Genomic DNA, 57,671 nt, shown 5'->3' with positions numbered 1-57,671 from the left:
TTACGTCGAGAATCATTTGACGGACCGCATCCAGGTCGAAGAGGTATGCAAAATCGCCAATATGAGCTACTATTATTTCGTCAAATATTTCAAGAAGACGATCGGCCTCTCGTTCACGGAATACGTCAATTACCGCAAAGTGAAGTGGGCGGAGCGGATTTTGCTGACGAAGGATCTGAGCATCTCGGAGGTCGGCGAGCGGATCGGCATGCCGAATATGGCCCATTTCTACAAAATGTTCAAAAAATACAACGATTGCTCGCCGAAGCAGTTCCAGCGCAAAATGCTCGTCTGGAACCGCAATTAGCATGCGCATACAAAAAAGCTCGTCCGCCCTAAGTTTTCGGGGTAACGAGCTTTTTTGGCATAACGAGCTTGTAGCCGACGCCGCGGATCGATTCGATTTGGACGGATTGCTGGCCGAGCTCCAGCTTCTTCCTGAGCGAGCTGACGTGGACGTCGACCGTACGCTGGCCGCCGATGTAATCGAAGCCCCATACGACGTTCATCAGGTCGTCCCGCGTAATGACCATGCCGGGACGCTGCACCAGGTAGAGCAGCACCTCGAATTCCTTCGGCCGCAGCGGAATCGACTCGCCGTTCAGGATTACCTCGTACTTCTCGGGGTAGATCGACAGATCGCCCGCCGTTATGACCTTCTCGTTCGACAGGGCCGGCTTCGCCTCGTCGAGCTGCGTCCGCCGCAGCACCGCCGATACGCGGGCGAGCAGCTCGGCCACGCCGAACGGCTTCGTAATGTAGTCGTCCGCGCCGTGCTTAAGCCCCTGAACGACCTCTTCCTCCGCGTTGCGTGCCGTCAAAATAATAATCGGCGTACGAACGCCGTTCTGGCGAAGCCGGGTCAAAATCTCGAAGCCGTTCATGCCGGGAAGCATGATATCGAGAATGACCAAGTCGAAGCTGCGCTGCAGAGCGGTCTGAAGCCCTTCTCCGCCGTGATCGATAACCGTTGTCTCATAGCCCTCTTGCGTTAAATTATACGACAGCAGCCGCGCCAACGTAGGTTCATCTTCAATGACGAGCACTTTATGCGACATGTTGACCTCCAAGCTGGCGAATGGCGGCGCCAGGATGCCGCCCATCCGCAAATGTACTGCTTCTCTACCCTAGTTTATCACGGTTTCGTGAAGAATAGGTAAACCTTTTTTTCTATTGCAGCACCGGAAGCTCGATGACGAACGTCGAACCGACGCCGACTTCGCTCGTCACCGATATCGTTCCCTTATGAAGCTCCACGAGATGCTTGACGATCGATAAGCCAAGCCCCGTACCGCCCGAGCTGCGCGACCGGGCCTTGTCCACGCGGTAGAACCGCTCGAAGATGCGCGGCAGATCCTTCTTCGGAATGCCGATGCCGGTATCGCTGATCGAGATGCGGATATGATCGTCGCCGATCCCTTCGACGCGCAGCGAGACGCGCCCGCCCTCCGGCGTGTAGTTGATTCCGTTCGAGAGCAGATTCATGACGATTTGCCGCAGCCTGTCCTCGTCGGCTTCGACGTAAAGCCCCGGCTCCATATCCACCGCAAGGGCGATATGCTTGCGCGCGGCCTCCGACTCGACCAGCTTCACGGACTTCTCGATGAAGGAATCGACCTCGACCGGCGAGAAGACGAGCGGCACGCGGCGCGATTCGATTTTGGACAGCTCCAGGATGTCCCCGATCAGCCGGTTCAGCCGGTCGCTCTCGTCGTAGATAATTTGCAGGAACGACTTCGCCGTCTCCGGATCGTTCACCGCGCCGCCGAGCAGCGTCTCCGCGAACCCTTTGACCGCCGTAATCGGCGTCTTCAGCTCATGCGACACGTTCGCGACGAACTCGCTGCGCATCCGCTCCAGCCTGCGGATCGCCGACACGTCCTGCAGCACGAGCAGCACGCCGGCAAACTCGCTGCCCTCCGGATGAATCGGCACCAGGTTGAGCTCGAGCAGCCTCTCCTCCGGGAAGTAGAACGTCATTTCCTCGTGCAGTTGCTCCCTGCTTTTGAAGCTTTCCTGAATCATTTGGGACAGCTCGTACTGCTGCTTCGCTTCGGAATAATGGCGGCCGACCATCTCGCGTGCCGAAATGCCGAGCACCTCCTCGGCCCGTTTGTTCATGAGCAGCACTTTGCCGCTGTGATCGATCATGACGATTCCGTTGATCATATTGTCCAGGACGCTCTCCAGCTGATTCTCGTTCTGCCGGATGCGCGCCATCTGGACTTGAAGGCTGTCGGCCATCGCATTAATAGCGTTGCCAAGCTCGCCGATTTCATCCTGCTTCGCTACTTTTACCCGCGCGCGGTAATCCATGTTTTTGATCCGTTTGGCCACCTTCGTGATCTGCTCGAGCGGCTTCGTGAGGCCGGACGCGATCCGGTAGCTGACCAGCGCGGCGACGAGGAAGAGCACCAATAAACCGACGACGAGCACTACCGTCAAGTTCCGGATGCTTTGCTCGACCTCGTCGAGGCTCATCGCCAGCCTGATAATATACGGTTCGTCGTTCGGAACGGCTTCCACCGGTATCGCGACGTACATCATGTTTTGATGGGCCGTCTCACTCGCCCTGACCGCCCGTCCCGATCCGCTCTCGAGCGCTTTGCGCACCTCGGTCCGGTCCAGGTGATTGTCCATTTCCCGCGGATTCCAATCCGAGTCTCCCAGCACGACGCCGTCATTGCGGATGAACGTCACGCGCGCGCCCGTGTACTGCTTCAGTTCCTTCGCTTCTTCCGTGTAATGGACGTAGAGCGAATCCGCCTCGCCCGATCTCCATTCCATCTTGGCCGATATGATCTGCATCTCGCGGACCATATTGTCCTCGAGCGCGTTAATATGGTTTTCCTTGTACGTCTTCGCCATGAATAGGCCAGCCGCGACGACCGACAAACCGATCATCCCGATCATGATGAGCGTCAGCCTCGTGCGAAAGCTGTTCATCCCGTTCACTCCCCAGCATTATTGTCGAGCGCATTTCCGCTTCCCACGGGCCATGCCAAACCTTATCGTACATGCGGCACCGCGGAATCGCCAGTCTTGTTTTTGTTAAGTTTCTGTAAAACGTAATGGTGCACCGTCGCGATCGGCTGCTGGATTAATATGGACAAGACGACCGGCACGGCGGCAAGCGGGCTGAAATAGCCGAGCGCAAGCACGATGCCGAGCGAAATATTGCGCATCCCCGTCGCGTACGATACCGTAACCTGCTGCTCCCGGTTTCCGAGCCTTGCCGTTCCGGCAAAGCCGAAGGCGTAGCACAGCCCGACTAATAGAACGACAAGCGGCACGAGCACGAGCATATCCTGCTTTAATTCCTCGAGATAAGGAGCGATGGCCGAGGCGTTCAGCGCGACGACGGCGACAAAGCACAGCTTCGACAGCGGCGCGGAATAGGGCTGGACGATCCCTTGAATCCGTCCTCCGGTCAGCTGATTCAGCCCAACGCCGATAATGGTCGGCAGCACGATAATAACAAGCAAATCAAGGATGATCGGACCGGCTTCCACCTTGACCGCCGAGTCGAAGAACAGGTGAATGCCGGCGGGCACGACGAGCGGGCTGAGCGCCGAATCGAGCACGACCATCGCCAGGATGAGCGGCACGCCGCCGCCCGAGAGGCCCACCCACAGCACGGAAGATACGCCGAGCGGGATAATCGTGAACAAGACGAGCCCGACGACGTAAGGCGAATCCGCGCCGAACGCGAGCGAGCCGATGCCGTACGCGGCAAGCGGCGACAAGACGTGGGCGATGGCGAACGTTAGCGCCATGATGCCCGGCCTGCGCATGACCTCGCGCAGCTGGCCGAGCCCGCAGCCGATCGCCATCGCCAGCGTCACGTACGCGAACAAATAAGGAACCGTCTCGATGAAAGGCGCCAGCCGCGGAGCGAATAAAAAGCCGAGCACCAGCGACGCCGGAACGATGGCGAACATCCATTTTTCAAAATACCGGTTAAAGGCAAGTCCGAAATTCCGCATTTCCATTCCCCTAGCCGACCTCGTCTGGTCGTATTTATGCATAAGCTTTATAATAACATAGACTGACCAGCCGATGGACGAATACACGTTCGTCCAACCATAGTCCAAAGGAGCGGAATTATGAAAAACGGGAAATTTGCCGGTACGCTCATCCGCATGCAATACGTGCCGCGCTGGAGCGAATACGCCCCGCGCTTCGAAGACAACGCCGCGAGCCACAGCTTCCGCTGCGCCGCCCTGTCGATCCTGATCGGCATCGTCGAGGAGAAACTATTGAACCGGCCGCTCGACCGGTTGAAGCTGCTCGCCAGATGCTTGTGGGCGGATTTGAAAAATACGGGCACGGGCTCGATCAAATACGTCACGAAGAACGAATCGCTCGTCATGAGCCATATTCGCGGCTACGAGGCCGAGCTGAGCAAGGAGATCGTCTCCTACTTGTCGAAGTCCCTTCAGCCCGCGGCGTACGACTATATCGTGAACGCGCAGGACGATACGCCGACCGGCAAGCTGGTCGAAGCGATCGATATGCTCGACGCCTACCTCTATTGTCACCGGGAGTCCGCGTTCGATGCGAATCCTTTCTTTCATGCCAAAAAGCGGGAGCTCCGGCAGGCGCTGGCGGATGCCGCGCTGCCGTCTGTCGACTGGTTCCTCCGGGAATTCGACAAGCAGGACGGCTTCTACGAATTCATTCAATATATCGTTAACCTCGATACGGTCAAACGATGGAACGGCAGCTACAATCTCGTGCCTGACAACGACGCGACCCATTCCTTCCGGGTGGCGTCGCTCGCCTTGTTCAACGGGCTGCTGGAGATCGAGCGCTTCGGGAACAAGGGGATCGACCTGTTCGCGCTGCTGGCCAAGGCGACGCTGCACGATTTGCCCGAAGCGCTGTCCGGCGACGTCGTGTCCAAGTTCAAGCATAACAACGATGCGATCAAGCGCGCCTTCGAGCAGTACGAGCGGGAAACGGCGCTGTCGATGGTCGCGAAGCTGCCGGAGGCGTTCCGCGAGGAGATGGCCGCCTACATCGTCGACAGCAAATCGGACGACTACGAGGGCGAGATGGTCGATATCGCCGACAAACTCGACGCCTTGATCAAAGCGAGCCTCGAGATGCGCAACAACCCGCATTACGCCGATACTTACTATCATCAGCTCGTGAAGATCCAGCATCGTTACGAGAACCCGTGCGTCGTCTTCTTCCTTGCCTACATTTTGCATGATCTGACATACTCCAGCTTGATCGGCCAAGCCTAGCGCAATCGCGAAAAAGCCGCATTCGCGTCTCCTGGGAAAATGCTCCCGCGGAAGCGGTATGCGGCTTGCTTTGTCTCAACCCTTCAGCTTGAACGCCATGGCTGCGCTTTCGATCATGTTCAGCTGCTCGTTAAAGCTCAAAATAGCAGCCAGTCCTCTATCCGTAATCCCGATTCCCGCAAAATAACTGCCCGAAATGCCGCCCACCTTCTCGGGAGGCGGCTGAATATCCTTGAATGTCGTGACTTGGTTAACCCGATCGACGATAATGCCCGCCGATTTCCCGGTATGGTGCAGCAATACGATACGAGCCGCTTTCGTATAACTGCCCGGCTCGAGGCCGAATTTAGCGCGCAGGCTGACGATGGGAACGATCTTGCCCCTTAAATAAATGACGCCTTCCACGTAATTGAGGCGGCCGGGGATATCTATAATAGGTTGGATCCGAATGATAGCGTTGATTTCGGCTATTCGAATGGCAATGCGCTCTTCGCCAATGCCGAATTCCACGAATGGTTCATTGCCGGCCGTCTCTAGCATAATCGTCGCAGCCTCCATCGTCGCTTCCGTTCGCCGGCAGCGTTCAGCCGAATGCGGCGTTAGACTGGAGTCTGCGTGCAGCATGCCGGGAACGGTCGTTGACGCTTTTACTTGCTCTCACAACAGCATTGTACCGAAAGCCTCTGAACAAACTCTGAACATTCCGACTAATTATTGCACAATATGCAACGGATGTGAGCGGTTCTGGCGTAGCGCAATTCCTTTGCACAACCTGCACTGCAGAGCGCCGAAATCATCTCGAGTTGGAAACGCTTGTTAGCATAAAAACGAAAAAGGCGACGCAGGGATTAACGCCCTCACGTCGCCGTCTCCGACCCGGCTTCAAGCCTCTCCGCCGCGCTCCTTGCCGCGGTAATCGGTCGGATTGTCGCCCGTATATTTCATGAATACCTTCGTAAAATACCTTCGCTCCGAGTACCCGACTTCCTTGGCGATCTGAGCGACGCTCTTCGGCGTTTCGAGGAGCAGCGCCTTCGCCCTCTCCATCCTCTGCCTCGTTACGTATTCGATGAACGTCTCGCCGAAGTTTTGCTTGAACAGCAGGCTGAAGTACGACGTGCTAAGGCCGACGTGCGCAGCCGCTTCGTCCACGCTGAGGTCGCGGTACAAATGCCGGTCGAGATAATCCTTCGCTATGGCCATCGAACGCTCCGACTGCTTCTTCTTATCGGCCGACTTCTCCGAAACCGCGTTCGTCACCTGCCGGATGACCGCAAGCAAGTCCTTAATGTCGAACCGGCGGTCCAGCCTGCGCCACAGCTTCTCCTCCTGTTCCTTCGGGAACGCGCCCATTTCCTTCATCTCGCGCATCAGATGCAGAACGAAAAAATGGAGCAGCGGCTTCACCCGGTCCGAGGAAGGCTCGTTCATCTGCTGCAGCTTCTTCGCCAAGCCGGCCAAGTGGCCGTCCGCCGCGGCGGCATCGCCCCGCTTCACCGCGCCCAACATATCCTCCGCCGCGTCCCATAACGCTTGATCCGCCTGCCGCGCGGATTGCTGTCCCGAAGGATAGACCGCGATATCGTCATGCGCCGGCGTCAGCTGCATCCCCTGCTGCACCTGCTTATAGGCGGCCGATAACCCTTCCGCGGAAGCGAACTCGCGGTAAATGCCCGCGAATAGAGGCAGCTTGACATGCTCTTTGACCGCGGCGAGCAGCGTCTTCGTCCATTGCTCGACAACCGGCAGGTCGTACGCCGCGGACTCGTCGGTCTCGATCAGAACGCACCATTCGCCGTCTCGGATTTGGATGACCGCGTGGTGATGGCCCTCCCGGCGCAGCGCCTCGCGCAGCACGTTGCAGACGGCGAAGTTCCAAAGCTTGCGCTCCTTGTCCGGCCAATCGCGCCAATCCTTCGTCTGTTCGGTGCCGGCGAGAAGATCGAACAAGAGCAGGACGAATTTTTTCCGCTTCAGCTGCTGCTCGTCGCCGGTCAGCAGCCAATTGTCCGCGGTTACGTCCGTATAGTCCATGATGACGTCGTACAAAATTTTCTCGCTCGCCAGATCGATGATCCGTCCGAGCTTCTGCTTCTCTTCCTGCTGCCGCTTCTGCTTGCTGCGCCTGCCGGACATAATGCGGGCGATGACGCCGGTCAGCTCGTCGTAAGGGATCGGCTTCAACACGTAATCCTTCACGCCGCATTGAATCGCCGCTCGCGTATACGTAAAATCCTGATAGCCCGACAGCATAATAATGTCGCAAGCGGAGCCTTTGTTCCGGAGATGGCGCACCAGCTCCAGCCCGTCCATGACCGGCATGCGGATATCGCACAGCATCAGGTCGAATTCGGTATTCTCCATTTGCTCAAGCGCCTCCGCGCCGTTCTTGGCTACGCCGGCCACCGTCAGCCCCAACATTTCCCAGGGAATAACCTTCTCCAAATTGCGCGTAATATGCGCTTCATCGTCCACAAGGAGCACTTTCCCGGTCAAACCAGATCACCTCTGCTCTTTGGAATGACGCAGCGGATCGTCGTGCCGCCGCCTTCTTCGCTGCAAATCCGCAGCCCGTATGCAGGCCCGTAGTGAATGCGGAGCCGGTCCGCGACGTTGCGCAGCCCGAGCCCCCTTCGCTCGCCATGCGCCGCTTCATTCGCCGGCCTGCTCGAATACGGCTCGCCGGAGGAAAGCTGCCGAAGCGCCTCCTTGCTCATCCCGATGCCGTTGTCGCGGACGAAGACGACGATGTGATGGCGAGTGGCGGAAACTTCGATCGATATGAGTCCTTCCCCGTCCGCATAGCCTTCGAAGCCGTGCTGGATGCTGTTCTCCACGAGCGGCTGAAGCGTCAGCTTCAGAACCGCGTAATCGAGCGCTTCCTCCTGCACGTTCAGTTCGTAAACGAACAGCTCCTCGAAGCGGTACTTCTGGATTTCCAAATAGCTCCGCACATACTCGATTTCCTGGCTGATCGTGATCTCTTCCGAGTGATGCATGCTCGTGCGGAGCAGGTTGCTCAGCCTCCGCACCATCAGCATGATTTTGCCGCCTTCGTTCTGCGCGGCGAGCGCGTTGATCGACTCCAGCGTGTTGAACAGAAAATGCGGCTTGATCTGCGCCTGCATGAGCATCATTTCCGCATGCTGCTTCCGCGCCTGCTCGCGCCTGACCTCGCTCAGCAAATTGCCGATCCGCTCGACCATCCGGTTAAAGCTGCTGGCGAGCAGCACCGTCTCGTCCTTGCCCTGCGCGGTTACCCGGATGTCCAGCAGCCCCTGCTCGACCAGCCTCATCTTGCGGACGACCCGAATGATCGACCGCGCGACCCGGTTCACGAAGAAGACGTTGAACAGGACGGCCGAGAGCAGCCCGAGCACGGTGATCATCCCGATCCATTGGACGAACCTGACGTTCTCGTTCGTCAGATCGTTCCACCCCTTGACCGAAACGAGCACCCAGCCGTTGCGGTCAAGCTGGTAAGCGGACACGAGGCTGTCGACGCCGCCGAACTTTTCCCGCGAGCTGGCGTAGCTGACCGTGTTCTGCGGCTGCGCGTCCGTGTATCCGTTCATGCTTCGTCCCTCGATTTCCCTGCGGCTGTCGAGCAGAACAAGGCCTTCCTTGTTCACGATAACGTAACGCGTCTCCTTGCCGTCAGACCCCGGGTTTTGGAACTCCTTCAGCATGCCGTACACTTCTTCGGTCTTGTACTGCGTCACCATGACGCCCAGGTCGCCAAACGATTCCATGTCCTTGACGAGCCGGATTTGCGTGAAGAGCGGCGGCTCCACGCCCGTCAGCTCCCGCTGCTCGTGCGGACCGATCCAGAGCGGCCGCCCGCCGAGCGCAAGCACCTGCTTGTAGGCGGAGTGCTGCTGCAGAAGATCGTACGAGATCGGCTTGAACGTCGTCGGATCGTTCCGGAAGGTGCGGAACATGGTGCCGTCCTTGGCGTACAGCACGACGAAGCTGACGGCGGGATGCTGGAACAGAATGCGGTTCATTTCCTTCTCCGCCCGGTTGATTTTGATCATGGTGCTCGCGTCGCTCGCGGTACGCGTGCTGTACTTCAGCGTATCCTGCACTTCGGGACTGGTTAAGCTGCCGTCCGAGAGCTGGTCCAGCTCGCGAAAAAAATAACGGATGTTCCCGCCGACCGCCTTGAGCGAAATTTCGGTCTGCTCGCTGTACTTTTTCTCCAGCAGCGTCTCCGAATGCAGGAAGGAGAACATCCCGAGCCCGATCATCGGAATGATGATGAGCAGGATGAAGGCAAGCATCAGCTTCGGTCTCAAGTTCAATGGCGGAGCCCCTCTCGCGAAAGTTTGGCATAGGCGGGAAGCACTCGCCCTCGCCCCTCTACCCTTTGACGCTCCCTGCCGTCATCCCTTCGATGATTTGCCGCTGAAGGAACACGTACACGGCCAGTACGGGAACGATGCTGATGATGACCGCCGCGGACAGCGAGGCAAAGTTGGTGCGGTAGCCGTCGTTGAAGGTCGCCATACCGGTAGGCAGCGTTTTGAGAGATTCCGACGTAATGAACAGCTGCGATAAAATATATTCGTTCCAATTGCCGATGAAATTCAAAATAAATACCGTGACGAGCGCGGGCAGCGAGATCGGCACGACGATGCGGAAGAACAGCCCCGAGGCGCCGAGTCCGTCGATGATGCCCGCTTCCTCCAGCTCGCCCGGAATGGACAGCATGAACGCGTAAAGAATGAATACCGTAATGGGCAATGCATAGGTGCAGTATACCAGAATTAACGACCAATGCGTATCGTAAAGCGGCTGCCCGAACAGCTCGATGCCTTGAATGAGCCGGTAGAGCGGGATGAACAGCGCGCCCGGCGGCACGATGAGCCCGAGCAGGATGAATGGATAGATTGCCTTGTTCGATCTCCCGTACTTCATGCGGGAAATCGCGAACGAGGTCATGGCCGCGAACAGCAGCGTAAGGACGCAGGCGACGACCGTCACGTAAGCGCTGTTCAGCGCATACTTGCCGATGTTCGCGCTCTCCCAAGCCGCGGCGTAATTTTCGAAGCTGAAGCGCGTCGGCAGCGCCCATGTATTCGCCGTAATCTCCCGATTCGATTTGAACGAGGACATGAACAGCCAGATCAGCGGGAACAGCGTCGCCGCGACGTAACCGATCAACAAGACATGCAGCCACCATTGGCCGCGGCGCAATCGCGACATCAGTACTGCACCTCCTCGCGCTTCGTAATCCGCTGCAGCACGCCGGTAAGCACCAGAATGATCAGGAACATGGCGACGCCGATGGCGCTGCCGTAGCCGAGCTCCATCGAGCGGAAGCCGACCTTCAGCATATACGTCGACATGACCTCGGTCGATTGGAACGGCCCGCCGTTCGTCATGATCTGCACGATATCCAGCACCTTCATCGTTCCCGAAACGGTAAGCAGCAGCATGACGAACAAGACCGGCCGGATCAGCGGCAGCGTCAGCGTCCAGGTTTCCTGCCAGCCGTTCACGCCGTCGATCTTCGCGGCTTCCACGATTTCCTTCGGAATGTTCATAATGGCGGCCAGGCACAAAACGATGAAGAAGCCGATATTTTGCCAGGCGTTGGCGATCAGGATCGACAGCATCGCGAGCTTGGGGTCGGAGAGCCACTCCCTCGCCCAGTCGTCCGGCGCCGCGAGCCGGATCAGCTGATTCACGAGGCCCGAATCGTAGTTGTACAGCACGCCGAACAGAATCGCGACGGTGGCCGTGGAGATGACGACCGGCACGAACACGGCCGATTTGTAAAAGTCTCGCATCCGCCGCGCCTTGCTGATCATGATCGAGATGAGGAAGACGAGCGGAATGTTCACGGCGAGCGAAAAGGCCATAAAATAAAAGTTGTTCGCCAGCGCCTTGCGGAATACTTCGTCCTGCCACAGCCTCGCAAAGTTATCGAAGCCCGTAAATACTTTGTCCGTGATGCCGTCCCATTGAAAAAAACCGTAATAGAACGATACGATGACCGGGTATACGAAAAACACCGCATATAAGGCGAGCGTCGGAATAATGAACGCCATATACGTAATTGGATTTTTGAGCGCTTTGTTCATGGCTTCCTCCCCCGTTTGTTTGAAAAAAAAGAAGGCGCCTTCCGGAAGGAAGGACACCTTCTCGCCCGTCTGAGCCGATCTAAAGACTTGCCGGCCGGCCTACTGAGCCGCGTTCGCCTTCTCCTGCGCGGCTTGGATTTTGGCCGCGACCTTATCCGGCGTGCTGACTTTGCCGATCAGCTCCTGCAGGCCGACGCCGATCTCCGCCGTCACCGCCGGCTGCGTAATCGAGTCGAAGGCAGGCCAGGAGGAGGATGCGCTTGCCATGACGGTCAATACTTCGGAAATGAGCGGATCGACGCCAGACAGGTCGGACAGCTTCATGGACGGCAGCAATTTGTCTTCGATGAGCGTCCGTTTTTGAATTTCCTCGTTGAAGAAGTTGGCGATGAATGTTTTGACGGCGGCGATTTGGTCTTCGTTCAGGTTGGCCGAGAAGCCGAAGCCGTTCGAGTAGGAGGCGTTGATCGACGTCTGGTCGCCGGCTCCTCCCGGAATCGAAGGGAACGCGAAATAGCCGATCTGCCCCTTCAAATCCCCCGCTTCGTCGCTCGTGAAGCGGTTCGCGTCCCACGATCCGGTGAAGACCATGGCCGCTTTGCCGGACAGGAGCTGCGCGCCTTGATCCGCGTAAGCGAGGCCGAGCGAGCCCTTCGTGAAGTATTCCTTGTTCACGAGATCCGCATAAGCCGCAAAGCCTTTGACGAAGTTTTCGTCCGTCCATTTCGTCTCGCCGGTCACGACTTTGTTGATCGCGTCCATGCCGACGTACCGCTCCAGGACGGAATTCCACAGCATGCCGTTAACCCACGCATCCTTGGCCGCAAGGCCGAACGGCGTGTAGCCGGCCGCTTTCGCTTTCTCGGCGACGTCCAGCAGCTGATCCCAAGTCGTCGGGATCGAGAGGCCCAGCTCGCCGAACGCTTTTTTATTGTAGAAGATTGCCTCGCTGTAGCCGCCGAACGGCAGACCGTATACTTTGCCGTCGATCGTGAATTCCGACAAGCTCGCGAATTTGTCCTTGATGCCGAGCTCTTCGATGATCGGCGTCAGATCCAGCATGCGGCCGGCCTTCACGTACAGCTTCAGGTCGGCGCCGCCGAATACTTCGAATATGTCGGGCGGGTTGCCGGCGGCCATCTCGGCCTTCAGCTTCTGGTCGCGGTTGACGATTTCGTCGATGCCCTCGAGCTTGAACGTGAGGCCTTCGTTCTCCTGCTCCGTCTTCGCGACGACGTCCTCCAATATTTTCAACCGGGTTTTGCTTGTTTCTTTAATTTGCGTATGGCGGAGGGAGAGCGTCACCTCCTTCGGTGCGGGTTCCTCGGACGGCGCCGTTGTCTCGGCAGGCTTGTCTGTGCCCTCGGAGCCGGTGCCGGCAGGCGGCTCGGCGTTGTTGTTCGATCCGCAAGCGGATGCGACGAGCGCAACGGACGTCAGAAGCGCGGCAAGCAGGGAAAAGCTTTTTTTCATGCAATAGACCTCCTCGTATAGGGTGTTCGTTGGTTTGCTTCGCTCTTTTATTATAGACGGGGCCTTTCTTGACGCAGGAGGTCGAAAATACGATAAGCGCGGGATACAATTCTATTATTCCGTTCGGGGAGGGGGAAAATCATACAGCCTGCAGGGCAACGATTCCCGGCAGGCTGTAAACGTCGATGGTGCGTATTCGGTTAGCGCTGCATCTCTTCCGTAATTTCTTTAACGGCCTCGTAGAACCGCCGCCACTCCCGGTTCGCGCCATCCGGCCCGCCCCGTTCCCCGGCCGCGGCCTGCTCCGGCGCGTCCCCGCCTCCGGCGCGAGATGCTTCCGGCGCGGTCTGTCGCAGCTTCGTCTGCTTCGCTTGCGGGTTATGCTCCGCCATGTCGATTCTTCACCCTTTTAACCGGCCTTTCCGAAGGGCGAACAGATCCCTCAAGTCTTCCGTGGACAATTCGGTAATCCACTGCTCGGATTGGCCTACGATTTGTTCGTTCAGCGACTGCTTGTTCTCGATCATCTCGTCGATCTTCTCCTCCAGCGTGCCGAGCGTGACGAACTTGTGCACCTGCACCTTCTTCGTCTGCCCGATCCGGAAAGCGCGGTCCGTCGCCTGGTTCTCGACCGCGGGGTTCCACCAGCGGTCGAAGTGGAACACGTGGTTGGCGGCCGTCAGGTTAAGCCCCGTCCCGCCGGCTTTGAGCGACAGCACGAACGCGCAGCAGGGCTCCTCCGTGTTTTGAAACCGGCCGATCATCTCGTCGCGCCCCGCCTTCGGCACTCCGCCGTGCAAATACGGAACCGGCAAGCCGAGCCGCCGCTCCAGCAGCTGCTGCAGCTGCTTGCCCATATCGACGTACTGCGTGAAGATCAGGCAGCGCTCGCCCTCCGCCGCGATTTCCTCGCACATGTCGAGCAGCCTCTCCACTTTGTTGGAACGCTCGGACTCCCACGCGGCCGGCCTCTCGTCGCCCGTCAGCAAGGCGGGATGGTCGCACAGCTGCTTCAGCTTCGTCAATGCCGCGAGAATCAAGCCCCGCCTCTGCATCGGGCTCAGTTTATCCAAATTGTCGAGCAGGTCGGCCACCAGATTCTCGTACATGGCGCCTTGCTCCGCGGTCAACGAAACGTACGTCTTCGATTCGATCTTATCCGGCAGAGCGAGCTGGATGGTCGGATCCTTCTTCACCCTTCTGAGCATGAACGGCCTAACCCAGCGCTGCAGCCCCGCGATCAGGTTCTCGTCGCGCGTCTTCTCGATCGGAGCGACAATCGCCTGGCGGAATTCGTTCATCGGGCCGAGATAGCCCGGGTTGATGAAATCGTAGATCGACCACAGCTCGGTCAGCCGGTTCTCCATCGGCGTGCCCGTCAGCGCGACGCGGTGATGCGCGCTTAGCCGGCGAATCGCCATCGACTGCTTCGTATAGACGTTTTTGATGTTCTGCGCCTCATCCAGGCATAGCGCGTCCCATTCGACTAAGGCCAGCTCCTCCTCGTCGAGCTGGGCGAGCGAATAGGACGTGATGACCAAATCCGCGCCCTGCGCCGCCTCCCGGAACGCTTCCCCTTTGTCGCGCCTGTTGCCGTAATGCAGCATGACGCGCAGCGACGGCGCGAACCGCTCCAGCTCCTTCTCCCAGTTGCCGATGACCGACGTCGGGCAGACAAGCAGCGAAGGCCCGTTCCGCTGCAGGTTATGCTCCTTCACGTAGGTAAGATAAGCCATGAACTGGATCGTCTTGCCGAGGCCCATGTCGTCGGCCAATACGCCACCGAGCCCGAACTTCCGCAGAAACAGCAGCCACGTGACGCCTTGATGCTGGTAGGGGCGAAGCTCGCCCAGGAAGGTGGCCGGGACGTCTGCCAGCGGCAGTTCCGACGACTGCTGCAGCTGCTTCAGCCACGCGGTCAGATGCTCGTTCAGCTCGATTTCCGCGCGCAGGTCCGAGTCGGGCTCGCCGTCCTCGTCGATCGGCAGGCCGCCGCGAAGATGCATCTCCAGCACGTCGCGGAAAGACAGCCCGTGGCGCTTGCCCATTCGCTTCAGCCACTGCTTGATTTGGGTAACGTCCTGCGGATCGAGATGCACCCATTCCCCGCCGATGTTGACGAGCCGGCGGTTCTCCTCCGCCAGGCGGAGAAACTCCGCCTCGGTCAAATTCACGTCGCCGAGCGCCAGCTTCCAATCGAATTGCACGATCTGGTCGAGGCCGAACATCGGCTGCGCCGCCGAACCGACCGAGGATTTCATCTTCGCCCGGACGCGCAGCTTGCGAGAGCGGACCGCTTCCCACCAGGCCGGCAGCAGCACCGGGCAGCCGGCTTCGAGCAGCCGGACGCTCGCCGATTCGAGAAACTGCCAAGCCTCGTGATCCGAAAGCTGACCGCTTCCGCTCTCATCCGCCAAAGCGTCGCTCCAATCCGGAAGCGCGGCCAGCCATCTCTGCCGCTGCTTCTCGAGCTTCTCCCGCAGGTACGGCCGCCACTCGTCCGGAATATCGTCTGACGCGCCGGACTCCTTCTCCCAGCCCGGCTCGCCGAAGGTCCGCCTTACCGGGATCCAGGATCCGCCCTCGCGGTCCTGCAGAGCAGGCCGCAGCGTCCAGCCAGCCGCCTCGCTCGGCTCCGCGAGCTGAAGCGCGACGCGGAACGGAAGCGTATCCTTCCGATACCCGATCGCGATCAGCCAATCGTCTTCGTCGGCGGACTTCCGCCTGACGACCGTCTCTCCGGATGCCTTCTCCACCTCGCGCCATGCCTGCGCCGCCGGCTCGTATTCTTCGATCATTTGCTCGATCGCACCGCTCAGCCAATGCCGGGCGCCGACGTCTCCGTTCTCGGCAGCCTCGCGCACCGCGTCCGTCCACTGCCGGTTCAGCCGCGCTTCCCGCTCCGGAATCGCCAGCTTCCAGCTCCGCCGCGTCTCCGACCATTCCTGCCAATCCGGCGCGAACCAGCCGTTCAGCATGGCGGCCCGTATCAGCTCCGCCAGCCGCATCAGCGTACGGAGCCGCTCGGTCCATTCGAGCTGCAGCAGCCTCACCGGCCGCGGCGACGACAAGTAATCGGCCGCCAGCAGCGGCGGCAACTTCAGCAGCTTCCTGTCGCCGACGGCGATCTCTTCGATCTCCGCGCCGTACCAGGATGCCTTGTGCCAGGCGAACAGCAGCGGCCGCAGCTTGCCTTCCGCCGCGTCCTTCCGTTCGGCCGTGCCGAGCAGCAGCGAATAACGGCCGTCCTCGTCCTTGTTCCAAAATCCGTCTATGACAAGCTTGCGCGCGCCTACGAATGTCCTCATGTCACGATTTTCCCTTTCCACAGCTCCTCCTGGAACGCCCTGAGCCGTTGATGCTTGCGGACGAGCCCCTCGATGTACCGGTCCCATCTCGCCGCGTCCTTGTCCGCTTTATACAGCCGCTCCAGCTTCTTGAGCTGCTTGACCGCCATCTTGTAGCCTTGCCGGTTGCGCATCTGGATGCAGGCTTCCACGGATTGATGATACATCGGCATAAGCGCCCTGGGGGCAAGCTTCGCGATCTCCCGCAGCGCGTGGGCGCCGACCTCCTCCGGCCGGGAGCCGACGAGCATTTGCAGGTCCGCCCATTCCTCGTAGAGCTTGCGGTCCAGCCAATGATCGGACAGCTCCGAGTACGAATGAGGCAGCAGCTGCTTCATGTAGTCGGTCCATACCGGAAGATCCGGCCGGTCCAGATCGGCCCGCCGGCACAAGGTAAGGAACGGGCCGACCGTCCGGCTGCTCCTCGCCTTGTACACGCGCTCGAACAAGAAGCCCATCCAGCTCTCGACCAGCTCCCACTTCCCTTCCTCCATGCGCTGCGCCGCGCAAGGATACATGACGCGCTGGGAACGCTCGAAGCTCGACTTCGCGAAATGGCTGAGCGCCAGATCGTCCCGCGAATCGAAAAAATACATCATGCCTACCGCAGTATGCACGAACGAGGCGTTCATCCCGCCCGATTCGGCCTCTTCGGCGAGCCGCAGCATCGAGCCGAGCTCGCGTCCGTACCAGCCGCGGTTCTCCGACAGCTTCTCGCACAGCGCCAAATACAGGAACCCCCATTCGAACAGCTGCTGCTCCTCGCCGGAAGCCCTTCTCTTCACCAGCGCGACGAGCGTATCCGCCCATACTTCTTCCTCCGCCTCCATCTCGGCGGGCGCGAGCTCGGAGATGAGCGAATGGAGATGCTCCACCCAAGGCTCCGCCATGCGCGTGAACGACATTTCATGGTAATAGCGGCTGAACGAATCAACCGTCGTAATGGCGCGTTCCGCCTGCTCCAGCACGAACAGGATGGCCGCAGCCCAGTGCAGGCGCCGGCGCGGCTTCTCCCAATCCTTCGATAAGCCTTTGAGCGAGGATAATACGGGCTGCAGCGCATGGAGGGAATGGCGGCATTTGCGCCAGGTCTCGCCGTGCGCCGCCTCCATCCAGGCCAGCCACTGCTCCGCGCCGCCCCCCTCGCCGGGATCGCGGGACGCATCCGGCTGCTCCTCCGTCTCCCGTAACGGAGCCGCCTTCAGAAGAGCGCTCGCAGAAGTTAGCCCGAGCAAGCGGAAATATGCCTGCTCGGCCCGCGAGTGGCCGCCTTCCTGCAAGCTGCAATACTGAAAATAAACGGCGGCCATGTGCTTGCAAAATCCGCTGACCGGACAGGTGCACGAGCTGTACCGGAAATGGCCCGCGTCGAGGATGACCGCATACAGGTCGGATCCTTGGACGACGCCGTACAGGTTGTCGTGGCCTCCCGCGTTTGCGCTATTGACGCAGCCCTCCATGTAGTAGAGCCAGCCGCGTTTCATGACGGCGATATAGGCATGATCGTTTAACTGCTGCTCGAAAGCCGCATGGAGCTTCTCAACCAAGCTCATTTCAGACATACACCCGCTTCCCCTCCGTTCCTTTCGCATTCCTTCCATTATAACAAATAATGCGCCGCGACGACGAATGGAATTCGTCTCCGGCGCATTCTTTTCACCCGTTACAGCGGGATTCGCAGAATGAACGTCAATTTGCCGGTCGGCTCGGCCGCGACATAGACGCTCCCTTTGTACCGCTCGGCGATGGACTTGACGATCGACAGCCCGAGTCCTTGATGATCCTGCTGCTTGGTCGAGTAGCCGGCGTCGAACAACGGCTTCGTGACCGTCTCCTCCGCCTGGTCGCATGTGTTGCTAATCGTGAATTCAAGGTCCTCCGCCGTCTGCTTGCCTACAAGCGTAACATGGCGGCGGTCCTCATCATATTTGAGCACCTCGTCGAAGGCGTTATCGATCAAATTGCCGAGCATCCGGTTCACGTCCAGCGTTTTGACGCCCATCTCCTTCATATTGAGGCCGGTGAACGAGCAGCTGAACTGAATTTTATGACTTTCCGCCTGCGAAATTTTCGAACGCACGAGCGCCGCGATCGCCGGATTGCCGATGTTGATAATATCGTTCATCAGGCGGATGTCGCCCGTCAGCTCCTTCGTGTACGCGACGAGCTCGCTCGACTTGTTCAGCTCCGCGAGCGAATGGATCGTCTGGACGTGGTTCAGGAAATCATGCCGCTGCGCCCGGATCGATTGGAACAGCTGATTCATTTCTTCCACGTACGTCTCCTGGGTCACCCGCACCGCCTTGTCGCGGGACTGCCTGTAATACCGCATGGCCACGACGGCGATGAGCAGGCTGATTCCGGTTAAGACGATAATGATGACGCCCAAATTTAAAAACTGCGAATCGAGCTTTTCCTGAATGATATGGTAGTCCGAGGAAAGCGTCAATACGTAGCTGTCCATCGGGATGCCGTCCCGGTCGGTAATATTGATGCCCCGGTCGTCCGCGAAGACGGGAATGAACAATTTGTAGATTTCTTTGCCGCCGATGGTTTCCTTGAGCGTAACCGTCTCTTTGGTCAAATACGCCTTGCGCACCAGTTCGGTGTCTCTCTCCGACTTGATCGTATACGATCCGTAGAAGATCGGCTCCTGCACCTTATGGCCCTGCACGTCGCCGTTCGGATGAATCGTATTCTCTCCGTCGGGGAACGTCTCCGGATTGATGAACGCGATTTCGAGCAGCGAATCGCTGCTTTGCAGCGAATTCTCGATCATCCGGTGAACGCCGGTCGCCTTCTCGTACTCCTCCTGCCGGTCGTAGCCGACGTAAGGATCGATGATATAGTTCGTCGCCCCGTCGTAGTAATAGCCCCACTTGTTAATTTTGTCGACGTCGGTCGAGGACACCTCGAACGGCCCGCTCCAGAAATTCGGCAGCGACTGGCCGAGCCAATCGACCGAAGCGTTCTTCTCGTCGAACAATTGGTTGAACACCTGATACCAGGGCTTCCACGTTTTCGTGCTTTTGCCGAGCTGCGATTCGTCTGACGATTTGTAGAGGACGATGTCGCCTTGCAGCCGCTTCAGGAGCGTAATATGGCTGATGCCAAGCTTCTGGCTGAGCTCGGCGAGCTGCTCGTTCGTCACCTTCTCGATATCGGGGTCCAGCGCGTACTGGGCCGCAATGGAGGCGGTGCGAAGCTCTCTGCCGATCTGATCCTGGAACAATTCGGCGCCCCGCCGGGATTGCTCGAGCGATACTTCAAGCCGTCTCGCATGAGCGAGAAGCTCCTCGTTAAACGAATCTTCCAGCGTCTTCTTCGTCAGAAAATAGTAGGCGGTATTATTTAATAGAATAATAACGACGATCACCCCGATCGCCATAAGCCAAATGTTGCGCTGCATTCCTTCATCTTGCCTTTCTCTCTAATATAGCATTCATTATGTCGCATCCGGTTCGAAACGACAATACAGCGGCTCTTAACAAATGATAACAATCGACAAAATTTTGTCGAATATGGCGCTCCGTCCTCCGTTTCCTAAGCCGATAACCGCTTCAGCAGCAGACGGACGGCCCATTTGCGCTCCTGCCGCTTCTTGTACCGCGGCAGCATCCGGTAAATGCGCAGCCCTTCTTCGATCGCGCTCTTCGCTTCCTGCCGCCGGCCTAGCCGCTTGTAGATCGACGCCAAGCGGTCGTAAGCTTCGCAGGAGGACGATTGGATCTCCTGGAACGCTCGAATATACGCGAGCGCTTCGTCGCTGCGGCCGCTTGAATAATGCGCGGCGAGGCGCAAGTACGGCGCGCCGTATTTGACGCGCGGGTTGATCGCCAGCGCGCGGTCGATCGAATCCGCTCCGCGCTCCTCGTCGCCCGTGAACAAATAACAGGCGCCGATATCGTCCCAATATTCCGCCGAATCCTCGAGTGCGTCCCGAAGCGGCTCCAGCCTCCCGAGCGCTTCGCGGTAACGTTTCCGCTCGATGAGGAGCCGGGCAAGCTCGTGCTTCGCGGACACGTCGCTGGGCGAGAAAGCGATATGCTGCTTTAATTTTTTGATCCGCGATAATCTCTTTATCGGCTTGAACAGGCTTGGCGTTAACCCTACGAATCGGCGGTCCAGCACGTAAAGCAGGAGCAGGATGACGATGATCGCGACGAACGGGTTGCCCAGCAGCCAAGTCAGCATGACGAACAGAAGACTAAATTTTAACATATGATCCTCCCGTTAAGTTAGCGAAAGTACGCTTATTCCGATTAAACATGGGTTATTCATCCATTTATATCAATCCATCATACCACAAACCTGCCATTCATAGCTTCATCGCTCTTTTGCCCGCTCGCTCGCGAATTGTATAAGATTGGCAATGCAGACTCATACTACGTCCGTAAATGGACCTGTTCACTAAAATTGAAAATCGGAGGAAGCAATCGTCATGACCGCAAACGACAAGGAATCGATGGATCAAACGTTAACGAACCGGCAGGGGCATCCGATCACCGATAACCAGAACATTCGCACGATCGGCAACCGCGGCCCATCGACGCTCGAGAACTATCATTTTATCGAAAAAATATCGCATTTCGACCGCGAGCGCGTTCCCGAACGCGTCGTGCACGGGCGGGGCGCAGGCGCGCACGGCTACTTCGAGGCTTACGGCAAGCTCGGCGACGAGCCGATCTCGAACTATACGAGAGCGAAGCTCTTCCAGGAAGCGGGCAAGCGCACGCCCGTATTCGTCCGCTTCTCGACCGTCATTCACGGCGGCCATTCGCCGGAGACGCTCCGCGACCCGCGCGGCTTCGCCACCAAATTTTACACCGAGGACGGCAACTGGGATTTGGTCGGCAACAACCTGAAAATCTTTTTTATCCGCGACGCGATGAAGTTTCCGGACATGGTCCACGCCTTCAAGCCCGATCCCGTCACCAACGTGCAAAACATGGAGCGCTTCTTCGACTTCGTCTCGCAGACGCCGGAAGCGACGCATATGATTACGTTCCTGTTCTCGCCGTGGGGCATTCCCGCCAATTACAGGCAAATGCAAGGCTCCGGGGTCAATACGTACAAATGGGTGAACGCGGAAGGGAAAGGCGTGCTCGTCAAATATCACTGGGAACCGCTGCAGGGCATCCGCAACCTGACCCGGAAGGAAGCCGAGGAGCTGCAAGCCAAAAACTTCAATCACGCGACGCAGGATTTGTACGAGGCGATCGAGAGAGGCGATTACCCGGCTTGGGAGCTTCAGGTGCAGTGGATGAGCGACGACGCGCACGAGGAGCTCGACTTCGACCCGCTCGACGATACGAAGCTGTGGGATCCCGAGCTGTTCCCGATGCTGCCCGTGGGCAAGATGGTGCTGAATAGAAATCCGGACAACTACTTCGCCGAGGTCGAGCAGGCCGCCTTCGGCACCGGCGTGCTGGTCGACGGACTCGACTTCTCCGACGACAAAATGCTGCAGGGCCGCACGTTCTCCTATTCGGATACGCAGCGCTACCGGGTCGGCAGCAACTACCTGCAGCTGCCGATCAACGCGCCGAAGAAGCGGGTCGCCACGAACCAGCGCGACGGCCAGATGGCGTTCTACGTCGACATCGCGCCGGGCCAGAATCCGCATGTCAACTACGAGCCGTCGACGATGGGCGGCCTTACGGAAGCCGACCGCCCTGGCGCTGCGCACGAGCCGGCCTACGACGCCAAGCTGATCCGCCAGCCGATCGACCGCCAGAACAATTTCAAGCAAGCGGGCGAGACGTACCGCAAGCTCGAGCAATGGGAGCGCGACGAGCTGATCGGGAATTTGGTGGACGCGCTCGGCACCTGCAGCGCGGTCATCCGCGACACGATGGTGAAGCATTTCGCCGAGGCGGACCCCGACTACGGCAAGCGCGTCGCCGACGGCTTGAAGGAAGCGGACGAGCATCGCAAGGACGGCGGCCACGTCGGCACCAAGCCGGCGAACGAAGGCATGGAAATCGCCAGGGAGCTCGGCCACCGGACCGACGGGTATTAAGGACAGTCCGGCCCACTACCTGCGGTTACCTTGCATTTTATGCAGCGGAATCGCGCAATAGGGCACCGAGCAACATATACGTTGCAGTTCGTGCAACGGAATGCGTCTCGGTGCCCTATTTTTTCGTGCCATCCGGCTATTCTGCTGCATTATTGCAATGCAGCGAATCCGCACATTGATCCACGCCGTTATCAGGTTCGGTTGCGGCTGCGATATTTATATTGAGTCCACTGATAATGAATAAAACAGCCGATGCAAAATCCAAGTATGGCTATGGAAGCCGCAAGGCAGACCATCGCCGATGCCGCATACGCCAAGACGGTCCAATGCATCAAGTAACCGACCAGCGCCGCAAGCAAAAAGAGAATGGCCAGCACTTGATTAAACTTCTGCTGCCCTTTATCTTCGGGTGCGTAGGCGGACGGATTTTTTTTGAGGAACGCTTTTGCCGCGTACATTACGGGGTTGAAATCAAAAAGCACGCCCATCAGCCCGGCGATCAACGGAACGGCCAAAATCCAATAGCCCCCCGTGACCCAGGTCAGGATGACGGACAACACAATGACCCATTGATTGGTCCGGACCAATGGCCGGGGAATGGACGGAGAGTCGTTGTTCACTCGCTTGACCACCTTTCTTATCGTACTGACACCATTATACATCCCGCGCTTCCTAAACTGAACACTTAATACTCATGTCGATCAGGTATAATAACGATCAGGTTGTTTCGTTACGAGAAAAAACGAGCCTGTCCTTCGAGGACGGGCTCGTTTTTTGAGATCAAAGTCTATGTTTCAACTTTCGATAAATTCGGCAAGGTTCTCCAGACTGGACTTCAAGCCGGCGTCGTGATCTTCCTTCCGTATGCCTGCGGGGACGTTCTCGCATACGACGGTAACCGCAGTGCCCTCCGGAACGGCTGTCAACGTCCATGTCATCATCATCTCTCCCGCAAAATCGGGGTCGTCGGATTGGAATTCGACTGACTGCGCAATTCGTTCATTCGGGACGAGCTCCTGTAAACAGGTTCGGGCGATGCCTTGACGACTCTCGATGCGGAGTCCGTTCGCTTCTTGCCCGGTGCGTTTGCCATCGCTTCAGCCCTCCGTTTATTTACTAGCTGGGCTATCCGTATAAACTTGAAAGGTCACGCCGAATTTGTCGGTTACATCGCCGAAGCCCGGACTAAAAGGCGTTTCTTCAAACGGCATATTCACTTGGCCGTCTTGCCGCAACGCTTCAAAAAATCGTTGCGCCTGCTCCACGTCGTTCGTTGAAAGGCAAATGGTAACCTGCTTCCCTTTTGGAATAGACGATCCGCTTGGCGCATCCGATAGCATGAGTTCCGTTCCGCCGACTCGCAGCTTGGCGTGCGCGACAAGATTTTTCAGCTCGTCCGTGAACGTATTCGGCATTTCCGGCATATCGCCATAAGCAATGATATGGAGGATTTCGGCGTCTATCGCCTGTTCGTAAAACCGAATCGCTTCCCTGGCGTTTCCTTCCATATTCAAATAAGGGGTAAGTTTGACTGTCATCTTGGATCAACTCCTCTTTTTTTTCAATCATAGCCTATAAATCATGCTTGGGTTTCTTACGGATTGCTAAGTTCTTCGCCTTCTACGATCGCTAAGGGGCGTTCGGATAAAATATTTTATCCGATTTTGCAGTACCGTACAAATCACTCCGCAAAGCGCATCCGCATACAATACACCAGCTTCGCAGATAGACGTTCGCCCTCATTGTCGGTAATCCATGGTTACAACCATCATAAGGAGTGAATCGATATGTCATTTTTGCCTCCGTTCGGCCCGCCGGGAGGCGGCGGACTGCCGCCGTTCGGACCGCCGGGACCTCCTCCGCCTCCATTCGGGCCTCAACCGGGACCGCCCGGCCCGCCAACTCCGTCAGGGCCTCCCGGCGTTCAAGCGCCTACCGCGCCGCCGCCGCAATTCGTTCCGCCGCGTCCGCAGTTTACCGCATTCGCCGTCGACCCGGGAGCTATCCGCAGATGCTTGTTCCGCAATACGTACATTTGGCTGACGAATGGCAACCAGTTCTGGTTTTTCCCCATCTTCTTGGGCAGAAATTCCATCGCCGGCTTTCAATGGAACGGCTTTTTCTGGATGTATGCGGGCTACGACCTGAATCGCATCGAATCGTTTACTTGCTTCTAGCGGCACCGCTTCCTAACGGAAGCAAACAAGGGCAGCGCATAACGGCATCGGCCGAAATGCGCTGCCCTTGTTCCTTGCATTTGGTGCAGCAGAAACAGGCATTAAGGCACCGAACGTGAGCTGCGTTGCAGTCCGTGCAACGGAAAGCGATTCGGCGCCCTGACCCCAAACAAAACAAGACAGCATATCGCTATGCTGCCTGAGGCCCTTGCTATGTCAGATTTGTAATTCCCCAAGCTTTATCAGCTCTACAACCGCCTGCGAACGACCTTTAACGTTCAGCTTCTGCATGACATTCGAAATATGGTTGCGGACGGTCTTCTCGCTGATGAATAATTGTTGAGCAATATCCCGGGTTGTTTTATCCTGTACCAACAGCTCGAATACCTCGCGTTCACGATGAGTCAGTAAAAACTTGCTCTTATGGTCGCTACCCTTCAAAGTTTGTCACCCCTCCTTGCACGGGTTTTTATGGTTTAACAAGGTTAAGGGATACAGTCAAATTATAGTATGAAGGGGCGGAACCAATGGTGCTGTATAAGGGGAAAATGGGCTCATGGCCCGGTTAGAGCTTCGCGTGGATGATTAACCGGTGCGTAGGATCCACGATCGGGTCGCACGTAATGAGCGTCAGCAGTTTGTCTTTATTATTGTAATTAAGGACGGACACGTCCGTCGGCTCGACGATCGATACCTTGTATACGGTGTACGTGTACGTCTCCCCCTTCGTATCGATGACGATTTTGTCCCCGGCCTCCAGCTCCCCGAGCCGGTTGAACAATCTTCCCTTCGAGCGCATCCGGTGGCCCGCGATGGCCGCGTTGCCCACTTGGCCGAGCGCCGTCGTTTCCTTCAGATGGGCCGCGGCGGATTTCATATTTTTTTGCGTAGCCCCCTCGAGAACGGGCAGCTTCAGCTTGATCTTGTCGATCGTAATCGTCGCGATCGGGCTCGGCTTCCGCTCCGCGGGCGTCGCCTGCGGCGTCGCGGAGGGCGCCAAGCTGGGCTCGGCCGACGGCGCGTCCGAAATCTCCGCGTCTTCCGCCAAAGCGGGGGAAGCGGACTCGGTGCCGGTCTCTTCCCGGAACAGCTGCGTCAGCTGTTCGTATTGCCGCTGCGCCTGCTGCCTAGCCTCCTCGTCGAAGCTCGATTGCTCCCACTCCGCCAGCAGCTTCTGTTGCTGCCTGTTCTCGTACCATTCGCTAGCTTTCGGATAGAGCAGGATCAACACGCCGGCAAGCACAAGCGCGATAGACAGAAATCTTCTCATGATCGTTCACCTCGCTTCACTAAATAGGGAATCGCCGCTCTATCCCCGTTCCCCCTCAGAACGGGCCGCGAATACCCACCGCTTGCTGCCGAAAAAATTGACGACGGCCGTCACGGCCGTTACCGGCACCTTGGCCATCGCTTCGCCGATGCCGAGCAGCTCCGTCAGAAGCGCGAGCAGCAGCAGCGACAAGGCGAGCACGAACAAATTCCATGCGATAAACCGCAGAACCGTCCTACCCGCGATCCGCGCGCCGGACGCGCCGGACGTGCCGCGGAACGTGATCCGGCTGTTCAGCAGGAGGCTGCTCGCCATTCCAGCGGCGTACGCGGCTGCTTGAGCCGGCACGTAATTCACCCCGGCCCAAACCAGCAAGGCGAACAGCGCGAAATCGATGGCGGTGTTCAGCAGGCCGATGAGATTAAACGCGATAAACTGCGCGCCCAGCCGCCTCCGGGTTTCACCTGGCATATTCGTCTGCCCCTCCGGCGTCGCCGTCTTCCTCCGCGCGCTTCTTCTCCCGATCCGCGTAGCCTTGCGTTCCGCGCACGATATAGAGCGGGCGGTTCTTCGATTCGTCGTATATCCGACCGATATATTCCCCGATCAGCCCGAGCAGCATGAGGATAATGCCGTTGAAGAGCAGGTTGACCGCTACGATCGAAGCCCATCCGGGCACCGTGCTCCCGGTGAACAGCTTCTGGAAGACGACGATCACGAGGTACAGGAAGCTCGTCAGCGACAACGCGAAGCCGACGTAGCTCGCGATCTTCAGCGGCTTGTACGAGAAGGACGTAATGCCGTCCAGCGCGAAGGCGATCATTTTTTTGAGCGGATATTTCGTCTCCCCGGCATACCGCTCCTCGCGTTCGTATTCGACCATCGTCTGACGGAAGCCGATCCAGCTGACGAGGCCGCGGATGAACCTGTTCTTCTCCTTCAAGCCTCGAAGCACGTCGCATACTTTGCGGTCGATCAACCGGAAGTCGCCCGTATCGACGGGAATGTCGACGTTCGTAAGCGTGCGAAGCGTGCGGTAGAACAGCTTGGCGGACAGCTTCTTGAACGCCGTCTCGCCCTTGCGCTTCACGCGCTTGCCGTACACGACTTCATAGCCTTCCTTCCACTTCGCGATCATTCGGAGAATGACCTCGGGCGGATCCTGAAGATCGGCGTCGATGACGACGATGGCGGCGCCGCGCGCGTAATCCATGCCGGCCGAAATCGCGATCTGATGGCCGAAGTTGCGGGAGAAGTCGATGAGACGGACGTTCGGGTCGAACTCGCAAATCATCGAGACGGCGTCGACGGTGCGGTCGCGGCTCCCGTCATTGACGAAGATCAGCTCATACGGCTCCCCGGTGCCGTCCATCACCTGCTTCAGCCGGTCATAAGTAAATCCGATAACCTCTTCCTCGTTGAACATCGGGACGATAATACTGTACTTCACGGCCGGCTGCTTCATGCCCGTATCTTCCCTTTCTTCCTTTAAAATAACCAGCTCGGGAACCAGCGCAGCAGATGCTCCACGTACCAGCTTTGAACCGTCATGCCGGACAACGCCGGATAGAACAGTACGAATAATAGAACCGCTATCGCGACGAAGACGCGGCGCGCCGGCTTGAAGGCCGGGCTCCTCTCCTCCAGCGTCTTGAACAGGTAAACCAGGCTTAGAATGACGAACGGCACCATCGCAAAATAATGATACAGGAACGTCAGCCGGGTAACGAGCATCCACGGCACGTACTGCGCAAGAAACGCGATCCAGATCGTATACATCGCCTTCTCGCCTCTTCTGACGCTGAGCCAGACCGTCGCCGCCATGGCGAAGATGCCCGCCCACCAAACAAGCGGATTGCCCATCGCCACGATCGTCGATTTCAAGCCTGCCGGCATGTTGTCGCCGGAATAATACCATACGGGCCGCTTCATGAACGGCCACTCCCACCAGGAGGAGGAGAACGGATGCGTCGATACGAGATTGCTGTGATAGCTGAACATGTTTTTCTGGTATTCGATCAGGCTCTTCAGCGTATAGCCGTCCTTCATGGCCGTTAGGACCGGTATGTAAGACAGCGCATAGATGGCGAGCGGGATCGCGACATAGAAGACCAGGCAGACGGCGAGCGTTGCGATCGCGTTCCGCGGAAACGCGCGAACGATATGCTCGAGCGCCCCGGGCGCGTACGTCCGCGCCAGCTCGCCGCCGCTTCGCAGCACCCGCCTCGCCGCCGCGTATTCCTTGTACCGGTCGAACAGCGAGAGGGCGAGCATAACCGCAAGTCCCGCGCCGCCGTACAGCACGATCCACTTCGAGGCGACGCCGATCCCGAAGAACAAGCCGGCCCAGAACAACGGCACGAGCGTAACCCCGAGCTTCGATTTATGGAAGCTGAGGCTAGCGTATTTGTGCATGAAATAAAACATCAGCATAATAAAAAACACGCCGTAGACGTCGATGGTCGCGATCCGCGTCTGCGTAAAATGCATGAAATCGGCGGCGAACAGCAGCGCCGCGATTCCGCCGTACAGGCTGGCGCCGAACAGCCTCCGTCCGAACAAATACATGAGCGGCAGCATCGCGATGCCGATCAGCGTGCCCGCGATCCGCCAGCCGAACGGATTCAGGCCGAACAGCTTGATGCCGACCGCGATCATGAGCTTGCCGAGCGGCGGATGCGTATTCTCGTACGCCGTTATATGCTCCAGATGCTCGTAAGCGGTGCGGGCGTGGTAGATTTCGTCGAAATAGGAGCCGTTGCTATACGTCGCTTCGTATTGCGCCAGGCGCTGCTCGTCGAACAGCAGCGGCACGCTCCCCCGCTTCGCGTCCAACGCCTGCTCGTCATTGATTCCGACGATCGGCAGCGGCGTTTTGTTGCCCTGCTCGTAAATTGCGAGCTCATGCATCGAGAATCCGGCCTGAACGGCCGTCAGCTTCACGTACCGCGCCTGCAGGGCGGCCGGCTGGCTGTTCCACGTAAATACCGCGACATGGCCGCTGTCGACTTCCATCACATGGTCCCAATCGGCGCCGTTCAGGCTGAATTCGTACTTATACTTTCCGGTGCCGACGCCGCCGAAGCTGTTGATTCGATCGAGCTGCTTCGTCTCGCCGAGATCGACGACGAAGCTCTGCGAAGAGGACGATGGCTGCCATGCGGTCTCGGGCCCTTCCATGTCGCCCAATCGATAGAGGGCGACGATGGCGTAAATCAAGGTGACGGCGCCCATCCAAACGTAATCCTTACGCTGAAGCCGTCTTCGTCCCTGCTTCAGCCTCGTCGCCTGCACCGCTTCGTACGGCGCCAGAATGGCGGCGTCCGCTCTTTCCTTCGCCCCGGCTGGCAGCGGCTCGAGCGGCTTCTCCCTGCCCGCGACGTACCTGTCGTACCCGATATACAGCAAGTAGAGCAACAAGCCGGCATTGGCAAGCGAGCAGAGCAGGACGATCCCGTCCGACGGCACGTTCGTGCTCGATTTGCTGTAATCCAGCACGTAGGCGATGTTGACGAAGCTGGTCACGCTGTAACCGAAATAGACATGCAGCAGTCTACGGTCGAATGAACGGATGAACGCAAGAATGCCGAGCAGCAGCACCGGGAACAAATAGCGCTCGTGCATTTTGGTCACGCCGATGAACACGACCGCGATCAGGACGACGGCGATAAAATACGGCCGCTCGGCGTCAAGACCTTCCCGCTTCTTAAGCCCGAACCATGCGGCGAAGGCGACGGCCGCCAGGATGAATAGATTCCCCCATGTCTCGAACGATAGAAGCAGCCATGTGTCCGATAGCGGCTTCCAGTTCGAGCCGCTCAGCGCGTACAGATTGAACGCGTTCAAGGTCGCGTAAGGATAAGAGGACAACGTCCCTTTATACAGATTGAAGAGAGCGGCCAGACCCCCGTTCCCCCAGAAGAACGGCAGCGCCAGCACGATAAACGTGCCGAAGCCGTAGAAGGCGCTGACCGGTATTTGCTTCCAGGCTCGCCGATAAACGAACCAGAGCAGCAGCACGGGCATGAAGATGAAAGCCTGCGGCTTGATCAGCGCCGCCAGCGCGTACCAGACGGACGCCCTGTCGATGCGGTTATCCGCGATCGCATGGACCGAAAGCGCCAGGGCCAGCGCGAACACCGAATCGACCTGCCCCCATGCCGCCGAGTCCGTGATAACGGCCGGATTGAATAAGTACAACAGCGCAATACCGAGCGCGAACGGGAATCCGGCTTTCTTGCGGGCCGTGCGGTATAGGAGCGCCGAAGCCGCCAGATCGGCGAGAATGGCCGGCGTTTTGAATAAGAGAAGCGCTCCATCTGACGCCGAATCGAGCGCGAACAGCTGCTTCAGCGCGCCCAGGACGTACAAGACGTAGATGTACCCCGGCGGATAATCGACGAACAGGCCGGAATGGTAGAAGTTAGGCAGCCCCTGCCGCACGGCGTGGTCCGCCCACGCCATGAACAGGGCGATGTCGTTCGCGTAGCCTTTGCTCGTTACGGCGATGGCGACCCGCAAAGCCAAGGCCGCGGCGAAGGCCATGACGAGCCATGCGCGCTGCCTGCGATGCGTCGCCTCCGCGAGGCTTCCCCCGCGAAGCAGCCTGTTATATACAAATGCGAACAAGGCGCCGAATAGAATCGCGACGAGCAATATCGGCGTTACGGAGACCGGTTCTGGCGCCGGTTCGGCCGCGCCGGCCGGCTCCGTCGCGGACAGGCCGAACACCTCTGCTCCGGCCGGGGCCTTCGATACCTTCTCGATGCTGACGTCATCGAAATACGCCTTGCCCGTATTGACGCTACCGTAGCCGCCGAGGCTCGCGCCGAACGTCAAGCTCTTCTGCTCGCTGCCCGTCTTGCCGTAGAAGTAGACGTACTCCCACTTCCCCAGCGTCTCCTGCGCCTGCGGATACGTAACGGCGACCCCGTCAATGAAGAAATGCGCGCCGGTCGCGCCGGCCGCGATCCCCTCCGTCCTCACGTAGCCGGACAGCTTGTACACCGTGTTCGGCTTGACGGCAACCTTCTGCACCCAGCGCGAATGGTTCGCTTCTTTATTCTCAAGCACGGCGGAATAGGTTCCCGTGTGCGCTTCGCTGCTGCTGACCGAATACGCGGTAGCCGGCTCGTCCTTCAAGTAGGCGTCCCGGCTCCAGCCGTCAGGTGCGCCGTCCGTTACCTGCTCGAAGCCGGCGTTCTTGAGCAGATTGCTCGCCGCTTCAACAGGTACGGCATGACACAGAATGGCTAGGAGAAGGATGATCGCTGCTGCAGCGCGCATATAAAAGTTCATATTTATTCCGGCCTCCGATTAGGATAAGGACTACTATCATTTTTTACAGTAAGTTACAAACTAACTCTATAAAATAATGATACGACGGTCAATGAAATTTGCAAAAAAATAAGCCCTCCTTCGCGAAGAATAGGCTGATTACAATATAGCAATAAGCAATTGTTGGATTTTATCGAAGCTGTGTTCGGGAGGTTCGTTCCAGTTCGAGCAGAAATCGTTTTAAAGCATCGCGCCACGTCGGCAAGTCATCGAATCCGTTCAAGCGGATGGCCATGTGATCCATTACCGAAAATGTTGGACGCGGCGCCGGACGCGGGAATTGTTCTGTCGTACAGGATTCTACAACCGCGTTACTTCCTGCTTCCTCCATAATCGCCTTGGCGAATTCAAACCAAGAGCAATGACCGCTGTTGGATGCATGATAGATGCCGTATTTCTCCGTCTCCAACAACTTCTCCACGAATCGGCACAAATCGATCGTATACGTCGGAGATCCGACTTGATCGCTTACGACCTTCATGTAGCCTTTTTCCTTCGCTAACTTAAGCATCGTCTTAACGAAGTTATTTCCATGTCTGCCATACACCCAAGACGTCCTTACTATAAAAGTATGAGGTACCAACAATTGAGACACCTCTTCGCCCGCTCGCTTTGACTTTCCGTAAATCCCTATCGGATTCGTTTGATCGTATTCCCGGTATGGTTTCGAAGAGGTGCCATCAAAGACATAGTCCGTACTAATGTAACATAGCTTCGCTCCAACCTCACGAGCGGCCCATGCCATGTTTCTGCTCCCGAAGACGTTAACCCGATAGGCTTCGTCGGGTTCGCTTTCCGCGCGATCAACCGAGGTGTACGCCGCTGCATGAATAACGGCTTCAGGTCGCACAGCTCTGATAACCTGCTGTACCTCGCTCAAGTTCGTTACGTCAAGTTCCGCACGACCGGCACCAATAACCTCATGATCCTTATCGAACCAATCGACGAGATCTCGACCTAACTGCCCCCGCGCCCCCGTAATGAATATCTTCATTATGATTGCTCCTGATCTGTATCGTTCGGATTGACCTCGTTCAACTTGAATTGGCCGGAAATGATCGGATTCCACCATTGATCATTCTGCAAGTACCAACGTATCGTTTCCCGAATGCCCGTCTCGAATCGGTACTTGGGCTTCCATCCCAGTTCATTTATGATTTTTGAAGCATCGATCCCATAACGTCTGTCATGTCCTAATCGATCCGCCACATACTTAATGAGCGTCTCCGGCTTTTGAAGCTCTTCCAATATGGTAGATACAATCGATATATTAGTCCGTTCGTTGCTTCCCCCTATATTATAGACTTCTCCTGCCGTCCCTTTATGAAGGACCAAATCAATCGCGCTGCAATGATCCTCAACGTGAAGCCAGTCCCGCACATTTAATCCGTCGCCGTATACGGTAAGCGGCCGATCGGCAATTGCAGAAATAATCATATGCGGAATTAGCTTTTCCGGGAATTGGTATGGTCCGTAATTATTCGAACAACGCGTTATCATCACCTGTAAACCATACGTTTCGAAATACGCGCGAGCCAACAAATCTCCCGCTGCTTTGCTCGAAGAATACGGGCTGTTGGGGGCGATAGGCGTTTGCTCCGTAAATAAGCCGGCAGGTCCAAGAGAACCATATACTTCATCCGTAGATATTTGTATGAAAGTTCGTACCTTGTGCTTTCTGGCAGCTTCCAGTAACAATTGCGTTCCGAGAACATTCGTCTGCACGAATACCTCGGGATGAGCAATTGAACGGTCAACATGAGATTCTGCAGCAAAATTTATGACGGCATCAACCCCTTGTTGAACCAGATTTTCAACCAATTGCTTATCACAGATGCTCCCATGTACGAAACGATGGTTTGGACAACCGTTTAATTCCGCTAAGTTATCCGTATTTCCCGCATAAGTCAAAGCATCTAGATTAATCAATTGGTAATCCGGGTATTTCTTGACCATGTAATGCGCGAAGTTGCTGCCGATAAACCCTGCTCCTCCTGTAATAAGTAATTTCACGCGTCCTCCCCCCACTGAAAGTTCATTTCCGCACATGATAGCTCGGGATGCCGTCCATCCTTATCGGATAAAATTGGTTTATTCGTAGGCCAATCGATTTGAAGCTCCGTATCACTCCAAAGGATTCCACGGTCCAGCTCGGGAGAGAATCCTTCATCCACCTTATACTGAACCTCCGTTTTCGGAACAAGGGTGCAAAAGCCATGGGCAAATCCCTTTGGTACATAAAGAACCCGTTTATTAGCCGAACTTAGAATAAATCCGGCCCATTGACCGTATGTCGGCGAGCCGGTTCGAATATCCACGACGACATCGTAAATGGCGCCGGAGGTCACGCGAACCAGCTTAGTCTGCGCTTTTGGATTCAATTGATAGTGAAGACCGCGCAGCACACCGGCTTCGGCAGAGTAGGAATGATTGTCTTGGATGAAAGATTCGGTAAACCCCATTTCACGCCATTTTCGCTCATTGAAGCTTTCAATGAAAAAACCGCGATGGTCTCCGAATACGTCCAGTTGAAACAACCGAACGCCGTTCAAATGTTCACTCACGAGTTTCAATTGTTCACATCCCCGATTCTATAAGAATAATTCGAATTTGCTCAATTAACCACCGGTCTCGTTCCGACTCGTTCGATAGTAAGTTGCCTAAACCGTGATTAGAGCTTACCCGATAGAAAAAGAATTTCTTTTTTTGATATGCGATAAAACCTTACGGTAGTCAGAATACTGTTTCGCGGCCCATATTCCCATTTAGCATGATACAAATACCAGATGACTTCCCCCTTACGCAATGCGCTAAAGTTATACGATATGGTCGTAAACACTATACATTCTAAAACTCCTCCACAAAATACTAACTCGCTCTAAGCTGCGTTAATGGAGGATTCTCCGTCTCTAAGTCCTTGCAAAAACCCTGCTTCATGCCCTTGACTATATCCTACGTGATATCCACGATTATAATCCTGTCTCCAACTGACTATGATCGACTTTCGGTTCCTCAATTTGCGAGTTCTCAATCTGGATCTTATCGGCTTTTTAATTGATTTCCTTAATTTTCTCTTCAACGGTTTCCCTGATTTCCCAAAAGATTTCTTTTTCGTCATACGAACTGCGCTTACTCGTTTCTTTATGTTTTTCCTTTTAGGAATCGACCGTTTTCGCTTCAGTGCCATAGATTTGCCTCCCTCACGATTGCTGAACAATGGCTCCCATTAATTGAGTTACCCTCCTCAAATAGCTATGATCGAGCAGAGTACGTGCTAATCCGGCAAGTGCGATTCGGCGGCGATCCTCTTCATGGGTCAAATAATAGTCTGCCTTTTCCATAAATTCTTTTACATCTCGAAATGTCTCCACCTCATGATGAGGTTTGTAACTAAGAGAAAGATCCTCACGAATATCAGTAAGTTGAAAAGCACCACATGATGCGATTTCAAATGTTCGAGGGTTAATCGATTTTGCAGTAATCATCTTTGAGTTTTCATTGTGAAAAGGCTCATCATATGGTCGATGCATATTAATGACGATCTTTGATCCGCAATAATATTTCGCAGTTTCATTAGGCGTCATCCACTGATTGCCTCGAATGCTTTTTTTTAGTAGTCTATAGTTCTTCAGCTTTTCCCACCCAAGTCCGGCAATCAACACTTTTTTCTTGGATAGATAAGGTGCCAGCGCATCGAACAATGCAACCCGATTGACAAAGGCAACGCCTAGAAAACAGATATCGAACTCATATGAAGAGTCTGTATACTGAGGACGATATATAGTTCTGTCCGCAGCCAAAGGCAGGTACGTCACTTTCCTACAGCCGAAAGATTGGTAGAGGGGAACACAGTTTGATTCTTGTGTAAATATATGATCATAAACGATCGCTTTATTCAAAGTAACATCCAAGGTATAAGGATCATCCGTTAACCAAATAACTGTTTTTATGCCTGCTTGTTTTATTGGATATATTTGTTCTATTGGTAGATAATAGCCGCTAAACACAAGAACGACATCGGGACGCCAAGCCAAAGCAGTCCCAGGTACATCATCATGTACACCAATTTCTCTGACCTCGGCCGTTGTTGATTGAAGAATAGATAATAGCGATCGCTCAATGGATAAGAACGGTTCTCCACCGCCGGAGCGCACGAACAACATTCGAACACCAAAATATGGAATATGTGATTCTTGCGTGTTACGAATGATCGACTCCGCCCTGCCTAACCAATAGCCTTGCTGCCAGCCAGCCTTAATTCCGTCTAATCGGCCTTTACGTAATGCTCTTAACGACATACATGCCCTCCCGCATAAAAGATTAAAACAATTCCTTGCACTTGCAATTCGATCAAATGATTTTGTATCTTTTTATTTATGATCTAAACCTGACAGATCCGCCAATTCAATGATTGTTCAGGACTTTCATAGGTGACTAATTCATGTTCTGGCCTGTACACATGAGACAACTGATTGTGCACTTCCGTTGTTGTATGTTATACGGACATAAATAAAAATTTTTGAGATGGTTAAGCAGGGCACTTTCACTCCCAAAATCTCCTGCATAATGTCAAAACACAGCTTCAGTCACCCGTTTCAGCTCACTGTCCCAATTTGAATGATTGTTTGTCATATCATGAATAGATTGCGTCGTAATACGATGCCTTAGCTTTATATCAGTTAAGCCTTGAATCACTTTTTCAGCAATGCTGCTTGCACTCATTTCCGTAAGAAGGCAATTCACTCCATCCTTCCAAATCCAATTGTTCCATTCGTTTACATTCGTAATGACAAGCGCACCGCATGCCGCCAGCTCCAAAGGTGGGTACGAAGGATGGCGTGTTGCCATAAGAACCAGCCCTGCATCACAAGAACGATATAATTCACCTGTTTGTTCATAAGGCATAAATCCATAATGTGTAACAAGTCCATCTATCCCATAAGCAGAATGATCCCAGGTGGAGCCCGCACTAATGATTTCCACGCGATCGCCTAATACGTTCTTTATTAATCGAATTGCCGCCGTTCCGAGCTCGAAACAATTTCTATATGCATTTGGCCGCCCATAAAAAAACAATCGTAATTTGTCTTTATGCTTAGGACGTGAGTGAGGATGAAACACTTTCGTATTCAAGGCTGGAGTAAAGTGAACGGCTGTTCCGCCATGTGCTTCATAGCTGTTCTTGAGCGATACTGTATTGCAAATAGCAGTAAAGCCGAAGCGATAGGTTGCTTGCGCTTGAGAGGATACCGAGCCAGCAGGATAAAAGTATGGCTCGTAGTCTTGCATAAAATAGATTTTTTTCCGTACGCCGTTAAATTTCAAAAGTGGATAAGCAGTTATCCATAACGTACAAAATCCGATGTCATGGGGTGGTATGGCAGACAAATTATTGATATCAGGGACTGCGATCAAAGCACAATCAGAAAGAAGTGGAAAAGCCTGCGCAATCTGGGAGCGATACTGTTCAGCGTTACCAGACATGGTAACCGCAAAATTGCTTCGTATGCCTCGTGTACGATGTAAATACTCTGCATATCGGAATATAGTGTGGAATCCTCCATAATAAACATTTGCTATCTGTGGAATAAACCAGATGGCTGTTTCGTATGGTCCTCCACTAACGTTGGAGGTTGCGACTCGGCTGTTATGAAGATCCATACTTGTGAAATCTAGCAACGTTGAGAACGTTATTCCTTCAGACACCATTGGATCAATGTGATGCGTTGTAACTTGAGGAGCCAATGTTTGCCTTCCAACAATGCGCCTCTTAACACTTCTTTTTCTAGCTCTCATTCTTCTCGTTAAATGCTTTCTTTCCGGCGTTTTCCCTTTTTTTAATCGTCTTTTTAGCCGTTCAGTAGCAGGTCTGCTTCTCATAGTTTTTCGCACGACCCCCGACTTTTTATTAAACCTAGTCATTCCCTTATTTGTAGCAGCTGAACGTCTCTTCTGTTGCAGAATTGCCAATTTGTTCCCTCCATTTAATAATAATTATAAAATCAAAAACTTAAAGCCCTATACCCAATCGTTTCCGATACCAATAGAAACGCAATTTGATATAAGGCTACGCTTCTTTTCATTTCCTATTTAGTCAACGATCAGCATTCGTTGCATATCCTCGCATCATTCTCCATGCAGCAGCTTAGACCCTGCCTCATGGAGTGATTCAAGCGTTCCTGCATCCATCCACCATCCACTCAACACGTTATAAGTCAGTGTACCCATGGCTGCAAATAGATTATTGACATCTGTAATTTCTAGCTCTCCTCTGGAGGACGGATGAATCTTATCCACTAATTCAAATACTTGACTGTCATACATATAAATACCTGTAACGCAGTAGCTTGTTGGCGGATCTTGCGGCTTCTCTATTATGGTAGTAATTCGCGTCCCTTTAATAATAGGAACTCCGTATCTGCGTGGATCCGGTACCTGTTTCAATAACACTTTGGCTCCTTGCGGCTGCTCATGAAACTCTTTTACGTAGGGCAATAAACTATCGTTAAATAAATTATCTCCGAGTAAAACCACAAATTTCTCCCCAGTTGAAATGAATTCTGAAGCAAGAGACAATGCCTCAGCAATTCCACCTGCTTGATCTTGAAGCTTGTAAGTTAACCGAACGCCAAACTCTTTGCCGCTCCCCAAATAATCCAAATACAGTCCAGCTGATTGTTTACCAATTACTAAAAGTATATTTTTAATCCCCGCATCGGCCATTTTTTTGATTCCGTAATGTATCATGGGAAACCTTCCTACTGGAAGAAGATGCTTATTCATCAGGTTGGTTAGAGGCCGTAATCGTGTTCCCGTCCCACCTGCCAATATGACTCCTTTCATGAGTCAACTCCTTTCCATCATTCAACACAATATCGAGGCTATCTTTATATCATATGCTTTAATCAGATGATTGAAATAGACAGATAACTTGTCACCTTAAAATAGGCATAATACTACACCTTGCCAAGTGTATGCTATGCTTCCTTCTCACACTACTGCTGCGGGATTTTCCGTACCTGTATTCGTCATGTACGCCTCTTGATGAGCATCCTCGAAGCCTTTGGCATGTCCTTCTCTGTATCCTTGTTCATATCCTAAACGAAACGGTCCGCCCTTTCTTTTAAGAGCAGATGCGCCTCCTAGACGTTTTTTCAGTATGGCGCTACGCTTTTTCCCTTTTGTCATGTTGTTCTTGATCCGCCGGTTTTTTAACCGGCGGACAGCTTTTAAAGTCTTTTTACCACTGCCTTTTTTTATGGCCATGATCTTCTTTCTTGTATTCACCATATTTCTAACCTCCGCTTCGAGTTATTAAATATTGTCGGCCTTAATAATTGGAGGAGCGATAATCGGAAATCCCTCCAAAAATTGATTCTTATCAACCTGTGTTATTTGATGCATGTAACGGCACTCAAATCCCCATGATCTGAATGCATGCTGCGTCGTTATGCGATGGAGTGAGCCATGCTTAATCTGATAGATCTCGCCTCCTTGCGTTTGAACAAGACATCCCTCTGTTTTTATAGATGATGGAGAGGATAGTTCCGAAACTTTCAACCGCAAGGCTTCAACAGATATCACCCCTCCGATCGGCCAATTCCATAATTCAAGCTGCGGCAACTTTACAGCGTCACAAGTAAATCCATCCGCCCCCTGTACGATATATCTCTCGCCATTTTCTACCCAATAAAGGTTGGTTTCGGTTCCCTTTACAACGATGTGACTTGGATAAAAATCAGTACTTTTTCGATTTATTTGAGTCCTAGGAGAATCCATAACCGCTTCAAGTCTAGCGATTTGCTCCAACTCCCCCCATTTCTCGCGAAAGAAGGAATTATTAAGTATGGCAGCATCTTGAAACGACCGCATCGTCACGCTGCCGTAATGATGGATAAACGTATCCTCCGCGATGACCAAATCAAGTCCTAATAATCGAATGCGGAGGTAATAGTCCACATCCTCGCATGTGCCTTTCAAGAACCTTTCATCCAAATAACCGACTCTCTCGAATACCTCCCTGCTAAGAAGCAAGCAATAACCCATAATGACCTTCGTTCTTCTCCAACGCCAAGGATCGGTACGGTTGTATTTCCGGGCAAACCGTTGCATTTCACTTTTGTTTTTATAACTGACCCGAATTTTTTGATCATTGGACAAATTATTCGTAACCGGACCAACTAGCCCGATAGTTGGATCGCTCTTTAGACACATTAGAAGATTGGATAACCAATTTGTCGTTACTATCGTATCGTTATTAAGAATGACGATCGACGTCCCTTTCGCCATCATCAGTCCTTGATTGACGCCTCCAGCAAAGCCCAAGTTTTCTTGAAACAGCTTATACCGCAGACGTCCTGCCTGAGATTTCAAATAGGCAGGAGTTGCGTCCGTCGATCCGTTGTCGATAATAATTAGTTCATAAGACTGTGGGGTATGTCTTCGAATGCTCTCTATGCAATCCTTCAAATATCTGAATTGATTATAAGTTGGAATGATAATGCTTGTTCCGTTAAATAATTGATGATAGCTGGCAGTTCCTATCAACCTGCCAGCTCTGTAACCGGCAGCATAGCCTTTCAGGTAATTTTTATAATTTTTTCTGGGAAATTTTCGAAGTGATCGCCAGCGCATACCGTTTCACCTCCCTTTAAGTTCCCGAATTCATTAAGGGAAAAATGATTTGCAACAGCTGGCTAAGCCGATTTTGATAGGTATGTTTCTCTATTGTTTTCATGAAACCATTCCGAGCTATTTGCATCCTTTTTTGTTCGTCATGTAAGTAATAGATGATTTTATCAACTAATTCCTTTGGAGAGGAATAGGTTTCGAGATCTACGCCAGGTACATAAAAATCAGTTAAATCTTGACGGATATCCGTAAGCTGGAATGCACCGCTCGCCAAAATCTCATAAGTCCGAGGATTAATAGATAGACCTGGGATATTTAGGCTATTCTTGTTATGCGCCTTGTCATCATAAGCTCGATGTATATTAATTACAATTTTGGCTCCGTTATAGTAATTAGAGGCTTTTTCTGAGCTGATCCATGCGATTTGAATACCTTTTCTAAGCTTTCTATAGTGACGAAGTCTTTTCCAGAACAATCCGACAATTCTTGTATCACGGGTTTCCAAGACGGAATGAATGCGGTCTATAAGATTAACTCTGTTATGAAATGCATTTCCAATAAAACAAATATCGCTTTGGTACTGCGGGGGAACGTATTTAGGCTTGTAAAGCTTCGGATTCACAGCTAACGGTAAATAGTGTACTTGACAGCCTAATTGCTCATAAATTGGGATGGTTGCTAGCTCATGAGTAAATAAATACTCATACTGTGGGGCAAGAACGGTAGTTACATCGGTCACATAGGGTTCATCTACTAACCAAATAGCTGTTTTGATGCCGATCGCACGAATGCCTTGAATCTGACTTGCCGGCACTCGAATTCCATGCATTGTCAACACTAAATCAGGCCATTTCCAACCAGCAAGCTCGACAAGATTATCGGTAGGTGAAGCGATTATCAACTCGCTTACCATACCTCTTAGAACCTCTATGATAGCTTGATCCATTTCTGGAAAGGGGCCACTTAATCCGGCGCGCACATATAATACTCGTATGGAACGTATTTCGCTTGCAGGATCTGGAAGTCTTTGCTTTATCGATTCGCAAGTTCCGACATGATAGCCGTGCTTCCAGCCAATTTCATGCCCCTTTTTCCATCCATTCGGAACCGCACTTCTTTGCCTTCTCACGGAAATGCTTTTGGCTTGTTTCCGCAGCTTTGATTTCAAACTTGGTTTTTTAACTGTTCGCTGCAGGATAATCTCACCTCGTCCTTAATTCCATCTTTATAAGTGACCAGTCAGCGCGTGCTCCAACATATCTATGCTCCGATCCCAGCCCCATTTCATAACAGTTTCATGTCCACCAGCTATTAGCCGTTCACGCAAAGCTTGATCTGCTATTAGTCTTTGAACCGCATCAGACGCAGCCCTAACATCATTCGGAATAACCAAGCTATTATAATTGTTGATTAAATATTCATCCGTGCCTGTTACTTCCGCAACGACCGAAACGCCTCCACAGGCCATCATTTCAAGAGGCGGATAAAGAAAACTTTCCACCCTGCTCATTTTGAGCAGTATATGACAACTGGAGTAAATGTGCTTCATGGTTTCATAGGATACGCCTTCATAGAATCTATCACAGCGCCAAGAAGGATCGGGGCGGCCAGCGGAGCTAACGCACCATACCTCGCAATCCAGTTCCTTTACGGCTGCAAATGCATCGCTCATTCCTTTGTATTTCACCGCAATCGGTCCCTCAAGCAAAACTCTGATTCGATCGCCTTTCGGCTCAATCGGTATAGTCTCATGCATGAGTTCGGAATCCAGCCCATTCGGAATATAGACGGCATGTTTTTTGAATCGTTGCAACAGCCACTTCTTTAACCAGCCTGCCATCGTCATAAAAGTAAAATCTTTTGTCTTGTACGTATTATAGGCAAGCTTAGATTTCAACGAAGTAGGTGAATAAAATCTCGATTCATCAGACTGAATAAAATAGATTCGTTTCTTGGCTTCAATTTTTCTTGCTGTATTCAAAGTGGCCCAGAACGTTGCAACAACAACGTCTCGATCCGACGGAGCTTCGGACTTCTTAACGATGGGAACTTGAATGGGATACCAGTTAACCTGAGTACTCTCATTCATTGAGATTAAAATGACATCATATCCGCGCTGCTTCAAACGGTTGGCATGCTGGAGAATAACCGCAAGCCCGCCGGAGATGGAGCATCCCGGAATAACGTATGCTATTTTAGGTTTACAGATCCCTTCTTTAATTGCGGCCCAACGCCCATCTCGGTAACCATATCTCCACCCGACGTTATAGCCCTCCAATCGACTCCTTTCCCTCTTGAGCAACAGTTTTCTCCATCCTGCTCCTGCCAGATTACTTCCCCTATTTTTTTTTTTTTTTGTTCGCATTAGCAGCTTAGGACGGACCTTATGATCTTTGGATTTCATAATCTTTTTCCTTCCCGTATGTCTGTAATGGTAGGATGATTGGTGATTCTCTGCATTTAACCCTATCCTATATTATGATTGTTCCATGTGACCGTCACGGCGTCTGTTACTATCAGCGCTCATCACACCTTTTGAGATAAATAAAAATAGACTGTAACACAGTTAAGGTTTCAGTCTAACTCCTTTATTCCGGCTAGGCAGCCGCTTATTTTATTTTTGTTTACCATGTGGCTGATCGCCCCCTCCAAGCCTAACGATCTTCGCTTTCCCGGTTAACCCGCTAGTCACGTTCCGCGTGTCGTAGATAAGCGGGGCATGCTCCGCCAGAAGCGACAGCGGCAGGCTCGCATGATCGGTCGCGATTACGACGCAGTCCGATTTCTTTAAGATCGCCTCGGTAATTGGCGTACTCGCCATTTTATGACCGTCTACCTCCAGCGACGGTATATATGGATCATGATACGACACCTCTGCTCCCTCGAGCTGAAGCAAATGGATCAATTCAACGGAAGCCGACTCCCGGTAATCCGCTATATCCGCCTTATAAGCAGCCCCATATACCAAAATGGCCGCGCCCTTCAATGTTTTCGGAGCCAGCTGCCGTTTGAGATGCTGAATAATATACAACGGCATCCTATGATTGACCGCATTCGAGAGCTGAATGAATTCGGAATCGATGCCGTACTGATTGATTTTCCATACTAAATAGGAAGGATCTACGGGAATGCAATGGCCTCCGACTCCCGGGCCCGGATAGAACGCTTTGAAACCGAACGGCTTTGTTTTGGCCGCCTCGATGATCTCCCACGCATTCAGGTTTAATGCGTCGCAGATGACGGCCATTTCATTGATAAACGAAATATTGACCAATCGGTAAGCATTTTCCAATATCTTCGTCATCTCGGCCGCGTCCGTGGAAGAAACGGGATATACATGTGTAAATACCTGGCCGTACAACTCCTTCACCCGATCCAGGCAGCCCGGGGTTACGCCGCTGATCACTTTCGGAATGCTTTCTACGGCATACTCCTGATTGCCGGGATCTACCCGTTCAGGCGAATAGGCTACGTGAAAATCTGCACCTACCGTTAAGCCGGCTTGATTTAATTGGGGGAGCAGAATTTCACGCGTCGTGCCGGGATATGTCGAGCTCTCCAGTATAACGAGCTGCCGCTTGTGCAGATACCTGCTGATTTCCTTGGCTGCTTGCGTCAAGTAGCTCAAATCGGGCGTCCCATGAGCGGTTAACGGCGTCGGAACGCATATGATAACCGCCTCGGCCTTTTGCAGCTCGCTGTAATGGACGGACGGAACAAAGCGTTTGGAATCGAGCGCGGCTTGTATGTCGCGGTCTTGAATTTGGTCGATATAGCTTATTCCCGAGTTAAGCCTATCAATTTTATGACTAACCAAATCGATTCCGATCACTTGAAATCCTTTTTGAACAAATAACAAAGCTAAAGGAAGGCCGACATACCCAAGCCCGACAATAGCGATAGTCCGCTCATTTTTTTGCGCGTGAGGATGAAGATCGCTCATATACGTATTTCTCGCCTACTTTCCAGCAAAATGGATTAGTCGAGATAGTATATGAAAAGAAAAATGATATGTTTGGACCATGCTAGAAAATATGGCGAGTACAAGTTCGGATCCTTCATGATATGATTCGTTTCATTTCGGCCCATGCGATGTCCTGGAAAGCTTTCCATTCCGTGCATAGATGTAAGGAAAACGCCGTGACGGGAACCGAACCAATTTCATATTCTACGACATGATGCACGGAAGATACGAACCTGAAGGAGCTGTGCAAATCTTGAAGATAGCTCAAATTTCGAACAATACCATACCGGTTCCTCCCAAAGATTACGGCGGCACGCAGCGGGAAGTCCATTACTTGACCGAGGAGCTTGTAAGGCGAGGGCATAAGGTCATCTTGTTCGCCAAGAGAGGTTCCAAGACCCGTTCCAGCAAGACCTTCGAATATCCGTCCAATAATCCCAAGAAGCAGCTTGCTTTCATTAAAAAAAATTTGCCGCGCGACGTTGATTTCATCCATGACCATTACGGCATCGTAGCCAGAACCAACCCGCCCGTCCCAACGATCCGAAGCTCCCATTCCAAAGGGGTAAACCGGGTTCAAATCCCCGTATACGTAAGTCGGACGATTCTGAGAAAATACGGCAAAAATAAAGGCTATTTCGTGCATAACGGAATCCGGGTCGAGGATTACCATTTTCGAATAAAGAAATACGATTATTTACTGTTTCTAGGCCGGTTAATCGAGGAAAAAGGCGTTCATCACGCTATCGAGGTCGCAAAGAAAACGGGGAAGATGCTCATCCTTGCCGGCCCGATCAATGATAAACGCTATTATGAATCGAGAATCAAGCCTCATCTAAACAAACGCATTCGCTACGTGGGACCCGTTGGCGGCAGGAAGAAGCTGGATCTGTTATCACGCGCAAGCTGCGTGCTATTTACATCGACTTGGGATGAGCCGTTCGGTCTCGTCCTCATTGAAGCGCTCGCGAGCGGCACGCCCGTACTCGGATTCAAGAGCGGCGGCGCGGTGCCGGAAGTATTAAGAGGAATGCCGCAGCTGCTTTGCCGCAATACGAACGAAATGATAGCGAAGGTCAAGTCGCGAGATCGATTTCCCTCTGCGGCTGCGTGCAGGCAATATGTGAAGAAGCATTTCTCCGACCGTTCGATGACGAGCAAGTATTTGAGGCTGTACAAAAAAATAATCAATGAAAAGAAGTATAGGATTATAAAAAATGCCGTTTGGAGCAACCGGAAATGAAATTAAAACGCGAGGGGCTGATAGTAAGTGGTCACCATTGTCGCATGCACCATGAGATCCGCCTATATGAACAATGTGTTTGCCAACTATAATCGGCAAACCGTGAAGCCAAAAGAAATGATCATTGTATTGAATAAAAACGATATGAACTTAAAGCTTTGGAGAAGACGGGCCAGACGTTATCCCAATAATCAAGTCAGGGTTTATAAATTGCCGCAGCATTATACGCTGGGCAAATGTTTAAACTTCGCGATCGCCAAAGCCAAGGAAGGCATCGTCACCAAATTCGATGACGACGATTATTACGGAGCCCAATATTTAAGCGAGTCCGTTAATGCTTTAAAGGCAGGCAAAGCCAGCATTATCGGCAAAACGACCTCCTACCTTTATTTTGAAGAAACAAAAGCGCTTATGGTGTTCCGCGCCGGAAGCGAGTTAGGCTATCAAAGATCCGTTAAGGGAGGAACGTTGCTTTTCAAAAAATCGGTGTGGAGAAAAGTGAAGTTTCCTGAAAATAGATTGGTGGGCACCGATTCGGAATGGACGCGAAGATGCAGAAAAAAGGGATATCGCATTTATTCCGTTTCCAAAAAAAATTATGTCTGCGTCAGAAGAAAAAACGTACAGTCGCATACGCAAAAAAAGAGCACCAAAAGGTATATGAAGTACTGTAAACTGGTCCGTTATACGAATCATTTCACCCCATACATTTCCTGAAATTGTTGTATATTGCAAGTTGAAAAATGCACCTATGCCATATAGGTGCATTTTGGGTTTATTTTCAATCGTATAGGATTCTTTTCTTATTCATGCCGGCGCTCTTGACCGGCTTGCCGCTTTCGCCGGACGGGGCGGAAAATATCCGCTCGGCCATCGCGTTGAATTCGGCGATAAAGCTTTGGATCGGATGTCCGAGCTTCACGTCGTTCATGTAGGCATTCAACCGGCCGACAAAATCGGGATTCGCCGATACGTAGACCTGCTCGAGGTCCGGCTTTAACCGTTTCACTTCGCGCGCGATCTCGTCCTTCAATTGATCCGTCAGCATGTGCTGACCTGTCGCCAAGGCGCTCATTTTTCTGCTCATACGCGCGCCTTCCTTGCCCATGTAGCCGGAATTCGTGCGGCTCATCGTTTTCGGATCGCCCGCAGGCTCCCCTTCATGCAGCGACACGGCTACGTACGCGTTATGATCGGTGAGCAATACATACGACGATTTGACCGCCTCAAGCCGTGCTACGCCATCCGCGATTTTCTCGCTCATTTCCATTCGGTAATTTTTATGAGACCCGACGAGGTTGTTGCTGTTGAGCCGACGTCCGCCCACGCGGTTCATTTCGTTCATTTGATCGACCGCGAACCGCTTGTCCCTTACCAGATTGCCGTTGGCATCGGTCCTTACGCTGTTTGTACGAATGTTCTTGTTCCCTAAATCGCCTTGCTTCTCCATACAGCCGGTCAGCATCGCGGCAGTCAGCAGCATGCCGGCGGACAAAGCCGTCATTTGCTTGCGCATATCGTCATCCTCCGTTTCGGTATGATCAGACTTCATGCCCGATTCTTAGCGTTCGCCATTACGCCTGCCGCTATTCACGATGAACGGCATTGACAAAAACGCTCCGGTCGAGTAAATTAGTATCAACTAATAGTACTTGGTACTAATTTGGTGGAAGGATGTGTGCAGCATGAGCGTATCCAAACCTTTTCCTTTCCGTTCCAACGCCGTCGTCACCGCGATCGGTTCGTATGTTCCGGAACGGGTATTAACGAATGGCGATCTGGAGAAGCTGGTCGACACGAGCGATGAATGGATCGTGCAGCGGACCGGCATCAAGGAGCGCCGAATCGCCGCGGATAACCAGTTCGCGAGCGATCTGAGCATTGCCGCCGTCGACGACATGATCCGTCGTTACGGCGTTACCGTGGAGGATGTCGACTATATCATCGTCGCGACCTCTACGCCCGATACCGTATTTCCGAGCGTTGCCTCGAGGGTGCAGGCCCATTACGGCATGAAGGACTGCGGAGCCGCGGACATGCAGGCCGCCTGTGCCGGCTTCACGGCGGCCATCCAGCTTGCAAGCGGGTTATTGCTATCCGGCGCGCATCGCAAAGTGCTCGTCATCGGCGCGGAGACGCTTTCGAAAATTACGGATTATACCGACCGGACGACCTGTATCCTGTTCGGCGACGGAGCAGGCGCCGTACTGATGGAGACGGCGGCGGACGGCCAAGGCGACCTGCTCGCCGCGTATGCAAGGACCGACGGCGATCGCGGCCACCTGCTGTACCGCTGCGCATTATCGCCTGCCATCGGGGAACACGGCATCCTCACGAACGGTTATATCGTCCAGAACGGACGGGAAGTTTACCGGTGGGCGATCAGCGAGGTAGCGGAAGGGATTAACGCGCTCCTTGATCGCGGCGGCTTGTCCCCTTCCGAAGTGGACTGGTTTATTCCGCATAGCGCGAACATGCGCATCATCGAGGCGCTGTGCGAAAGAACGGGCATCGCTCTCGATCGTGCGCTTTCGAGCATCAAGCATTTCGGCAATACGTCCGCCGCATCCATTCCGCTCGCCATCGACGAGGCCGTCAAGGCAGGCTCCGTCCGCCCCGGACAGCTGATGCTGCTCTACGGCTTCGGCGGCGGATTGACCCAAGCGGGCGTCATTCTTCGCTGGTCTCTATAGTACGCCGAATAAGCCTTATATCCGAACGTATTCCGATCCGTGGGAACATCCGCGATATAAGGCTCCGACCAGTTCCGCTTTAGCGCTGCTGCTCGTAGGCTTTCTGATGCCCGTCTTCGAACCCTTTGGCGAATCCGGCGTTATATCCCTCATTATAGGTATGCCCGAGCTGCGCCTGTTCTATTTCCTCTTGCATCAGCCGATACCTTCGCACCGGCTTGCGCCGCATCATCGTTTTTTTGCCGGGCTTCCGGCTCGTTTTGGGACGCGGCCCCGCGGCTAGGCCCGCGCTCTGCGCTTCATTCGGTTTGCCCATTCGTCCTTATGCGCCTCCCTTGGCCGTATACGATCGTTCCGTTAACGATATTTTCCGCCTAATGGAAGCCGAGGGCTTCAGCCATGGCTTGCCGGGCAGCCCGCGCTTAACGCGTCGCCTGCGCCATTTCATCTCCGTTACCGCATCGGCGATCGTTTCCTGCAGGCTCGTCATGGCGCATACGTTGTCCCTCAGCATGGAGGCCATGCCCGGCGAACATTCGGACAGTTCGGCAATGCTGTCCAATATTCTTGCCAGCGCCTCTTGACTCTTCGCGAGAGAGAGCAATAGAGCGGCTTTCGCTTCGTATTCCGGCAGCTTGCTTCGCATCAAACCTCAACCTCATCCTCGTCTTCGTTTTCCTTCAGCACGGCTCTCATGACGGACACGATGCCCATATTCAGCTTGGTGATGCCGTCGATCATTTCGATGACCTGCTCGTGCAGCTGCAAGGACTGCCCCAGCTGCTTCTGGTGGCTGTCGAAAACTTCGGCATGAATATGATTAAGATACCAGTTCTTCATTTTCTCCGTCTCCGCCGCCTTCGCATCCAGGATAGATGCGATGTTCCACTGCATATTGACCGTCGATTTCAGCATGCGCAAATACGATTGTTCCCGGGTCAACATGACCGCAACCTCCTTCCATGCCCGTTATTCGGATTCATCGCCCTCGTTCAACTCGCGGACGACGAAGGTTAGCTGTGCCGCAATCGTTTCCTCCAGGTTGGCAAGACTGTTCAAATAGGCAACGATGCTTTGCGTTAGTGCCTGCGTGCTTTCCAGAATGCCGGGTGCGCCCCCGAAATCCGGGTTATGATCCGGCAATGCCTTTACCACCTCGGAAAGCCGGACAACGACATGGCGTTCCGAGTCCAATATGCGGGCAAGTTGCTGATTCGTGCGGGACATATGTTCCATCATATCCGTCACCGGTTTTTGCATGGCAACCTCCTTTTTCCGCTCTTACAGCATATGCGCTGCCGATAATGGTGGTTCTATGAGTGACCTATAATGCTTGTCGGACTAGAGTAGGCGCCACGATCGGCAGTCCTAAGGGGAAGGCGTCAAAATCTTCCGAAGGTTCCGGTTGCGTTCGGCCGGACAGGCACCATGTCTCTGCCGCATACCGGTTAATGAACGGTCTTCTTCTTCCTTTCTCGATATAATAGCAGCTGCCGTCCGGCTGTTCGTAGAACATGCCGTCCAACTCGTCCGGGAGGCCTTCGGCGTTCCCTGTTCTGCGGAGCACGTCGGCCGCTTGGATCGGCTCTCCGACCGGCCAGCGCTTCAGGTCCGGTTGGGACAACCGGACAAGGGGGCCTCTCCATTCGCCCTCCACCGGTCTTTTGCGGTCGTTCTCGATCCAATAAACCGCGCCTCCCAACCCGGCGACGACGATGGACTGGGGATAATAGGCGCTTAGTCCCCGCTGCCGGCCAATGTCAAGCTCGGAGATTTGCGCGGTCGGCTCCGAAGCAAGCAACCGTTTAAGCGCATTCCACTTATTCGAGTAATAAATTCTCGTATCCTTGGACGATTCGTCCGTCATTCCGCTATATGCGTTAAATTCTTCGACGGCGATGTTCACGTACGCATCTTCCGCGCACACGAGGGAAAGCCCCAGCAGCTTGAGCCGATGTCCGTAATCATCGACCTCGTACGGAGCGGCCTGGCAGCCTTCGTCGAAATAACCTGCCAAGCCCAGAAGTTCTCTCCGAAACAGCAGGCAGGTGCTGGACAACCGCTCGACGATCGTCCATTTCGCCGCGTCGTTTTCGCAGTATTCCTCTTCCGGCAAATGCTCCTCTACGATCGATGCCTCCGGACGCTCCCTCCGCTGCGCGCCGCCAAGCCCGTTCGATACCGGCCCGACCAAGCCGATCTTATCGCTGCTTTGCAGGCATGCCAGCATGTGGCCAAGCCAGTTATCGGTCGGTATGACCCGGCTGTCAAGCAGAGCGATCGTCGTCCCTTTGGCCATCATAAAACCGCGGTTCGCGGCGCCGGCGTAGCCGGTTTCCGGCGGCATCAGCCGATACCGCACTTGACCGTCCAGCCGGTTCAAATAATGTTCGATGCCGTCCGTCGAGCCGTAATCGATCACGATAATTTCGTAAGGAAGCTCGGTGTGCTCCGTAATTTCTTCAATGCAGCGCTTAACGGCATCGACCTCGTTGAAGCTCGGAATAATGATGCTGGTCCCTTCAAAATGAGAATCGAAGCACGAAAAGCCCGCCTGCAAGCCCTGTTTATACCCTTCGCCGACGCCCAGGTCGTAGCTCGCCAACCGTCTATTCGCTTGTGCAAGCGAGCCCGTTGCCCTGTTGAGACGTCCGCTTTTTCTTTTTGTTCGTCTCATAAAGCTGATCTCTCCGTTTCGTCATATGATCGAGCAGGCTTTCACCTCATCATATGTGGGGAACGGGCATACGCAACGGGCAATCGTACAGGTATCGAATCAATAATCCGCAAAAGGACGGCATCGAAAAGAGGATTCGGACGCGGCCGGAGTTCCGCGTTCGAATCCTCGATTTTCGTTTTACAAGCCTTTGCCGACGGCAATCCAGTTCAGCCTTCCTTTCGGCTCCTGGCTGATTCTCGTACGGATCACGAGGATCGTTGCCTGATGCTCGGCTTTCGAATCAATAACCGCATAACAAGCGGGGTGATCGACAGTAACGGTCAAGACGTAATCGCTGTCCGCGTACGGCTCCTCGAAGGTCAGCGTAAGCAGCAGCTGCTCATCCTGCGCGCCGAAGCCGTAGGGCAGCAAGCCGAATTGCTGCAAGACGGCGCCTCTAGCCGAGTTGGTTGTAACCGGCGCAAATTGCAGGGCGGTAAGATCGATCGAATTTTTCCGGATATGCTGCCCCGTTACGGAGCCGTCCGCGAGCGGTTCCGCCGCTTGCCCGGCATGCGCGAACAACTCCGTTTGAAGCAAACCAGGCGCAAGCTTCTCGGCCGTAATGGAGCCGTCTGCGAGCTGCTCGCCTGTCACGCTCCCTACTGCCAGATGCTCCGTGCCCACGCTGCCGATGGTGAGCTTCTCGCCGCTTACGCTGCCGTTCTGCAGCTGTTCTGCTCCCACGCTGCCGGCTGCGAGCTTCTCGCCGCTTACGCTGCCGTTCTGCAGTTGCTCAGCTCCCACGCTGCCGGCTGCGAGCTTCTCCCCGCTTACGCTGCCGTCCTGCAGTTGCTCAGCTCCCACGCTGCCGGCTGCGAGCTTCTCTCCGATTACGCTGCCGTTCTGCAGCTGCTCAGGTCCCACGCTGCCGATGGCGAGCTTCTCACCGCTTACGCTGCCGTTCTGCAGCTGCTCAGGTCCCACGCTGCCGATGGCGAGCTTCTCGCCGCTTACGCTGCCGTTTGCCAGCTGATCTGGACCGACGCTGCCGTAAGCCAGCTTCTCCCGCGTCACGCTGGCCATATCCAGATGCTCAGCTCCCACGCTGCCGGCTGCGAGCTTCTCCCCGGTCACGCTGCCCGCTGTCAGATGCTCCGTTCCGACGATGCCGGGCTGCAGCTGTTCCGTCCCTACGCTGCCGGACGCCAGCTTCTCCTCCGTCACGCCGCCTCGGGCCAACTGATCCGAGCCGACGCTGCCATAGGCCAGCTTCTCCCGCGTCACGCTTGCCATGGACAGATGCTCCGTGCCGACGATGCCGAACGCGAGCTTCTCTTCCGTCACGCTTCCCGCCGCCAGATGCTCCGCGCCTATGCTGCCGGTCGTCAGCTTTTCCTTCGTTACGCTGCCGGCTGCCAGCTGCTTCGCGCCGACGCTGCCGGGAGCGAGAATCTCGCCGTTCACGCTTTCCGCCGTCAGATGCGCCGTCCCGACGCTGCCGGGCGCAAGCTTCTCGCCGTCCACGCTCCCCGCCGCCAGATGCTCCCTGCCGACGCTGCCGGCGATCAGCTTTTCCGTACCCACGCTGCCCGCTGCCAGGTGAGCCGCGCCGACGCTGCCGGGTGCGAGCTTCTCGCCGCTCACGCTCCCCGCCGTCAAATGCCCCATGCCCACGCTGCCGAGCGCGAGATTGTCTCCGGTCACGCTTCCCTTCGCCAATTGGTCCGTGCCGATGCTGCCATAAGCCAGCTTCTCTCTCGTCACGCTCGCCATGGCCAATTGGTCCTTACCGACGCTGCCGGACGCCAGCTTCTCGCGCGTAACGCTTCCCGCGGCCAGCTGTTCCGCCTCGATGCTGCCGAGCGCGAGCTTCGCGCCCGTTACGGACCCGGCTGCCAGGTGCTCCGAACCGACCGTGCCGAGCGCAAGCTTCTCGCCCGTCACGCTCCCTTTGGCCAATTGCTCTTCGCCGACGCTGCCGTAAGCCAGCTTCTCCGTCGTTACGCTGCCTTTGGCAAGCTGCTCTTCCCCGACGCTTGCGGCCGCCAGCTTCTCCTCCGTCACGCTGCCCCTCGCAAGCTGTTCCGCTCCAACGCTGCCGAGCGCAAGCTTCTCGCCCGTCACGCTGCCCCGTGCCAGCTGATCCGATCCGACGCTGCCGAACGCCAGCTGCTCGCGCGTCACGCTCGCGGCGGCCAGCTTCTCCGTTCCGACGCTGCCGGGAGCGAGCTTCTCTTCCGTCACGCTTCCCATCGCCAGCTGATGCGCGCCGACGCTGCCGGGAGCCAGCTTCTCGACCGTTACGCTGCAGGAGCTCAGCTGCTCCTCGCCGACGCTGCCTGGCGCCAGCTTCTCGCCCGTCACGCTGCCGGCCAGCAGCTGCTCTTCGCCGACGCTGCCTTGTGCCAGCTTCACCCTGCTTACACTTCCCGCGAGCAGATGCGCTTCGCCGATGCTGCCGGTCGCCAGCTTCTCCCCGCTTACGCTTCCCGACGCCAGCTGCTCTTCGCCGACGCTGCCGGGCGCCAGCTTATCGCCGCTCACGCTGCCCGCTAGCAGATGCTCCTCGCCGACGCTGCCGATCGCCAGCTTCTCCCCGCTTACGCTTCCCGCCGCCAGCTGCTCTTCGCCGACGCTGCCGGGCGCCAGCTTCGCCCCCGTCACGCTTCCTTCCGCCAGCTGTTCTTCGCCGACGCTGCCGGGCGCCAGCTTCTCGCCGTTCACGCTGCCGGCTTGCAGATGCGCCGTGCCGACGCTGCCGAAAGCCAGCTTCTCCCTGCTCACGCTGCCGAATGCGAGCTGTCCCTCGCCGACGCTGCCGAATGCCAGCTTCTCCGCGGTCACGCTGCCGGACGCCAGCTGCTCCGCTCCAACGCTGCCGGATGCGAGCTTCTCTTCCGTCACGCTTCCTCTCGACAGCTGTTCCGTTCCGACGCTGCTTGGCGCAAGCTTTGCGCCCGTCACGCTCCCGGGTGCGAGTTGCTCCGTTCCGACGCTCCCTGGCGCAAGCTTCTCTTCCGTCACGCTGCCCGGCGCCAGCTGCTTCTCGCCGACGCTACCGGACGCCAGCTTCTCCCCTGTAACGCTCTTCGCTTGCAAATGAGCGGTCCCGACGCTGCCGATCGCCAGCTTTTCCCCGGTCACGCTGCCATCTGCCAGATGCTTCGTGCCCACGCTGTCCTGCACCAGTTTCTCGCCGGTTACGCTGCCGGCTTTGAGCTGGTCCTGACCTACCGACTGAACGGTCAGATGTCCGGCACCAATCGTTCCCGGCTTGATTTTGCTGCCCAAAATGCTGTTGTCCGCGATTTTTTCGAACGTAAGCACGTCACCGGCCAAATGCGAAGACGTAATCGTTCCTTTGCGGATATGGTAGCCTTGGATCGTATCCGACTTCAAATGCTTACCGGACAACGTCTCCAGCTGCACATGCTCGCTCGCTACCGAGTCGAGCGCAAGCTTCGCCCGGGTTACCGATTCGTCCATCAACGACGCCTCGCCGACGCTGCCCGCGGTCAGGTGGTCCGCGTTCACCGATTGCGGCTGCAGATGGATCGGACCGACCGACGCCTCCGCGAGATGGCCGGAATCGACCGCTCCGGGAGCCAGGTGCTCGGCTCTGACGGCTTCGCTTCGAATCGCTTCGGCGTTAACCGAGCCCCGCTGCAAATGCGCCTCCCCGATGCTGCCTTCCGTCAGCTTCTCTCCCGTAATCGAATCGTTCACCAGATGGATGCCGTGAATGCTGTTGTCGCTCACATGGATGCCTAGCACGGATCCGTTCGCCAAATGCCGGCTCTGCACCGCTTCATTCGAAATTTGCTTCGACTGCACCGCGCCGCCGGCCAGCTTAGCCGTCGTAACGGCGCCGTCCGCGATCGCCTTCGCTTCGATGGACTGGTCCGCCAGATGATCGCCGGCGATCGCTTTCTTCTGAATATGGGCGGCCCCGATCGAGTCGGCCTGCACATGCTTCGAGTTGACGGACTTATCCGCGAGATGGGCCGGTTGAACCGATTGCGGCGCAAGCTTGTCGGACGTTACGCTGCCTTCCGCCAGCTTGGCGGTCGAGATGCTCAAATCGGCCAGCTTATCCGTCGTGACCGATTCCGGCGAAAGCTTGAGCGAATTGACGACGTGGTCGGCGAGATGATGGGAGAAAATGACCCCCGGCGCGATAATGCGCTCGGTTACGGCCCCCAGGGACAATTTGCCGGTCGTTACGGCTCCGTCTTGAAGCTTCTCCGTATCCACGATTTCGTTTGCCAGATGATGCTTTTTGATGCTCCGGTTTTGCAAATGCCCGCCCTGGATCGACTTGCTTTGAATGGCCTCGCCCGATACCGAATCCGCCGTAAAATGATACTCGCGGATCGAAGCCGGCGCGATTTTCTGAAACGTAACGGCCTCATCCTCCAAATGCCGGGACGCTACCGCGGCATCCGCCAGAATCGATCCGTCCACCGCTCCTTCCGTCAGCTTGCACCGCGATACGGACTCGTCGGCCAAGTGGCTCATATTCACGGCATTATAGCCGATATGCTCTTCGCGAACGGAGAGCGGCGCGAGCTTATCCTCGTTGACGATGCCGCCGGCCAAATGCTCGCGCTTGACGGCTTCGGCCGCGATCTGTTTCGCCGAGACGGCATCGGCCGCCAGATGCTCCTGCTTCACCTGCGCCTCGCCGATCTTATCGGACGTAACGCTGCCGCGCCCGAGATGCTGGGTTTGCACCGAGTCGTTCGTCAGCTTCTGGGCGTTCACGCTCTGATCCGACAGCTTCGACAGCGTGATCGAATGATCGACCAGCTTGATGGTCGTGACCGAATGATCGGCCAGCTTGGCTGAGGTCACCGACTGATCCCCGAGCTTGTCGGTTAACACTTGCCCCGATTTGATATGGGCGCTTTGAATCGAGCCCTCCTGCAGATGGCCGGAGCCGACCGAGCCTTCCGCGAGCTGCTCCGAATGAACGGCTCTCTTCCTTAGCGCCCTTGTTTCCACCGCGCCGTCCGCCAGAAGATCGGCCGTAATTTGACCGGGAGCCAAATGCTTGCCTTGAATGCTGCCGTCGGCAATATGCTCGGAGGTGAGAATGCCCGGCATCAAGTGGCTGGAACCAATCGCTTCGGGGGCGATTTTTTCTCCCGTAACGGCGCCGTCGCGAATTTTGGAATGGGTTACGGCTCCTTCGGCGAGCTTGGAATTGTCGATGACTTCGTTCGCCAAGCTTTCCGTCATAATCGCGCCGCTCTTTATCTTTTCGGATGTAATCGATCCGAAATCGAGCAGCTCCGACGTAATTAGCAGCGGCTTCAAATGTCTCGTATCGATGGAACCATCGGCGATTTTCGTCGCGTCGATCGTACGGTTAGACAGCTTATTGGACGTAATGCTGCCGTCCTGAAGCTTTCCGCCGGTGATCGAATGGTCCAAAATTTTGCTGCCCGAGATCGAGTTTTTCGTCAGATGCTGGCCTGTGATCGATTCGGGCGCGATTTTGGTGGAATCGATCGCCCCCTCCGCGATATGAATCCGCTCGACCGCGGAGTCGGCGATCGCGCGGGGCACGACGCTGCCAGGCGCCAGCTTGCTCTCGTCGACCGACGACGGCGCGAGCTTCTCCGTCGTTATTGCCAGATCCGTGATATCGTCCGTGTAAATAATCGGCGCGGGCTTATCCGGACCTTTCTTTTCTTCAAGCTTCTCCAGCTTCTCCTCGAGCGTGATTTCTTCGATCGCCTCATCCGTTTCTTCGCCTTCGACGGATGATTCGTCCAGCTGCCCGGTCGTCTCCTCCAGTTCCTCGTCCTGGCCTTCCGCCTTGCTATCCCCGGCTTGTTGCCCGGTCTCCTCCTCAAGCGCGGGCGCCGTCGCCGTTGCATAAATGGTCGCGACTTGCTCGGCTCCCGCAGCTTCCGTTACAGGTGCTCTTTTTGTCGAGGTCGTAATGCTGCTCTTCCTCTTGCTCGTATCTTCAAGCCAACTTAGTTCGGAAGTATTCGGATTATCGACATAAAAAAGCGGCTTGCGCCCTTTCGGGCTCTTCCCTTTTCTGCTTTTCGCCATTGTCCTCTCCTTCTCCCACCTGAAATGTCATAGGTAATATATGCACTAACCCATGGGCGCGCTACTTGAAGGGAGGATAAAAAACGAAAAGCACCGTTGAAAATAAAATTACTTCATAATTACAGGAAGCCTCCACCTAGGTAAGTTTTGATGTAACGCAAAATGTTGCGCCGTAGCTTCAGTCACCAGAGAGGTACCGTTTATTTCCAACCTCGTCGTTTCAAGTGATGCGTGTCCCAGCTGCTTTTGTGACTTGTATATTTCATTGCGCAAGTAATAATCGGTAAAATTGTTGTCCAACCCAGATGATTGGGGTATCAAGGGAACATCCAGCGACTCGAATTTTCAATTACAGGAATTCTATAAACTAATAGATTATTCTCTATCACGCGGACAAGCGTACAAACACTCTAGATTATTATTGAATAAAATAAGTCATAAATCCAAAACGCTTCGTCTAAGTCGAAACGAATGAACACTATTTATTCATTATATTTTGTTTATGCATACCTCTGGATGCCAACAATTAAGTCAACAAAATTTATTTCAGGTCCTAGTAGGAGGTGATCTGACTTGCAAAAAGGTGTTGCTGTCTGGTTTACCGGTCTCTCAGGCACAGGAAAAACGACAATCTGCCGATTGGTAGAGGCAGAACTGATAAACTACGGAATTCGAGTAGAAGTACTTGATGGCGATGAGGTCCGCAAGAGACTTACCGCTGATTTAGGTTTTTCAAAAGAAGACCGACAAAAAAACATTGAAAGAGTTGCATTTGTCGCTAAACTGCTTACCCGTAACGATGTCATTGTGTTGGCATCCTTTATAACACCGTACCGGCATATGAGAGATTATTGTCGTCAAGAGATCAGTTCATTTATTGAAGTGTTTGTAAAATGTTCGTTGGCAGAATGCATCCGCAGGGACGTAAAGGGTCTGTATAAAAAGGCATTGAAAGGAGAAATCCACGGTTTTACCGGGATTTCCGATCCTTTCGAAGAACCCGAAAACCCTGATATCGTCCTGGATACAGAGAACGAAGCACCGGATGAAAGTGCAGCCATAATTATTCATTATTTAATGCAGCACCAGTATATTAAAGTGGAACAACCATGACGGTAGAAATAGACATAAAGAAAAAACCCTCTGAAGGTGGTATTCGAATTGGTTGAAGAGAATAAATTATTTCTTGTTTTAAGTCTTCATCGCGCAGGTTCTAGTGCAACAGCAGGTGTCTTGCATCACCTAGGTATTCACATGGGAGATGACCTACTGGAGCCATCCACATTCAACCCCAAAGGATATTTTGAAAACAAAAAATTTGTAGACATAAATGACCATATTCTTGCCTTATTAGGAGGAGCTTGGAATAGCCCGGTCAGTCGGGAAAAGGTCGCGAAACTTCATTATCCAGAAGTGACGATCCGCAGTTTTCTATCAACTCA

The 57,671-nt window shown here is 54.5% G+C and carries 49 protein-coding genes and 1 pseudogene (1 of these 50 running past the window's edge); 9 read left to right on the top strand and 41 right to left on the bottom strand.

Annotated features, from left to right (window positions below):
- Positions 1 to 307: the final stretch of an AraC family transcriptional regulator gene (locus IDH41_RS23495; protein WP_190865455.1), read on the top strand. 560 nt of this gene lie to the left of the window's left edge; the window shows 307 of its 867 coding nt (coding positions 561–867); its start codon lies beyond the left edge, outside the window; the stop codon is at positions 305 to 307.
- Positions 308 to 335: 28 nt separating this feature from the next.
- Here IDH41_RS23495 and IDH41_RS23490 read toward each other — a convergent pair whose 3' ends face one another.
- The 3 genes from IDH41_RS23490 to IDH41_RS23480 form a co-directional block, all read right to left on the bottom strand.
- A complete protein-coding gene (locus IDH41_RS23490) occupies positions 336 to 1,058 on the bottom strand; it encodes a response regulator transcription factor (protein WP_190865453.1) in 723 nt (240 codons plus the stop codon).
- Between the two features lie 112 nt (positions 1,059 to 1,170).
- Positions 1,171 to 2,946, bottom strand: a complete 1,776-nt coding sequence (pnpS, locus tag IDH41_RS23485; protein ID WP_190865451.1) for a two-component system histidine kinase PnpS — start codon at positions 2,944 to 2,946, stop codon at positions 1,171 to 1,173.
- A gap of 62 nt (positions 2,947 to 3,008) precedes the next feature.
- Positions 3,009 to 3,986, bottom strand: a complete 978-nt coding sequence (locus IDH41_RS23480) for a bile acid:sodium symporter family protein (RefSeq protein WP_223829996.1) — start codon at positions 3,984 to 3,986, stop codon at positions 3,009 to 3,011.
- 120 nt (positions 3,987 to 4,106) lie between these two features.
- Between IDH41_RS23480 and IDH41_RS23475 the strand changes: the two genes are divergently transcribed.
- Positions 4,107 to 5,252, top strand: coding sequence for a YfbR-like 5'-deoxynucleotidase (locus tag IDH41_RS23475; protein ID WP_190865449.1), 1,146 nt, complete (start codon positions 4,107 to 4,109; stop codon positions 5,250 to 5,252).
- A gap of 75 nt (positions 5,253 to 5,327) precedes the next feature.
- Here the strand turns inward: IDH41_RS23475 and IDH41_RS23470 are convergent, their stop codons facing one another.
- The 11 genes from IDH41_RS23470 to IDH41_RS23420 all read right to left on the bottom strand — a co-directional run bounded on the left by IDH41_RS23470 (position 5,328) and on the right by IDH41_RS23420 (position 20,382).
- A complete protein-coding gene (locus tag IDH41_RS23470) occupies positions 5,328 to 5,810 on the bottom strand; it encodes a chemotaxis protein CheW (protein ID WP_223829995.1) in 483 nt (160 codons plus the stop codon).
- Between the two features lie 324 nt (positions 5,811 to 6,134).
- Positions 6,135 to 7,748: a response regulator transcription factor gene (locus IDH41_RS23465; protein ID WP_190865447.1), complete on the bottom strand. Its 1,614-nt coding sequence runs from the start codon at positions 7,746 to 7,748 to the stop codon at positions 6,135 to 6,137.
- The gene (locus IDH41_RS23460; RefSeq protein WP_190865445.1) at positions 7,745 to 9,556 is read right to left on the bottom strand and encodes a cache domain-containing sensor histidine kinase; all 1,812 of its coding nucleotides are present in this window, start codon (positions 9,554 to 9,556) and stop codon (positions 7,745 to 7,747) included. The genes IDH41_RS23465 and IDH41_RS23460 overlap by 4 nt, the downstream gene beginning before the upstream one ends.
- Before the next feature lie 58 nt (positions 9,557 to 9,614).
- The gene (locus tag IDH41_RS23455; RefSeq protein WP_190865443.1) at positions 9,615 to 10,460 is read right to left on the bottom strand and encodes a carbohydrate ABC transporter permease; all 846 of its coding nucleotides are present in this window, start codon (positions 10,458 to 10,460) and stop codon (positions 9,615 to 9,617) included.
- Positions 10,460 to 11,341 carry a carbohydrate ABC transporter permease gene (locus tag IDH41_RS23450; RefSeq protein ID WP_190865440.1) on the bottom strand — a complete coding sequence of 294 codons (882 nt, stop codon included), beginning with the start codon at positions 11,339 to 11,341 and terminating at the stop codon, positions 10,460 to 10,462. The genes IDH41_RS23455 and IDH41_RS23450 overlap by 1 nt, the downstream gene beginning before the upstream one ends.
- Positions 11,342 to 11,440: 99 nt before the next feature.
- Complete coding sequence (locus IDH41_RS23445) at positions 11,441 to 12,814, bottom strand: extracellular solute-binding protein (RefSeq protein WP_190865438.1); 1,374 nt, start codon at positions 12,812 to 12,814, stop codon at positions 11,441 to 11,443.
- 200 nt (positions 12,815 to 13,014) lie between these two features.
- A complete protein-coding gene (locus IDH41_RS23440) occupies positions 13,015 to 13,206 on the bottom strand; it encodes a hypothetical protein (protein WP_190865436.1) in 192 nt (63 codons plus the stop codon).
- Positions 13,207 to 13,215: 9 nt separating this feature from the next.
- A complete protein-coding gene (locus tag IDH41_RS23435) occupies positions 13,216 to 16,122 on the bottom strand; it encodes a DEAD/DEAH box helicase (protein WP_190865434.1) in 2,907 nt (968 codons plus the stop codon).
- Positions 16,119 to 17,723: an SWIM zinc finger family protein gene (locus tag IDH41_RS23430; protein WP_190865432.1), complete on the bottom strand. Its 1,605-nt coding sequence runs from the start codon at positions 17,721 to 17,723 to the stop codon at positions 16,119 to 16,121. Before IDH41_RS23430 ends, IDH41_RS23435 begins: the two co-directional genes overlap by 4 nt.
- A gap of 101 nt (positions 17,724 to 17,824) precedes the next feature.
- Positions 17,825 to 19,570 carry a sensor histidine kinase gene (locus IDH41_RS23425; protein WP_190865430.1) on the bottom strand — a complete coding sequence of 582 codons (1,746 nt, stop codon included), beginning with the start codon at positions 19,568 to 19,570 and terminating at the stop codon, positions 17,825 to 17,827.
- Between the two features lie 134 nt (positions 19,571 to 19,704).
- Complete coding sequence (locus tag IDH41_RS23420; RefSeq protein WP_190865428.1) at positions 19,705 to 20,382, bottom strand: tetratricopeptide repeat protein; 678 nt, start codon at positions 20,380 to 20,382, stop codon at positions 19,705 to 19,707.
- A 220-nt stretch (positions 20,383 to 20,602) separates the two neighbouring features.
- Here IDH41_RS23420 and IDH41_RS23415 point away from each other — a divergent pair, with 220 nt between their 5' ends.
- Entirely contained in the window at positions 20,603 to 22,183 is a 1,581-nt protein-coding gene (locus tag IDH41_RS23415) for a catalase (protein ID WP_223829994.1), read from the top strand.
- 191 nt (positions 22,184 to 22,374) lie between these two features.
- Here IDH41_RS23415 and IDH41_RS23410 read toward each other — a convergent pair whose 3' ends face one another.
- The 4 genes from IDH41_RS23410 to IDH41_RS23400 form a co-directional block, all read right to left on the bottom strand.
- Positions 22,375 to 22,803: a DUF4395 domain-containing protein gene (locus IDH41_RS23410; protein ID WP_317890807.1), complete on the bottom strand. Its 429-nt coding sequence runs from the start codon at positions 22,801 to 22,803 to the stop codon at positions 22,375 to 22,377.
- A 174-nt stretch (positions 22,804 to 22,977) separates the two neighbouring features.
- Complete coding sequence (locus IDH41_RS23405) at positions 22,978 to 23,178, bottom strand: SRPBCC domain-containing protein (protein ID WP_317890809.1); 201 nt, start codon at positions 23,176 to 23,178, stop codon at positions 22,978 to 22,980.
- Positions 23,124 to 23,276, bottom strand: coding sequence for a hypothetical protein (locus IDH41_RS31840; protein ID WP_263364602.1), 153 nt, complete (start codon positions 23,274 to 23,276; stop codon positions 23,124 to 23,126). The genes IDH41_RS23405 and IDH41_RS31840 overlap by 55 nt, the downstream gene beginning before the upstream one ends.
- A gap of 16 nt (positions 23,277 to 23,292) precedes the next feature.
- Entirely contained in the window at positions 23,293 to 23,721 is a 429-nt protein-coding gene (locus tag IDH41_RS23400; protein WP_190865424.1) for a VOC family protein, read from the bottom strand.
- A gap of 249 nt (positions 23,722 to 23,970) precedes the next feature.
- Here IDH41_RS23400 and IDH41_RS23395 point away from each other — a divergent pair, with 249 nt between their 5' ends.
- Positions 23,971 to 24,360, top strand: coding sequence for a collagen-like protein (locus tag IDH41_RS23395; protein ID WP_190865421.1), 390 nt, complete (start codon positions 23,971 to 23,973; stop codon positions 24,358 to 24,360).
- Positions 24,361 to 24,576: 216 nt separating this feature from the next.
- On the opposite strand, the gene IDH41_RS23390 is transcribed toward IDH41_RS23395, so the two are convergent.
- From IDH41_RS23390 to IDH41_RS23315, 16 genes are all read right to left on the bottom strand, one after another.
- A complete protein-coding gene (locus IDH41_RS23390) occupies positions 24,577 to 24,801 on the bottom strand; it encodes a helix-turn-helix domain-containing protein (protein WP_006040330.1) in 225 nt (74 codons plus the stop codon).
- A gap of 124 nt (positions 24,802 to 24,925) precedes the next feature.
- Positions 24,926 to 25,630: a sortase gene (locus tag IDH41_RS23385; RefSeq protein WP_190865420.1), complete on the bottom strand. Its 705-nt coding sequence runs from the start codon at positions 25,628 to 25,630 to the stop codon at positions 24,926 to 24,928.
- A 39-nt stretch (positions 25,631 to 25,669) separates the two neighbouring features.
- Entirely contained in the window at positions 25,670 to 26,101 is a 432-nt protein-coding gene (locus IDH41_RS23380) for a GtrA family protein (protein WP_190865418.1), read from the bottom strand.
- Entirely contained in the window at positions 26,091 to 27,095 is a 1,005-nt protein-coding gene (locus IDH41_RS23375) for a glycosyltransferase family 2 protein (RefSeq protein ID WP_190865416.1), read from the bottom strand. The genes IDH41_RS23380 and IDH41_RS23375 overlap by 11 nt, the downstream gene beginning before the upstream one ends.
- Positions 27,096 to 27,118: 23 nt before the next feature.
- Positions 27,119 to 30,928: a glycosyltransferase family 39 protein gene (locus IDH41_RS23370; protein ID WP_190865414.1), complete on the bottom strand. Its 3,810-nt coding sequence runs from the start codon at positions 30,926 to 30,928 to the stop codon at positions 27,119 to 27,121.
- 169 nt (positions 30,929 to 31,097) lie between these two features.
- A complete protein-coding gene (rfbD, locus tag IDH41_RS23365; protein ID WP_190865412.1) occupies positions 31,098 to 31,961 on the bottom strand; it encodes a dTDP-4-dehydrorhamnose reductase in 864 nt (287 codons plus the stop codon).
- Positions 31,961 to 32,980 (bottom strand): dTDP-glucose 4,6-dehydratase, encoded by a 1,020-nt coding sequence (rfbB, locus tag IDH41_RS23360; RefSeq protein WP_190865410.1) that lies wholly within the window; start codon positions 32,978 to 32,980, stop codon positions 31,961 to 31,963. Before rfbB ends, rfbD begins: the two co-directional genes overlap by 1 nt.
- A complete protein-coding gene (rfbC, locus tag IDH41_RS23355) occupies positions 32,977 to 33,540 on the bottom strand; it encodes a dTDP-4-dehydrorhamnose 3,5-epimerase (protein WP_190865408.1) in 564 nt (187 codons plus the stop codon). Before rfbC ends, rfbB begins: the two co-directional genes overlap by 4 nt.
- A gap of 627 nt (positions 33,541 to 34,167) precedes the next feature.
- Positions 34,168 to 35,265, bottom strand: coding sequence for a CgeB family protein (locus tag IDH41_RS23350; protein ID WP_190865406.1), 1,098 nt, complete (start codon positions 35,263 to 35,265; stop codon positions 34,168 to 34,170).
- A gap of 271 nt (positions 35,266 to 35,536) precedes the next feature.
- Positions 35,537 to 36,937, bottom strand: coding sequence for a rhamnosyltransferase WsaF family glycosyltransferase (locus IDH41_RS23345; protein ID WP_190865404.1), 1,401 nt, complete (start codon positions 36,935 to 36,937; stop codon positions 35,537 to 35,539).
- Positions 36,938 to 37,093: 156 nt separating this feature from the next.
- Positions 37,094 to 37,810 (bottom strand): sugar phosphate nucleotidyltransferase, encoded by a 717-nt coding sequence (locus IDH41_RS23340; protein ID WP_190865401.1) that lies wholly within the window; start codon positions 37,808 to 37,810, stop codon positions 37,094 to 37,096.
- Positions 37,811 to 37,957: 147 nt separating this feature from the next.
- Positions 37,958 to 38,257, bottom strand: coding sequence for a hypothetical protein (locus tag IDH41_RS23335; RefSeq protein WP_190865399.1), 300 nt, complete (start codon positions 38,255 to 38,257; stop codon positions 37,958 to 37,960).
- A 24-nt stretch (positions 38,258 to 38,281) separates the two neighbouring features.
- Positions 38,282 to 39,601 carry a glycosyltransferase family 2 protein gene (locus IDH41_RS23330; protein WP_190865397.1) on the bottom strand — a complete coding sequence of 440 codons (1,320 nt, stop codon included), beginning with the start codon at positions 39,599 to 39,601 and terminating at the stop codon, positions 38,282 to 38,284.
- Between the two features lie 16 nt (positions 39,602 to 39,617).
- A complete protein-coding gene (locus IDH41_RS23325) occupies positions 39,618 to 40,727 on the bottom strand; it encodes a CgeB family protein (protein ID WP_190865395.1) in 1,110 nt (369 codons plus the stop codon).
- A gap of 96 nt (positions 40,728 to 40,823) precedes the next feature.
- Positions 40,824 to 42,002: a glycosyltransferase family 4 protein gene (locus IDH41_RS23320; protein ID WP_190865394.1), complete on the bottom strand. Its 1,179-nt coding sequence runs from the start codon at positions 42,000 to 42,002 to the stop codon at positions 40,824 to 40,826.
- A gap of 210 nt (positions 42,003 to 42,212) precedes the next feature.
- Positions 42,213 to 43,541 carry a nucleotide sugar dehydrogenase gene (locus tag IDH41_RS23315; protein WP_190865392.1) on the bottom strand — a complete coding sequence of 443 codons (1,329 nt, stop codon included), beginning with the start codon at positions 43,539 to 43,541 and terminating at the stop codon, positions 42,213 to 42,215.
- A 274-nt stretch (positions 43,542 to 43,815) separates the two neighbouring features.
- Here IDH41_RS23315 and IDH41_RS23310 point away from each other — a divergent pair, with 274 nt between their 5' ends.
- Positions 43,816 to 44,805 carry a glycosyltransferase family 4 protein gene (locus IDH41_RS23310; protein WP_190865390.1) on the top strand — a complete coding sequence of 330 codons (990 nt, stop codon included), beginning with the start codon at positions 43,816 to 43,818 and terminating at the stop codon, positions 44,803 to 44,805.
- Between the two features lie 27 nt (positions 44,806 to 44,832).
- Positions 44,833 to 45,522, top strand: coding sequence for a glycosyltransferase (locus tag IDH41_RS23305; RefSeq protein ID WP_190865388.1), 690 nt, complete (start codon positions 44,833 to 44,835; stop codon positions 45,520 to 45,522).
- Positions 45,523 to 45,586: 64 nt separating this feature from the next.
- Here IDH41_RS23305 and IDH41_RS23300 read toward each other — a convergent pair whose 3' ends face one another.
- Positions 45,587 to 46,321, bottom strand: a complete 735-nt coding sequence (locus tag IDH41_RS23300; RefSeq protein WP_190865386.1) for a YhcN/YlaJ family sporulation lipoprotein — start codon at positions 46,319 to 46,321, stop codon at positions 45,587 to 45,589.
- A gap of 169 nt (positions 46,322 to 46,490) precedes the next feature.
- Between IDH41_RS23300 and IDH41_RS23295 the strand changes: the two genes are divergently transcribed.
- Positions 46,491 to 47,498 (top strand): ketoacyl-ACP synthase III, encoded by a 1,008-nt coding sequence (locus IDH41_RS23295; protein WP_190865384.1) that lies wholly within the window; start codon positions 46,491 to 46,493, stop codon positions 47,496 to 47,498.
- A gap of 79 nt (positions 47,499 to 47,577) precedes the next feature.
- On the opposite strand, the gene IDH41_RS23290 is transcribed toward IDH41_RS23295, so the two are convergent.
- The 6 genes from IDH41_RS23290 to IDH41_RS23265 form a co-directional block, all read right to left on the bottom strand.
- Complete coding sequence (locus IDH41_RS23290) at positions 47,578 to 47,814, bottom strand: hypothetical protein (protein WP_190865382.1); 237 nt, start codon at positions 47,812 to 47,814, stop codon at positions 47,578 to 47,580.
- A gap of 6 nt (positions 47,815 to 47,820) precedes the next feature.
- The gene (locus IDH41_RS23285) at positions 47,821 to 48,147 is read right to left on the bottom strand and encodes a hypothetical protein (protein ID WP_190865380.1); all 327 of its coding nucleotides are present in this window, start codon (positions 48,145 to 48,147) and stop codon (positions 47,821 to 47,823) included.
- Complete coding sequence (locus IDH41_RS23280; RefSeq protein ID WP_223829993.1) at positions 48,144 to 48,443, bottom strand: restriction endonuclease subunit S; 300 nt, start codon at positions 48,441 to 48,443, stop codon at positions 48,144 to 48,146. The genes IDH41_RS23285 and IDH41_RS23280 overlap by 4 nt, the downstream gene beginning before the upstream one ends.
- A 24-nt stretch (positions 48,444 to 48,467) precedes the next feature.
- Positions 48,468 to 48,758: a nucleoside-diphosphate sugar epimerase gene (locus tag IDH41_RS23275; RefSeq protein ID WP_190865378.1), complete on the bottom strand. Its 291-nt coding sequence runs from the start codon at positions 48,756 to 48,758 to the stop codon at positions 48,468 to 48,470.
- 64 nt (positions 48,759 to 48,822) lie between these two features.
- Complete coding sequence (locus IDH41_RS23270; protein ID WP_190865376.1) at positions 48,823 to 50,175, bottom strand: glycosyltransferase family 2 protein; 1,353 nt, start codon at positions 50,173 to 50,175, stop codon at positions 48,823 to 48,825.
- Between the two features lie 180 nt (positions 50,176 to 50,355).
- A complete protein-coding gene (locus IDH41_RS23265) occupies positions 50,356 to 56,229 on the bottom strand; it encodes a WIAG-tail domain (protein WP_190865374.1) in 5,874 nt (1,957 codons plus the stop codon).
- 573 nt (positions 56,230 to 56,802) lie between these two features.
- On the opposite strand from IDH41_RS23265, the gene cysC reads away from it, so the two are divergent.
- A complete protein-coding gene (gene cysC, locus IDH41_RS23260) occupies positions 56,803 to 57,342 on the top strand; it encodes an adenylyl-sulfate kinase (protein ID WP_190865372.1) in 540 nt (179 codons plus the stop codon).
- A 48-nt stretch (positions 57,343 to 57,390) separates the two neighbouring features.
- Positions 57,391 to 57,671 (top strand): annotated as a pseudogene (locus tag IDH41_RS23255) (sulfotransferase family protein); the annotation flags it as partial.

It is taken from the genome of Paenibacillus arenilitoris (assembly GCF_014705655.1).
GTDB classification, from domain to species: Bacteria; Bacillota; Bacilli; order Paenibacillales; family Paenibacillaceae; genus Pristimantibacillus; species Pristimantibacillus arenilitoris.
This window is presented reverse-complemented; position numbering and strand designations above follow the sequence as displayed.

Bases quoted from the DNA above. Each gene is read 5' to 3' on its own strand.
- IDH41_RS23295 (WP_190865384.1), top strand. From the start codon at position 46,491: ATGAGCGTATCCAAACCTTTTCCTTTCCGTTCCAACGCCGTCGTCACC.
- IDH41_RS23290 (WP_190865382.1), bottom strand. From the start codon at position 47,814: ATGGGCAAACCGAATGAAGCGCAGAGCGCGGGCCTAGCCGCGGGGCCG.
- IDH41_RS23340 (WP_190865401.1), bottom strand. From the start codon at position 37,810: ATGAAAGGAGTCATATTGGCAGGTGGGACGGGAACACGATTACGGCCT.
- IDH41_RS23425 (WP_190865430.1), bottom strand. From the start codon at position 19,570: ATGCAGCGCAACATTTGGCTTATGGCGATCGGGGTGATCGTCGTTATT.
- pnpS (WP_190865451.1), bottom strand. From the start codon at position 2,946: ATGAACAGCTTTCGCACGAGGCTGACGCTCATCATGATCGGGATGATC.
- IDH41_RS23335 (WP_190865399.1), bottom strand. From the start codon at position 38,257: ATGGTGAATACAAGAAAGAAGATCATGGCCATAAAAAAAGGCAGTGGT.
- IDH41_RS23475 (WP_190865449.1), top strand. From the start codon at position 4,107: ATGAAAAACGGGAAATTTGCCGGTACGCTCATCCGCATGCAATACGTG.
- IDH41_RS23490 (WP_190865453.1), bottom strand. From the start codon at position 1,058: ATGTCGCATAAAGTGCTCGTCATTGAAGATGAACCTACGTTGGCGCGG.
- IDH41_RS23395 (WP_190865421.1), top strand. From the start codon at position 23,971: ATGTCATTTTTGCCTCCGTTCGGCCCGCCGGGAGGCGGCGGACTGCCG.
- IDH41_RS23455 (WP_190865443.1), bottom strand. From the start codon at position 10,460: ATGTCGCGATTGCGCCGCGGCCAATGGTGGCTGCATGTCTTGTTGATC.
- IDH41_RS23470 (WP_223829995.1), bottom strand. From the start codon at position 5,810: ATGGAGGCTGCGACGATTATGCTAGAGACGGCCGGCAATGAACCATTC.
- IDH41_RS23450 (WP_190865440.1), bottom strand. From the start codon at position 11,341: ATGAACAAAGCGCTCAAAAATCCAATTACGTATATGGCGTTCATTATT.
- IDH41_RS23430 (WP_190865432.1), bottom strand. From the start codon at position 17,723: ATGTCTGAAATGAGCTTGGTTGAGAAGCTCCATGCGGCTTTCGAGCAG.
- IDH41_RS23380 (WP_190865418.1), bottom strand. From the start codon at position 26,101: ATGCCAGGTGAAACCCGGAGGCGGCTGGGCGCGCAGTTTATCGCGTTT.
- IDH41_RS23280 (WP_223829993.1), bottom strand. From the start codon at position 48,443: ATGTTGACCCGGGAACAATCGTATTTGCGCATGCTGAAATCGACGGTC.
- IDH41_RS23415 (WP_223829994.1), top strand. From the start codon at position 20,603: ATGACCGCAAACGACAAGGAATCGATGGATCAAACGTTAACGAACCGG.
- IDH41_RS23445 (WP_190865438.1), bottom strand. From the start codon at position 12,814: ATGAAAAAAAGCTTTTCCCTGCTTGCCGCGCTTCTGACGTCCGTTGCG.
- IDH41_RS23315 (WP_190865392.1), bottom strand. From the start codon at position 43,541: ATGAGCGATCTTCATCCTCACGCGCAAAAAAATGAGCGGACTATCGCT.
- IDH41_RS23300 (WP_190865386.1), bottom strand. From the start codon at position 46,321: ATGCGCAAGCAAATGACGGCTTTGTCCGCCGGCATGCTGCTGACTGCC.
- IDH41_RS31840 (WP_263364602.1), bottom strand. From the start codon at position 23,276: ATGGCAAACGCACCGGGCAAGAAGCGAACGGACTCCGCATCGAGAGTC.
- IDH41_RS23350 (WP_190865406.1), bottom strand. From the start codon at position 35,265: ATGTCGTTAAGAGCATTACGTAAAGGCCGATTAGACGGAATTAAGGCT.
- IDH41_RS23385 (WP_190865420.1), bottom strand. From the start codon at position 25,630: ATGAGAAGATTTCTGTCTATCGCGCTTGTGCTTGCCGGCGTGTTGATC.
- IDH41_RS23375 (WP_190865416.1), bottom strand. From the start codon at position 27,095: ATGAAGCAGCCGGCCGTGAAGTACAGTATTATCGTCCCGATGTTCAAC.
- IDH41_RS23420 (WP_190865428.1), bottom strand. From the start codon at position 20,382: ATGTTAAAATTTAGTCTTCTGTTCGTCATGCTGACTTGGCTGCTGGGC.
- rfbD (WP_190865412.1), bottom strand. From the start codon at position 31,961: ATGAAGATATTCATTACGGGGGCGCGGGGGCAGTTAGGTCGAGATCTC.
- IDH41_RS23480 (WP_223829996.1), bottom strand. From the start codon at position 3,986: ATGCGGAATTTCGGACTTGCCTTTAACCGGTATTTTGAAAAATGGATG.
- IDH41_RS23265 (WP_190865374.1), bottom strand. From the start codon at position 56,229: ATGGCGAAAAGCAGAAAAGGGAAGAGCCCGAAAGGGCGCAAGCCGCTT.
- IDH41_RS23275 (WP_190865378.1), bottom strand. From the start codon at position 48,758: ATGCAAAAACCGGTGACGGATATGATGGAACATATGTCCCGCACGAAT.
- IDH41_RS23270 (WP_190865376.1), bottom strand. From the start codon at position 50,175: ATGAGACGAACAAAAAGAAAAAGCGGACGTCTCAACAGGGCAACGGGC.
- IDH41_RS23370 (WP_190865414.1), bottom strand. From the start codon at position 30,928: ATGAACTTTTATATGCGCGCTGCAGCAGCGATCATCCTTCTCCTAGCC.
- IDH41_RS23400 (WP_190865424.1), bottom strand. From the start codon at position 23,721: ATGACAGTCAAACTTACCCCTTATTTGAATATGGAAGGAAACGCCAGG.
- IDH41_RS23330 (WP_190865397.1), bottom strand. From the start codon at position 39,601: ATGCGCTGGCGATCACTTCGAAAATTTCCCAGAAAAAATTATAAAAAT.
- IDH41_RS23440 (WP_190865436.1), bottom strand. From the start codon at position 13,206: ATGGCGGAGCATAACCCGCAAGCGAAGCAGACGAAGCTGCGACAGACC.
- IDH41_RS23435 (WP_190865434.1), bottom strand. From the start codon at position 16,122: ATGAGGACATTCGTAGGCGCGCGCAAGCTTGTCATAGACGGATTTTGG.
- IDH41_RS23320 (WP_190865394.1), bottom strand. From the start codon at position 42,002: ATGAAATCCAAAGATCATAAGGTCCGTCCTAAGCTGCTAATGCGAACA.